The organism is Streptomyces sp. NPDC088915 (assembly GCF_044749825.1).
Lineage (GTDB): Bacteria > Actinomycetota > Actinomycetes > Streptomycetales > Streptomycetaceae > Streptomyces.
In genome coordinates this window covers 1-56,273 of sequence record NZ_JBIVIR010000020.1, presented here as the reverse complement: position 1 = coordinate 56,273, position 56,273 = coordinate 1, and the positions used below count along the sequence as shown (strand labels likewise).

General features: G+C 73.9%; 55 protein-coding genes and 1 riboswitch. Of the genes, 36 read left to right on the top strand and 19 right to left on the bottom strand.

Translation table 11 applies throughout. The features are described 5' to 3' along the window. The first annotated feature begins 8 nt into the window (after window positions 1-8). From hpnC to ACIP5O_RS30875, 11 genes are all read left to right on the top strand, one after another. Complete coding sequence (gene hpnC / locus ACIP5O_RS30925) at window positions 9-920, top strand: squalene synthase HpnC (RefSeq protein ID WP_356545808.1); 912 nt, start codon at window positions 9-11, stop codon at window positions 918-920. Further along, window positions 917-1,867, top strand: coding sequence for a presqualene diphosphate synthase HpnD (gene hpnD, locus ACIP5O_RS30920; RefSeq protein WP_401299243.1), 951 nt, complete (start codon window positions 917-919; stop codon window positions 1,865-1,867). The genes hpnC and hpnD overlap by 4 nt, the downstream gene beginning before the upstream one ends. After that, window positions 1,864-2,205 carry a hypothetical protein gene (locus ACIP5O_RS30915; protein WP_401299240.1) on the top strand — a complete coding sequence of 114 codons (342 nt, stop codon included), beginning with the start codon at window positions 1,864-1,866 and terminating at the stop codon, window positions 2,203-2,205. Before hpnD ends, ACIP5O_RS30915 begins: the two co-directional genes overlap by 4 nt. Then, complete coding sequence (hpnE, locus tag ACIP5O_RS30910) at window positions 2,202-3,602, top strand: hydroxysqualene dehydroxylase HpnE (protein WP_401299237.1); 1,401 nt, start codon at window positions 2,202-2,204, stop codon at window positions 3,600-3,602. The genes ACIP5O_RS30915 and hpnE overlap by 4 nt, the downstream gene beginning before the upstream one ends. After that, window positions 3,599-4,699 (top strand): polyprenyl synthetase family protein, encoded by a 1,101-nt coding sequence (locus ACIP5O_RS30905; protein WP_401299234.1) that lies wholly within the window; start codon window positions 3,599-3,601, stop codon window positions 4,697-4,699. The genes hpnE and ACIP5O_RS30905 overlap by 4 nt, the downstream gene beginning before the upstream one ends. A gap of 108 nt (window positions 4,700-4,807) precedes the next feature. Beyond that, window positions 4,808-6,883: a squalene--hopene cyclase gene (gene shc, locus ACIP5O_RS30900; RefSeq protein ID WP_401299232.1), complete on the top strand. Its 2,076-nt coding sequence runs from the start codon at window positions 4,808-4,810 to the stop codon at window positions 6,881-6,883. After that, window positions 6,883-7,557 (top strand): 1-hydroxy-2-methyl-2-butenyl 4-diphosphate reductase, encoded by a 675-nt coding sequence (locus ACIP5O_RS30895; protein ID WP_401299229.1) that lies wholly within the window; start codon window positions 6,883-6,885, stop codon window positions 7,555-7,557. Before shc ends, ACIP5O_RS30895 begins: the two co-directional genes overlap by 1 nt. A gap of 7 nt (window positions 7,558-7,564) precedes the next feature. Next, the gene (hpnH, locus tag ACIP5O_RS30890) at window positions 7,565-8,587 is read left to right on the top strand and encodes an adenosyl-hopene transferase HpnH (protein WP_401299226.1); all 1,023 of its coding nucleotides are present in this window, start codon (window positions 7,565-7,567) and stop codon (window positions 8,585-8,587) included. Between the two features lie 7 nt (window positions 8,588-8,594). Further along, window positions 8,595-9,983, top strand: coding sequence for an aspartate aminotransferase family protein (locus ACIP5O_RS30885; RefSeq protein WP_356545796.1), 1,389 nt, complete (start codon window positions 8,595-8,597; stop codon window positions 9,981-9,983). A gap of 118 nt (window positions 9,984-10,101) precedes the next feature. Next, a complete protein-coding gene (locus tag ACIP5O_RS30880) occupies window positions 10,102-10,728 on the top strand; it encodes a helix-turn-helix domain-containing protein (RefSeq protein ID WP_401299223.1) in 627 nt (208 codons plus the stop codon). Window positions 10,729-10,771: 43 nt separating this feature from the next. Then, window positions 10,772-10,921 carry a DUF6126 family protein gene (locus tag ACIP5O_RS30875; protein ID WP_356545792.1) on the top strand — a complete coding sequence of 50 codons (150 nt, stop codon included), beginning with the start codon at window positions 10,772-10,774 and terminating at the stop codon, window positions 10,919-10,921. A 15-nt stretch (window positions 10,922-10,936) separates the two neighbouring features. Here ACIP5O_RS30875 and ACIP5O_RS30870 read toward each other — a convergent pair whose 3' ends face one another. After that, window positions 10,937-11,758 (bottom strand): tyrosine-protein phosphatase, encoded by an 822-nt coding sequence (locus ACIP5O_RS30870; protein WP_401299218.1) that lies wholly within the window; start codon window positions 11,756-11,758, stop codon window positions 10,937-10,939. A 400-nt stretch (window positions 11,759-12,158) separates the two neighbouring features. Further along, window positions 12,159-12,318: riboswitch (cyclic di-AMP (ydaO/yuaA leader) on the top strand. A gap of 3 nt (window positions 12,319-12,321) precedes the next feature. Here ACIP5O_RS30870 and ACIP5O_RS30865 point away from each other — a divergent pair. After that, the gene (locus ACIP5O_RS30865) at window positions 12,322-13,281 is read left to right on the top strand and encodes a peptidoglycan DD-metalloendopeptidase family protein (RefSeq protein ID WP_401299215.1); all 960 of its coding nucleotides are present in this window, start codon (window positions 12,322-12,324) and stop codon (window positions 13,279-13,281) included. A gap of 163 nt (window positions 13,282-13,444) precedes the next feature. Further along, window positions 13,445-14,248, top strand: coding sequence for an SGNH/GDSL hydrolase family protein (locus tag ACIP5O_RS30860; RefSeq protein WP_401299213.1), 804 nt, complete (start codon window positions 13,445-13,447; stop codon window positions 14,246-14,248). Here the strand turns inward: ACIP5O_RS30860 and ACIP5O_RS30855 are convergent. From ACIP5O_RS30855 to ACIP5O_RS30835, 5 genes are read right to left on the bottom strand one after another with little or no spacing between them, the layout of a single operon-like run. Next, window positions 14,226-15,098 (bottom strand): STM4011 family radical SAM protein, encoded by an 873-nt coding sequence (locus tag ACIP5O_RS30855; protein ID WP_401299210.1) that lies wholly within the window; start codon window positions 15,096-15,098, stop codon window positions 14,226-14,228. The two genes, ACIP5O_RS30860 and ACIP5O_RS30855, sit on opposite strands and share 23 nt — an antisense overlap. A gap of 9 nt (window positions 15,099-15,107) precedes the next feature. After that, a complete protein-coding gene (locus tag ACIP5O_RS30850; protein ID WP_401299207.1) occupies window positions 15,108-16,484 on the bottom strand; it encodes an STM4012 family radical SAM protein in 1,377 nt (458 codons plus the stop codon). Continuing rightward, entirely contained in the window at window positions 16,481-17,320 is an 840-nt protein-coding gene (locus ACIP5O_RS30845; RefSeq protein WP_401299402.1) for an STM4013/SEN3800 family hydrolase, read from the bottom strand. Before ACIP5O_RS30845 ends, ACIP5O_RS30850 begins: the two co-directional genes overlap by 4 nt. Before the next feature lie 11 nt (window positions 17,321-17,331). Next, on the bottom strand, window positions 17,332-18,525 hold the full coding sequence (locus ACIP5O_RS30840) for an STM4014 family protein (RefSeq protein WP_401299204.1): 1,194 nt from the start codon (window positions 18,523-18,525) through the stop codon (window positions 17,332-17,334). Then, complete coding sequence (locus ACIP5O_RS30835) at window positions 18,522-19,481, bottom strand: STM4015 family protein (RefSeq protein ID WP_401299201.1); 960 nt, start codon at window positions 19,479-19,481, stop codon at window positions 18,522-18,524. Before ACIP5O_RS30835 ends, ACIP5O_RS30840 begins: the two co-directional genes overlap by 4 nt. Window positions 19,482-19,717: 236 nt before the next feature. Between ACIP5O_RS30835 and ACIP5O_RS30830 the strand changes: the two genes are divergently transcribed. From ACIP5O_RS30830 to ACIP5O_RS30820, 3 genes are all read left to right on the top strand, one after another. Beyond that, entirely contained in the window at window positions 19,718-20,044 is a 327-nt protein-coding gene (locus ACIP5O_RS30830) for a hypothetical protein (protein ID WP_401299198.1), read from the top strand. A 110-nt stretch (window positions 20,045-20,154) separates the two neighbouring features. After that, a complete protein-coding gene (locus ACIP5O_RS30825) occupies window positions 20,155-21,171 on the top strand; it encodes a DUF6745 domain-containing protein (protein ID WP_401299195.1) in 1,017 nt (338 codons plus the stop codon). A gap of 144 nt (window positions 21,172-21,315) precedes the next feature. Continuing rightward, entirely contained in the window at window positions 21,316-22,089 is a 774-nt protein-coding gene (locus tag ACIP5O_RS30820) for an SIMPL domain-containing protein (RefSeq protein ID WP_401299192.1), read from the top strand. 28 nt (window positions 22,090-22,117) lie between these two features. Here the strand turns inward: ACIP5O_RS30820 and ACIP5O_RS30815 are convergent, their stop codons facing one another. Further along, entirely contained in the window at window positions 22,118-22,735 is a 618-nt protein-coding gene (locus ACIP5O_RS30815) for a TetR/AcrR family transcriptional regulator (protein ID WP_401299189.1), read from the bottom strand. A 201-nt stretch (window positions 22,736-22,936) separates the two neighbouring features. Here ACIP5O_RS30815 and ACIP5O_RS30810 point away from each other — a divergent pair, with 201 nt between their 5' ends. Together ACIP5O_RS30810 and ACIP5O_RS30805 are read left to right on the top strand one after the other, a co-directional pair. Next, window positions 22,937-24,136, top strand: a complete 1,200-nt coding sequence (locus tag ACIP5O_RS30810; protein WP_401299187.1) for an MBL fold metallo-hydrolase — start codon at window positions 22,937-22,939, stop codon at window positions 24,134-24,136. 123 nt (window positions 24,137-24,259) lie between these two features. After that, window positions 24,260-25,165: an SRPBCC family protein gene (locus ACIP5O_RS30805; protein WP_401299184.1), complete on the top strand. Its 906-nt coding sequence runs from the start codon at window positions 24,260-24,262 to the stop codon at window positions 25,163-25,165. 65 nt (window positions 25,166-25,230) lie between these two features. Here the strand turns inward: ACIP5O_RS30805 and ACIP5O_RS30800 are convergent, their stop codons facing one another. Then, window positions 25,231-26,145, bottom strand: a complete 915-nt coding sequence (locus ACIP5O_RS30800) for an NADP-dependent oxidoreductase (protein ID WP_401299182.1) — start codon at window positions 26,143-26,145, stop codon at window positions 25,231-25,233. Window positions 26,146-26,432: 287 nt separating this feature from the next. Between ACIP5O_RS30800 and ACIP5O_RS30795 the strand changes: the two genes are divergently transcribed. From ACIP5O_RS30795 to ACIP5O_RS30785, 3 genes are all read left to right on the top strand, one after another. Further along, complete coding sequence (locus ACIP5O_RS30795; protein ID WP_401299180.1) at window positions 26,433-27,581, top strand: nucleotide disphospho-sugar-binding domain-containing protein; 1,149 nt, start codon at window positions 26,433-26,435, stop codon at window positions 27,579-27,581. A gap of 131 nt (window positions 27,582-27,712) precedes the next feature. Then, a complete protein-coding gene (locus tag ACIP5O_RS30790) occupies window positions 27,713-28,543 on the top strand; it encodes an NmrA/HSCARG family protein (RefSeq protein ID WP_401299177.1) in 831 nt (276 codons plus the stop codon). Window positions 28,544-28,803: 260 nt separating this feature from the next. Then, the gene (locus ACIP5O_RS30785; RefSeq protein ID WP_401299174.1) at window positions 28,804-29,478 is read left to right on the top strand and encodes a ScbR family autoregulator-binding transcription factor; all 675 of its coding nucleotides are present in this window, start codon (window positions 28,804-28,806) and stop codon (window positions 29,476-29,478) included. Window positions 29,479-29,553: 75 nt separating this feature from the next. Here the strand turns inward: ACIP5O_RS30785 and ACIP5O_RS30780 are convergent, their stop codons facing one another. The 6 genes from ACIP5O_RS30780 to ACIP5O_RS30755 all read right to left on the bottom strand — a co-directional run bounded on the left by ACIP5O_RS30780 (window position 29,554) and on the right by ACIP5O_RS30755 (window position 35,698). Next, the gene (locus tag ACIP5O_RS30780) at window positions 29,554-31,062 is read right to left on the bottom strand and encodes a DHA2 family efflux MFS transporter permease subunit (protein WP_401299171.1); all 1,509 of its coding nucleotides are present in this window, start codon (window positions 31,060-31,062) and stop codon (window positions 29,554-29,556) included. 143 nt (window positions 31,063-31,205) lie between these two features. Further along, window positions 31,206-32,270 carry a hypothetical protein gene (locus tag ACIP5O_RS30775; RefSeq protein WP_401299168.1) on the bottom strand — a complete coding sequence of 355 codons (1,065 nt, stop codon included), beginning with the start codon at window positions 32,268-32,270 and terminating at the stop codon, window positions 31,206-31,208. Between the two features lie 5 nt (window positions 32,271-32,275). Beyond that, window positions 32,276-33,307: a hypothetical protein gene (locus ACIP5O_RS30770; protein ID WP_401299165.1), complete on the bottom strand. Its 1,032-nt coding sequence runs from the start codon at window positions 33,305-33,307 to the stop codon at window positions 32,276-32,278. 111 nt (window positions 33,308-33,418) lie between these two features. After that, complete coding sequence (locus ACIP5O_RS30765; RefSeq protein WP_401299162.1) at window positions 33,419-34,465, bottom strand: LLM class flavin-dependent oxidoreductase; 1,047 nt, start codon at window positions 34,463-34,465, stop codon at window positions 33,419-33,421. Window positions 34,466-34,548: 83 nt separating this feature from the next. Continuing rightward, window positions 34,549-34,944 carry a PPOX class F420-dependent oxidoreductase gene (locus ACIP5O_RS30760; protein ID WP_401299159.1) on the bottom strand — a complete coding sequence of 132 codons (396 nt, stop codon included), beginning with the start codon at window positions 34,942-34,944 and terminating at the stop codon, window positions 34,549-34,551. A 40-nt stretch (window positions 34,945-34,984) separates the two neighbouring features. Beyond that, window positions 34,985-35,698: a class I SAM-dependent DNA methyltransferase gene (locus ACIP5O_RS30755; RefSeq protein WP_401299156.1), complete on the bottom strand. Its 714-nt coding sequence runs from the start codon at window positions 35,696-35,698 to the stop codon at window positions 34,985-34,987. Between the two features lie 255 nt (window positions 35,699-35,953). Here ACIP5O_RS30755 and rfbA point away from each other — a divergent pair, with 255 nt between their 5' ends. From rfbA to ACIP5O_RS30685, 14 genes are all read left to right on the top strand, one after another. After that, window positions 35,954-36,865, top strand: a complete 912-nt coding sequence (rfbA, locus tag ACIP5O_RS30750) for a glucose-1-phosphate thymidylyltransferase RfbA (RefSeq protein ID WP_401299154.1) — start codon at window positions 35,954-35,956, stop codon at window positions 36,863-36,865. 191 nt (window positions 36,866-37,056) lie between these two features. Further along, a complete protein-coding gene (locus tag ACIP5O_RS30745; RefSeq protein ID WP_401299151.1) occupies window positions 37,057-37,824 on the top strand; it encodes a response regulator transcription factor in 768 nt (255 codons plus the stop codon). A gap of 162 nt (window positions 37,825-37,986) precedes the next feature. Beyond that, the gene (locus ACIP5O_RS30740; protein WP_401299148.1) at window positions 37,987-38,148 is read left to right on the top strand and encodes a hypothetical protein; all 162 of its coding nucleotides are present in this window, start codon (window positions 37,987-37,989) and stop codon (window positions 38,146-38,148) included. Then, window positions 38,130-39,398 (top strand): beta-ketoacyl-[acyl-carrier-protein] synthase family protein, encoded by a 1,269-nt coding sequence (locus ACIP5O_RS30735; protein ID WP_401299145.1) that lies wholly within the window; start codon window positions 38,130-38,132, stop codon window positions 39,396-39,398. The genes ACIP5O_RS30740 and ACIP5O_RS30735 overlap by 19 nt, the downstream gene beginning before the upstream one ends. Continuing rightward, window positions 39,395-40,636: a beta-ketoacyl synthase N-terminal-like domain-containing protein gene (locus tag ACIP5O_RS30730; protein WP_401299142.1), complete on the top strand. Its 1,242-nt coding sequence runs from the start codon at window positions 39,395-39,397 to the stop codon at window positions 40,634-40,636. The genes ACIP5O_RS30735 and ACIP5O_RS30730 overlap by 4 nt, the downstream gene beginning before the upstream one ends. Before the next feature lie 70 nt (window positions 40,637-40,706). Continuing rightward, on the top strand, window positions 40,707-40,976 hold the full coding sequence (locus ACIP5O_RS30725; protein ID WP_401299139.1) for an acyl carrier protein: 270 nt from the start codon (window positions 40,707-40,709) through the stop codon (window positions 40,974-40,976). 224 nt (window positions 40,977-41,200) lie between these two features. Beyond that, window positions 41,201-41,875: a 4'-phosphopantetheinyl transferase family protein gene (locus tag ACIP5O_RS30720; protein WP_401299136.1), complete on the top strand. Its 675-nt coding sequence runs from the start codon at window positions 41,201-41,203 to the stop codon at window positions 41,873-41,875. 120 nt (window positions 41,876-41,995) lie between these two features. After that, a complete protein-coding gene (gene rfbB / locus ACIP5O_RS30715) occupies window positions 41,996-43,051 on the top strand; it encodes a dTDP-glucose 4,6-dehydratase (RefSeq protein WP_401299134.1) in 1,056 nt (351 codons plus the stop codon). A 50-nt stretch (window positions 43,052-43,101) separates the two neighbouring features. Continuing rightward, window positions 43,102-44,388: a lipopolysaccharide biosynthesis protein RfbH gene (gene rfbH, locus ACIP5O_RS30710; RefSeq protein WP_401299399.1), complete on the top strand. Its 1,287-nt coding sequence runs from the start codon at window positions 43,102-43,104 to the stop codon at window positions 44,386-44,388. Next, a complete protein-coding gene (locus ACIP5O_RS30705) occupies window positions 44,385-45,710 on the top strand; it encodes an NDP-hexose 2,3-dehydratase family protein (protein WP_401299131.1) in 1,326 nt (441 codons plus the stop codon). Before rfbH ends, ACIP5O_RS30705 begins: the two co-directional genes overlap by 4 nt. After that, complete coding sequence (locus ACIP5O_RS30700) at window positions 45,710-46,684, top strand: Gfo/Idh/MocA family protein (protein ID WP_401299128.1); 975 nt, start codon at window positions 45,710-45,712, stop codon at window positions 46,682-46,684. Before ACIP5O_RS30705 ends, ACIP5O_RS30700 begins: the two co-directional genes overlap by 1 nt. 88 nt (window positions 46,685-46,772) lie before the next feature. Beyond that, window positions 46,773-47,699: an alpha/beta hydrolase gene (locus ACIP5O_RS30695; RefSeq protein WP_401299125.1), complete on the top strand. Its 927-nt coding sequence runs from the start codon at window positions 46,773-46,775 to the stop codon at window positions 47,697-47,699. Window positions 47,700-47,748: 49 nt separating this feature from the next. Continuing rightward, window positions 47,749-49,098 carry an MFS transporter gene (locus ACIP5O_RS30690; protein WP_401299123.1) on the top strand — a complete coding sequence of 450 codons (1,350 nt, stop codon included), beginning with the start codon at window positions 47,749-47,751 and terminating at the stop codon, window positions 49,096-49,098. Between the two features lie 122 nt (window positions 49,099-49,220). After that, the gene (locus ACIP5O_RS30685; protein WP_401299120.1) at window positions 49,221-50,093 is read left to right on the top strand and encodes a BTAD domain-containing putative transcriptional regulator; all 873 of its coding nucleotides are present in this window, start codon (window positions 49,221-49,223) and stop codon (window positions 50,091-50,093) included. Between the two features lie 91 nt (window positions 50,094-50,184). Here ACIP5O_RS30685 and ACIP5O_RS30680 read toward each other — a convergent pair whose 3' ends face one another. From ACIP5O_RS30680 to ACIP5O_RS30660, 5 genes are all read right to left on the bottom strand, one after another. Then, complete coding sequence (locus ACIP5O_RS30680) at window positions 50,185-51,150, bottom strand: 3-hydroxyacyl-CoA dehydrogenase NAD-binding domain-containing protein (protein ID WP_401299118.1); 966 nt, start codon at window positions 51,148-51,150, stop codon at window positions 50,185-50,187. Continuing rightward, window positions 51,147-52,217, bottom strand: coding sequence for an LLM class flavin-dependent oxidoreductase (locus ACIP5O_RS30675; RefSeq protein ID WP_401299115.1), 1,071 nt, complete (start codon window positions 52,215-52,217; stop codon window positions 51,147-51,149). Before ACIP5O_RS30675 ends, ACIP5O_RS30680 begins: the two co-directional genes overlap by 4 nt. Before the next feature lie 18 nt (window positions 52,218-52,235). Continuing rightward, window positions 52,236-52,670 carry a nuclear transport factor 2 family protein gene (locus tag ACIP5O_RS30670; protein ID WP_401299112.1) on the bottom strand — a complete coding sequence of 145 codons (435 nt, stop codon included), beginning with the start codon at window positions 52,668-52,670 and terminating at the stop codon, window positions 52,236-52,238. A gap of 66 nt (window positions 52,671-52,736) precedes the next feature. Then, a complete protein-coding gene (locus ACIP5O_RS30665) occupies window positions 52,737-53,861 on the bottom strand; it encodes an acyl-CoA dehydrogenase family protein (protein ID WP_401299110.1) in 1,125 nt (374 codons plus the stop codon). Between the two features lie 131 nt (window positions 53,862-53,992). Continuing rightward, complete coding sequence (locus ACIP5O_RS30660) at window positions 53,993-55,642, bottom strand: MDR family MFS transporter (protein WP_401299107.1); 1,650 nt, start codon at window positions 55,640-55,642, stop codon at window positions 53,993-53,995. Window positions 55,643-55,851: 209 nt separating this feature from the next. On the opposite strand from ACIP5O_RS30660, the gene ACIP5O_RS30655 reads away from it, so the two are divergent. Beyond that, window positions 55,852-56,273 (top strand): S-adenosylmethionine synthetase N-terminal domain-containing protein (locus ACIP5O_RS30655; RefSeq protein ID WP_401299105.1); only part of this gene is annotated, 422 nt, incomplete at its 3' end.

Genomic DNA, 56,273 nt, shown 5'->3' with positions numbered 1-56,273 from the left:
AGCGACCGGTGACGGACCCCCGGCAGGCGCGCCCCGGCGCCACCTCGCGTGCCACCCTCGGCAAGGCTGCGGACGAGAACTTCCCCGTCGCCCCCTTCTTCCTGCCCCGCGCCTGGCGCGACGACCTCATGGCCGTCTACGGCTACGCCCGGCTCGTCGACGACATCGGCGACGGCGACCTCGCCCCCGGCGGGGCCGACGCCCGCCACCTCGGCGTCGCCCCCGAGCACGCCGAGGACCGGCTCGCCCTCCTCGACGCCTTCGAGGCCGACCTCCACCGCGTCTTCGACTCCACCCCGCGCCACCCCCTGCTGCGCGCCCTCCAGCCGACCGTCGCGCGGTGCGGACTCGCCCCCGGACCCTTCCTCGGCCTGATCGCCGCCAACCGCCAGGACCAGCTGGTCGGCCGCTACGAGACGTACGACGACCTCCTCGCGTACTGCGAACTCTCCGCCAACCCCGTCGGCCGCCTCGTCCTCGGGATCACCGGCACCGAGACCCCCGAGCGGATCCGGCGCTCCGACGAGATCTGCACCGCCCTCCAGATCGTCGAGCACCTCCAGGACGTCGCCGAGGACCTCGGCCGCGACCGGATCTACCTGCCCGCCGAGGACCTCAAGCGGTTCCACGTCACCGAGGACGACCTCGCCCGGCCCACCGCCGGCGCCTCCGTCCGCGCCCTGATCGCCTTCGAGGCCGAACGGGCCCGCGCGCTGCTCCACGCGGGCACCCCCCTCGTCGGCAGCGTCCACGGCCGCCTCCGCCTCCTCCTCGCCGGATTCACCGCCGGGGGCCTCGCGGCCCTCGACGCGATCACCGACGCCGGATACGACGTACTGACCGGCCCGCCCGGGCCCACCAAGCCGAGCCTGCTGCGCCGGGCGGGAGCGGTCCTGCTCCGGGCGCGGAGAGAGGGGTGACCGTGACCGTGGAGGGACAGCACCAGCCGTCCGCACCGGTACAGGCCGCCTACAGCTACTGCGAGGCGGTCACCGGGCAGCAGGCCCGCAACTTCGCCTACGGCATCCGGCTGCTGCCGGCCGAGAAGCGCCAGGCGATGTCCGCGCTCTACGCCTTCTCGCGGCGCGTCGACGACATCGGCGACGGCACCCTCGCGCCCGGCGAGAAGAAGGAGCGCCTGGAGGCCACCCGGGACCTGCTCGACCGGATCCGCTCCGGCAAGGTCGACGAGGACGACACCGACCCGGTCGCCGTCGCCCTCGCCGACTCCGCCGGGCGCTTCCCGATCCCGCTCGACGGCCTCGACGAACTCATCGACGGCGTCCTCATGGACGTCCGCGGCGCCACTTACGAGACCTGGGACGACCTCAAGGTCTACTGCCGCTGCGTCGCCGGCGCCATCGGCCGCCTCTCCCTCGGCGTCTTCGGCACCCAGCCGGGCGCCCACGGCGCCGACCGCGCCCCCGAGTACGCCGACACCCTGGGGCTTGCGCTCCAACTCACCAACATCCTCAGGGACGTGCGCGAGGACGCGGAGAACGGGCGCACCTACCTGCCCGCCGACGACCTCGCCAAGTTCGGCTGCGGGGACGGCTTCGGCGGCCCCCTGCCCGAGGGCTCCGACTTCGCCGGGCTCGTCCACTTCGAAGTGCGGCGCGCCCGCGCCCTGTTCGCCGAGGGCTACCGGCTGCTTCCCCTGCTCGACCGGCGCAGCGGCGCCTGCGTCGCCGCCATGGCCGGCATCTACCGGCGCCTGCTCGACCGGATCGAGCGCGACCCGGAGGCGGTCCTGCGCGGCCGCGTCTCCCTGCCGGGCCGCGAGAAGGCGTACGTCGCGGTGCGCGGCCTCTCCGGCCTCGACACCCGCCACGTCGCCCGCCGCGACGCCGGGAGGCGCACCCGATGAGCCCGTACGCGCCGACCCTCCCGGCCGCGCCCGGAGCCGCGCTCCCGGCCGCGCCCGGCACAGCGCTCCCGATCGTCCTCGGCGCGGTTCCCGCCCGCGCGGCGAACCGCCGTCCCGGCGCCGCCCCTCGTACGATCACCGTCCGCGCGGCCGTCCCCGGCACGACCGTTTCCCGGGGGACCGCCGTCCGTGCGGCCACCGTCCGTACGACCGTCTTCCGTGCGGCCGGCGGCCGTGCCGCAACCCCCGGCGCCGTTCCGGCGTCCCTGACCACGGCCGTCGCGCGCGGCCCGGGCCCGACGGGTCCGACCACGACGAACCGATCGGAGGCCGCGTGACCGAGGACGCAAGCGGGCGGGACGCCCGGCAGGCCCACGCCGTCGTCGTCGGCGGCGGGCTCGCCGGGACCACCGCCGCGCTCCAGCTCGCCGACGCGGGCGTCCGCGTCACCCTCCTGGAGGGCCGGCCCCGGCTCGGCGGCCTCGCCTTCTCCTTCCGCCGCGGCGAGCTGACCGTCGACAACGGCCAGCACGTCTACCTGCGCTGCTGCACCGCCTACCGCTGGTTCCTCGACCGGATCGACGGCGCCCACCTCGCCCCCGTCCAGGACCGCCTCGACGTGCCCGTCCTCGACGTCGGCCACCGCCGCGGCCCCCGGCTCGGCCGGATCCGCCGCGACGACCTGCCCGTCCCGTTCCACCTCGCCCGCAGCCTGGCGACCTACCCCCACCTCAGCGCCGTCGAGCGCGTGAGCGTCGGCCGGGCCGCGCTCGCCCTGAGCCGGCTCGACCCCGCCGACCCGGCCCTGGACGGCATCGACTTCGCCACCTGGCTCGGCCGCCACGGACAGTCCCCGCGCGCCGTCGAGGCCCTGTGGGACCTCGTCGGCGTCGCCACCCTCAACGCCACCGCCCCGCACGCCTCCATGGGCCTGGCCGCCATGGTCTTCAAGACCGGACTCCTCTCCGAGCCCGGCGCCGCCGACATCGGCTGGGCCCGCGTCCCGCTCGGCGAACTCCACGACACCCTGGCCGGAAAGGCCCTCGCCGCCCTCGGGGTGCGCACCGAACTGCGCACCAAGGCCGAGCGGATCTCCCGCATCGCCGACGGGCGCTGGGCCGTCGAGGTGCCGGGCGAGACGATCGAGGCCGACGCCGTCGTCCTCGCCGTACCGCAGCACGAGACCCACGCCCTGCTGCCCGACGGCGCCCTCGACGACCCCGACCGGCTCCTCGACATCGGCACCGCCCCCATCCTCAACCTGCACGTCGTCTACGACCGCAAGGTGCTGAAGCAGCCCTTCTTCACCGCCCTCGGCTCCCCGGTGCAGTGGGTCTTCGACCGCACCGACGCCTCGGGCCTCACGGGCGGCGGCCAGTACCTCGCCGTCTCCCAGTCCGCCGCCCAGGACGACATCGACGCGCCCGTCGCCGTCCTGCGCGAGCGCTACCTCCCGGAGCTGGAGCGGCTGCTGCCCGCCGCCCGCGGCGCCGGGGTGCGCGACTTCTTCGTCACCAGGGAGCGGACGGCGACGTTCGACCCCGCCCCGGGCACCGGCCGGCTCCGCCCCGGCGCCCGCACCCGGGCACCGGGCCTCCACCTGGCCGGAGCCTGGACCGCCACCGGCTGGCCCGCGACCATGGAGGGAGCCGTCCGCAGTGGTGTCAGCGCCGCGGGCGCGGCGCTCTCCGCCCTCGGCCGCCGCCATGACCATCCGCTGCAGGAGGCGGTATGAGTGTGAGTACCGGAACAAGAGGAGAGACCGTGCCGACAGCGCCGCCGGGACACCCGGCCGTCGACACCGCGGACGTGTCCGCACTGCTGGAGCGGGGACGGACCCTGTCCACCCCCGTACTGCGGGCGGCCGTCGACCGCCTCGCGCCGCCCATGGACACCGTGGCCGCCTACCACTTCGGCTGGATCGACGCGCAGGGCAACCCCGCCGACGGCGACGGCGGCAAGGCCGTCCGCCCCGCCCTCGCCCTGCTGTCGGCCGAGGCCGCGGGCGCCGCGCCCGAGGTCGGGGTCCCCGGCGCCGTCGCCGTGGAGCTCGTCCACAACTTCTCGCTGCTCCACGACGACCTGATGGACGGCGACGAGCAGCGCCGCCACCGCGACACGGTGTGGAAGGTGCACGGCCCCGCGCAGGCCATCCTCGTCGGCGACGCCCTCTTCGCCCTCGCCAACGAACTGCTCCTCGAACTCGGCACCGTCGAGGCCGGCCGGGCCACCCGCCGGCTCACCACCGCCACCCGCAAGCTGATCGACGGGCAGGCCCAGGACATCTCCTACGAGCACCGCGAGCGGGTCACCGTCGAGGAGTGCCTGGAGATGGAGGGCAACAAGACCGGCGCCCTCCTGGCCTGCGCCGTCTCCATCGGCGCCGTCCTCGGCGGGGCCGACGACCGGACCGCCGACAAGCTGGAGGAGTACGGCTACCACCTCGGCCTCGCCTTCCAGGCCGTGGACGACCTGCTCGGCATCTGGGGCGACCCCGAGTCCACCGGCAAGCAGACCTGGAGCGACCTGCGCCAGCGCAAGAAGTCCCTGCCCGTCGTCGCCGCCCTCGCCGCCGGCGGCCCGGCCTCCGAGCGGCTCGGCGAGCTGCTCGCCACGGACGCCAAGTCCAGCGACTTCGACTCCTTCTCCGAGGAGGAGTTCGCCGCCCGCGCCGCCCTCATCGAGGAGGCCGGGGGCCGGGAGTGGACCTCCCAGGAGGCCCGCCGCCAGCACGCCGTCGCGATCGCGGCCCTGGACGAGGTGGACATGCCCGCCCGGGTGCGGGACCAGCTCGTCGCCCTCGCCGACTTCGTGGTCGTACGGAAGAGATGATCACCATCACCCTGATATGAGTTCGCGGTCGCCGGCCGGTGCCACCCGGCGCCGGCCGACGGCAGACCCGCAGGAGCAGAAGGAAACAGACTGCGCGAAGGGGAAGCCATGACAGCGACGACCGACGGAAACGCCGGGGCCGTGAGCCCCCGGACGGCCGTGGCCGGCAAGACGACCGAGACCGCCCTCCCGGAGGGGACCGCATCCGCCCCGGGAAGAATCCTCCCGGAGGGGACCGCACCCGCCCCGGGAAGAACCCTCCCGGAGGGGACCGCATCCGCTCCGGGAAGACTCGACGAGACCGCCGCGCGGGCCGCGGCACGGGCCGCCGAGCACCTGCTCGCCCGCCAGGATCCGGCGGGCTGGTGGAAGGGCGACCTGGAGACCAACGTCACCATGGACGCCGAGGACCTGCTCCTCCGCCAGTTCCTGGGCATCCTCGACCCCGGCACCACCCGGGCCGCGGCCCTCCACATCCGCCGCGAACAGCGCGAGGACGGCGCCTGGGCCACCTTCTACGGCGGGCCCGGCGAACTCTCCGCCACCGTCGAGGCCTACGTGGCCCTGCGGCTCGCCGGGGACCCGCCCGAGGCCCCGCACATGGCCCGCGCCTCCGCGTGGGTCCGCGCCCGCGGCGGCATCGCGGCCGCCCGGGTCTTCACCCGGATCTGGCTCGCCCTCTTCGGCTGGTGGCGCTGGGAGGACCTGCCCGAGCTGCCCCCGGAGCTGCTCTTCCTGCCCAAGTGGTTCCCGCTCAACATCTACGACTTCGGCTGCTGGGCCCGCCAGACGATCGTGCCGCTCACCGTGGTCTCCGCCAAGCGCCCGGTCCGGCCCGCCCCCTTCCCGCTCGACGAGCTGCACACCGATCCGGCCCGCCCGAACCCGCCCCGTCCGCTCGCCCCGCCGACCGGCTGGGACGGGATCTTCCAGCGGCTCGACCAGGCGCTGCACCTCTACCACCGGGTGGCGCCGCGCCCGCTGCGCAGGGTGGCCATGAACCTCGCCGCGCGGTGGATCGTCGAGCGCCAGGAGAACGACGGCTGCTGGGGCGGCATCCAGCCCCCCGCCGTCTACTCGATCATCGCCCTCCACCTCCTCGGCTACGACCTCGGCCACCCCGTGATGCGGGCCGGTCTGGAGTCCCTCGACCGGTTCGCCGTCCGGCGCGAGGACGGCTCCCGGATGATCGAGGCCTGCCAGTCCCCGGTCTGGGACACCTGCCTCGCCACCGTCGCCCTCGCCGACGCCGGGCTCCCGCCCGACCACCCGGCCCTGGTCAAGGCCGTCGACTGGATGCTCGACGAGGAGATCACCCGCACCGGGGACTGGGCGGTGCGCCGCCCCGGACTCCCGCCCGGTGGCTGGGCGTTCGAGTTCCACAACGACAACTACCCCGACACCGACGACACCGCCGAGGTCCTGCTCGCCCTGCGCCGGGTCCGGCACCCCGATCCCGCCCGGGTCGAGGCCGCCGCCGCCCGGGGCGCGCGCTGGACCCTCGGCATGCAGTCCCGCAACGGCGCCTGGGGCGCCTTCGACGCCGACAACACCAGCCCCTTCCCCAACAAGCTGCCCTTCTGCGACTTCGGCGAGGTCGTCGACCCGCCCTCCGCCGACGTCACCGCCCACGTGGTGGAGATGCTGGCCCACGAGGGCCTCGCCCAGGACCCCCGCACCCAGCGGGGGATCGAGTGGCTGCTCGCCGAACAGGAGCCGCACGGCGGCTGGTTCGGCCGCTGGGGCGTCAACCACGTGTACGGGACGGGGTCGGTGCTCCCCGCCCTCGCCGCCGCCGGGATCCCGGCCTCGCACCCGGCGGTCCGCCGGGCCGTCGCCTGGCTCGGCTCCGTGCAGAACGAGGACGGCGGCTGGGGCGAGGACCTCCGCTCGTACCAGGACGAGCAGTGGGTCGGGCGCGGCGCCTCCACCGCCTCCCAGACCGCGTGGGCGCTGATGGCCCTGCTCGCCGCGGGCGAGCGCGAGTCCGAGCCGGTCCGGCGGGGCGTCGCCTGGCTGGTCGCGACCCAGCTCCCGGACGGTTCGTGGGACGAGCCGTACTTCACCGGGACCGGCTTCCCCTGGGACTTCTCGATCAACTACCACCTCTACCGCCAGGTCTTCCCCCTCACGGCGCTCGGCCGCTACGTGTACGGGGAGCCGTCGCCCCGCAAGGAGGGCTGATGGGCCGCGCGCCGGCCCCCGGCGCCGCCGCGCCGCCGCTCCTGATCGCCTGCGCGCTCGGCATCGAGCAGCTCGCCCTGCGCAGCGGCGACCGGGGCGGCGCCCCCGGCCCGGTCACCGTGCTGCGGACGGGCATGGGACCCGAACGGGCCCGGGAGGCGGTCTCCCGGGCGCTGGGGGAGCGGCGCCGCCGGGACGCGGCCGTGATCGCCTCCGGGTTCTGCGCGGGGCTCGCCCCGGGCATGCACCCCGGGGACCTGGTGGTCGCCGACGAGACCCGCGGACCCGACGGCACGACCGCGTGCACCGGCACGGACCTCCTGGTGAAGGCCCTGGTCAGGGCGGTGCCGGGCCGGGCCGTGCACGTCGGTCCGCTGAGCGGCTCCGACCACGTGGTGCGGGGCCCCGAGCGGGCCGCGCTGCGGGGCACCGGCGCGATCGCCGTCGACATGGAGTCCGCCGCGACCCTGCGTACCGCACGGGCCGCCGGAGCCTTCGGGGAGGGGCCGGGAGCGCGTCCGGTTGCGGCCGTCCGGGTGGTCGTGGACGCTCCAGAGCATGAGCTGGTCCGTATTGGCACGGTACGCGGGGGAATATCAGCCTTTCGCGTCCTTCGTGCCGTCCTTCCCGCTTTCTTCGAATGGCACCGTTCTTTGCTGCTCCCCAGGAGGTGAGCGAGTTATGGCCATGCCGCTCCGTCAGTCCATCCGGGTCGGGACCTACCTCTTCGAACAGAAGCTCCGCAAGCGCGACAAGTTCCCGCTGATCGTCGAGCTCGAACCGCTCTTCGCCTGCAACCTCAAGTGCGAGGGCTGCGGGAAGATCCAGCACCCGGCGGGTGTCCTCAAGCAGCGCATGCCGGTCGCCCAGGCGGTCGGCGCGGTCCTGGAGTCCGGCGCCCCCATGGTGTCCATCGCGGGCGGCGAGCCCCTGATGCACCCCCAGATCCACGAGATCGTGCGCCAGTTGGTGGCGAGGAGGAAGTACGTCTTCCTCTGCACCAACGCGATGCTGCTCCGCAAGAAGCTGGCGGACTTCACCCCCTCGCCGTACTTCGCCTTCGCCGTGCACATCGACGGACTGCGCGAGCGGCACGACGAGTCCGTGGCCAAGGAGGGCGTGTTCGACGAGGCGGTGGCGGCGATCAAGGAGGCCAAGCGGCGCGGCTTCCGGGTCACCACCAACTCGACCTTCTTCAACACCGACACCCCGCAGACGATCATCGAGGTGCTCAACTTCCTCAACGACGACCTCCAGGTCGACGAGATGATGATCTCGCCCGCCTACGCCTACGAGAAGGCCCCCGACCAGGAGCACTTCCTGGGCGTCGAGCAGACCCGGGAGCTCTTCAGGAAGGCGTTCGCCGGCGGGAACCGGCGCCGCTGGCGCCTGAACCACTCGCCGCTCTTCCTGGACTTCCTGGAGGGCAAGGCGGACTTCCCCTGCACCGCCTGGGCCATCCCCAACTACTCCCTCTTCGGCTGGCAGCGGCCCTGCTACCTGATGAGCGACGGCTACGTCCCCACGTACCGCGAACTCGTGGAGGAGACCGACTGGGAGAAGTACGGCCGGGGCAAGGACCCGCGCTGCGCCAACTGCATGGCGCACTGCGGCTACGAGCCCACCGCCGTCCTCGCCACCATGGGCTCCCTCAAGGAGTCCCTGCGCGCGGTCCGGGAGACCGCCTCCGGGAACGGCAGGTGAGCGGCGCGTGACCGGCGGCGGGTTCGACCTGCGGGCCCTGCTCGCCGAGCGCGGCGACGAGCGGTACGAGCTGCACTCCCGGTATCTCAACCCCCAGCTCCCGCGCATGCTCCGCACCATCGGCTTCGACAAGGTGTACGAGCGGGCCGAGGGCGCCCACTTCTGGGACGCCGACGGGAACGATCACCTGGACATGCTCGCCGGGTTCGGCGTGATGGGCCTCGGACGGCACCACCCCGTCGTCCGCAAGGCCCTCCACGACGTCCTGGACGCCGGGCTCGCCGACCTCACCCGCTTCGACTGCCCGCCGCTGCCCGGTCTCCTCGCCGAGCGGCTGCTCGCCCACAGCCCCCACCTCGACCGGGTCTTCTTCGGCAACAGCGGCACCGAGGCCGTGGAGACCGCCCTGAAGTTCGCCCGGTACGCCACCGGGCGGCCCAGGATCGTCTACTGCGACCACGCCTTCCACGGGCTCACCACCGGCTCCCTCTCCGTCAACGGGGAGCGGGGCTTCCGGGACGGCTTCGCCCCGCTCCTGCCGGACACCGCGATCGCCCTCGGCGACCTCGACGCCCTGGAGCGGGAGCTGCGCAAGGGGGACGTGGCCGGCTTCGTCGTGGAGCCGATCCAGGGCAAGGGCGTCCACGAGGCGCCGCCCGGCTTCCTGCGCGGGGCCCAGGAGCTGCTGCACCGGCACGGCGCCCTGCTGATCGCGGACGAGGTGCAGACCGGTCTGGGCCGGACCGGCGACTTCTACGCGTACCAGCACGAGGAGGGCGTCGAGCCGGACCTGGTCTGCGTCGCCAAGGCGCTCTCCGGCGGCTACGTGCCGGTCGGCGCCACCCTCGGCAAGGACTGGATCTTCAAGAAGGTCTACTCGTCCATGGACCGGGTCCTGGTCCACTCGGCGAGCTTCGGGTCGAACGCGCAGGCCATGGCCGCCGGGCTCGCCGTCCTCTCCGTGATGGAGGAGGAGGGCACGGTCGCCCGCGCGCGCCGGATCGGCGACCTGCTCTCCGGCCGGCTGAAGGAGCTGGTGCCCCGCTACGAGCTGCTCCACGAGATCCGCGGGCGCGGTCTGATGATCGGCATCGAGTTCGGCCGGCCGTCCTCGCTCGGGCTGCGCGGGCGCTGGACGATGCTCCAGGCGGCCCGCAAGGGCCTCTTCGCGCAGATGGTCGTCGTCCCGCTGCTCCAGCGGCACAGGATCCTCACCCAGGTCTCCGGGGACCACCTGGAGGTGATCAAGCTGATCCCGCCGCTCGTCGTCGACGAGGCGGACGTGGACCGGTTCGTCACCGCCTTCACGGCGGTCATGGACGAGGCCCACGGCGGGGGCGGCCTGATGTGGGACTTCGGGAAGACCCTGGTCAGGCAGGCGGTCGCCCAGCGCTGACCCGAACCGGGGCCGTCCGGGCCTCCGCGCGGTCCTTCCGGTCTCCGCGCGGCCGTCCGGGTTTTGCCTCTGGGGCAAGAAACTTGCCCCAGAGGCACGATCCTGGCGGAATGGGGGCATGGACCACGTCCCCGGGGACACCTCCCCGGCCTCCGCCACCGACGTCCTGCCGGACGTCGCCCCGCAGCTGCGGGCCCTGCGCCGCCGCCGGGGACTCACCCTGGAGGCCGCCGCCCGGCGGGCCGGCCTCTCGCCGGCCCACCTCTCGCGCCTGGAGACGGGGAACCGGCAGCCCTCGCTGCCGATGCTGCTCGCCCTGTCCCGCATCTACGGTACGACGGTCTCCGAGCTCCTGGGGGAGACCCCGCCCGAACGCGACCCCGTCGTCCGGGGCGGCCGCTCCGAGCCCGTCGAGGCCGACGGCTGGATCTACCGCCAGGCGGGCGGCGCCGGACGCGCCCTCCAGTGCCTGCGGGTCCACGTGCCGTACGCCACCCGGGCCGACATCGTGCGCGTCCACCCCGGCGAGGAGTGGATCCACGTCCTGGAGGGGCGGGTGCGGCTCGCGCTCGGGGAGACGGTCCACGTCCTCGACCCCGGGGACGGCGCGCACTTCGACTCGCTCACCCCGCACCGGATCGGCGCCGCCACCCCCGGCGGGGCCGAGCTGCTCTTCGTCCACACCCTGCTGCAGAGCCCCGTCGCCGAGCTGTGCCTCGGCGACGGGACCCCGCACCGGCGCTGACCGCGACAAGACCGCCGTAACTATTTTTCAGGAAAGGGCCGACATGTCCGAGAAGTCTGCGTCCGTCACCGGCGAGGAGCGCGGGGAAGGCAAGTTCCCCAAGGGTCTGGTGCTCCGCCTCTTCGCCTACCTGATCGCCGGTCACCTCTTCGCCGGCTTCCTCTACCTGCTCTTCGCGATGGGCGCGAAGTAGGGATCCCGGCCGGCCCTACGCCTCGGTGAGCAGGCGCTCCCGCAGCCGCTCGCGAGTTTCCGGGGGCAACCCCAGGCCCTCGGAGAAGTAGGCGTCCACCGAGCCCCAGGTCGTCTCGATCGTCCCGAAGGCGGCCCGCAGGTACTCCGCCCGCGCGTCGAAGAGCGGGCTCAGCAGCTCCATCACCTCGGGCCCCATCGCGTCCGGGGCGGTGGAGCTGCGGCGCACCTTGTAGCGGCGGTGCGGCTCGTTCGACTTCACGTAGTCGGCCTCGATCGCCGCCCGCTCGACCCCGACGGCGAGCAGGGTGATCGCGACGGCGAGCCCGGCGCGGTCCTTGCCCGCCGCGCAGTGCATCAGGGCCGGGACGCTCTCCTCGGCCATGGAGTGCAGGATCCGGCTGTGCTCGGCGGTGCGCTCGATCACCATCCGGCAGTACGAATCGGACATCCGGGCCGCGGCCTGCCCGTCGCCGAGGACCTCCCGCAGCTGCGCGGTCTCGCCGTCGCGCACCAGCCGCCAGAACTCCTTGCCGTCGGCCGGGTCATTGAGCGGTATGTTCACATTTCGCACCCCGGGCAGCTCGACGTCGGGGCCCTCGATCCGCCGGTCGGCCTCGTTGCGGAAGTCGAAGACCGTGTGCAGCCCGAGACCGGCGAGGAAGGCGGCGTCGCTCTCGGTCGCGTGGGCCAGGTGACCGCTGCGGAAGAGGCGGCCGGGGCGGACCGCGCGCCCGTCCGTCGTCGGCAGACCGCCCACGTCCCGGAAGTTGCGGACCTCCGCCAGCTCGGGCTCGGCGGCTTCGACGGGCGGGACCTGCGGCAACTGCTGCGTCACGGATGCTCCTGGAAGGTTGGCGTGCGGATGTCCGACGCGACATCGGTTCCTGATCGGTTCCTGGGGCAATCATCCAGACGGGAGCGGTGCGGCGCACCCCCTCGGACGGGAATGGGTGATCTGTCCGAATTAGCCCATTGGGTATAACGCGCCCTGTTTGCAGGCGAGATGGGATTCGGCGCGTGAGCAGGGTCATAGAAGTGACGGATCGTGGCCGGGAGCCCGGCGCAATTTCCGTACGGGGAAAGGGAATCGGAGGAACGTCCTCCACGGAGGGTGACCGGAATTCCGGGGGAACGATCTAGGGCGGAATCCCCGGACAAAACAGCGGCTTGTTCGCGCCGACCCCGCTCGTCTAGCGTCACGCTCAATCCGGACGGACCGCCGAATCCTGCCACCGCCCGGAATTCCACCCATCCCATGCGTGGCAGGAGCGGGGGACCCAGGAAGTACGCCGGTCCCGCGACACAGGACGGCTCGGGGTGAAGCCGCGCGAGAGCGCGGCCGGGCATCTCCAGTCCGAACCCGACAGCTCACCTCGCAGGCGCCGGAGAGGATTCGCCATGCCCGCGAAGGGTAAGCACCGCCGTCCCAAGAGCAACCCCCTCACCCGCGGATTCGCCGCCGCCGGTACGGGAGGCGCCGTCGTCGCCCTCCCGCTCCTCGGCGCCACGGGGGCCCACGCCGCCGAGCAGACCGCCCCGGCCGCCGCCTCCGTCCAGTCCGCCGTCACCGCGCACGCCGTCACCGCGCACGCCGTCGCGGCGAAGGCCGCCCCCGCGAAGGCCGCCGCGGAGACCGGCCCCCGGACGTACTCCGTCGTCGCCGGCGACTACCTGTCGAAGATCGCCGCCGACCACCACCTCCAGGGCGGCTGGCAGAAGGTCTACGAGGACAACCGCCGGACCATCGGCGCCGACCCCTCCCTCATCATGCCCGGCATGAAGCTCACCATCGGCGCCAAGGGCTCCGCCCCCGCCGCCCCCAAGAGCACCACCGGCGCCCAGACCTCCGGCAAGAACGGCGACGAGGCCCCGCGCGCCTCCCGCGACAGCGGCCGCGCCGCCCCGGCCGCCGCCGCCCCGAAGGCCGAGGAGAGCTCCACCGCCTCCTCCACCGGCTGGGTCTCGCCCGTCGCCCTCGCCGGCTTCTCCACCCCGTACCACGCCTCCGGCTCCATGTGGTCCTCCGGCTACCACACCGGCGTCGACTTCATCGCCTCCTCCGGCACCACCGTCCGCGCCGTCGGCGCCGGCACGGTCGTCTCCGCCGGCTGGAGCGGCTCGTACGGCAACGAGGTCGTCATCAAGCACGAGGACGGCAACTACTCGCAGTACGCCCACCTCTCCTCCCTCTCGGTCTCGGCCGGACAGAGCGTCAGCGGCGGGCAGCAGATCGGCCTCTCCGGCTCCACCGGCAACTCCACCGGCCCGCACCTGCACTTCGAGATCCGCACCACCCCGAGCTACGGCTCGGACATCGACCCGCTGGCCTACCTGCGCCAGCACGGCGTCTCCCTCTGACACCCCGAAGGGCACGTCCCCTTTTCCGACGGCCCGGCGCACACGCGCCGGGCCGTCGGCCTATTCCGACTTGGGCGAATCTTTATCGGTGGCATATGTCACCCGTCGTCAACCCCTCCTTACGGTCGCGTAGGTCACACGCGAAAGGGAAGGATGTGCCCCCGTGGCAGACGATTCGAGATCAAGAGACAAGAACGCATTCGGGTCGTACGCGGCGATCGGTGACAGCTTCACCGAGGGCGTCGGAGACCCCGGCCCCGACGGGACGTACGTCGGCTGGGCGGACCGCTTCGCGGTCCTGCTCGCCGACCAGCTGCCGGAGCACGACGCCTTCCGCTACGCCAACCTGGCCGTACGCGGGCGCCTCCTCGACCAGATCGTGGCGGAACAGGTCCCCAGGGCGAAGGAACTCGCCCCCGACCTGGTGACCTTCTGCGCGGGCGGCAACGACATCATCCGCCCCGGCACCGATCCGGACGACGTGGCCGAGCGCTTCGAGCGCGCCGTCGCCGACCTGACCTCCGCCGTCGGGACCGTCATGGTGACCACCGGCTTCGACACCCGTGACGTCCCCGTGCTCCGGCACCTGCGCGGCAAGATCGCCACCTACACCGCGCACGTCCGCGCCATCGCGGACCGCCACGACTGCCCGGTCCTCGACCTGTGGTCGCTCAGGTCCGTCCAGGACCGGCGGGCCTGGGACGGCGACCGGCTGCACCTCTCGCCCGAGGGACACACCCGGGTCGCCCTGCGCGCCGCCCAGGTCCTCGGCCTGCCGGTGCCCGCCGACCCCGACCAGGCGTGGCCGCCGGTCCCGCCGCGCGGCTCGCTCGAAGTGCGCCGCGACAACATCCAGTGGGCGCGGGAGTACCTCGTGCCCTGGATCGGGCGCCGGCTGCGCGGCGAGAGCTCCGGGGACCACGTCGAGGCCAAGCGCCCCGACCTCATGCCCCTCCAGCGGGTCTAGCGGGCGGTACGGCGGCGGGGATCCGTTCCAGGACCCCGCCCGCGAACACGTCGTACAGCGGCAGCGTCTCCAGGTGGACGTAGCCGATGTGGCAGTCGCAGACGCCGAGGGGACAGGCGCGGGGACGCAGGGCGGCGCGGTACGAACCGTCGTACAGGTTTCCCAGTTCGGCCTTGACGAAGTGGCAGCGCCGCACCGTCCCCCCGCCGTCCACCGACACCACCGACTCACCGGTCCGGCAGGGCAGCCCCGCCGAGCGGTGCGGACGCCGGCTGTACGGGAAGAGCGGGTCCAGCTCCGTCCACCCGTCGGCCTCCGCGTCGGTGTACGTATGCCCCTCGGCCGCGTTCACCCACAGGTACACGTGCGGCGGCAGCGCGTCCCGCAGCCGCCGCGCGTCCTCCCGGTGCTCCGGGAGCCCCACCACCCCGACGCTGAACCGGACGCCCCGCTCCGCCAGGTCGTGGCACTTGCCGAGGAAGCGCCCGTACGGCGTCTGCCCCGGGTGGTACGTGCACCACAGCGCCACGCTCTCCCGGTCCGCCTCCGCCAGCCAGTCGGTCCGGCAGCTCAGATTGGTCTGGATCGCCACCCGCTCGACGTGCGGCAGCCGCGACAGCTCGACCAGGGCCCGCCGGTACCAGGAGCGCACCAGGCCCTCGCCCCACGGCGTGAACAGGATCCGCAGCCGGTCCCCGGTCTGCGCGGCGGCCCATCCGGTGAACCGTTCGAGCGCCGCCCGGTCCGCGCGCAACTGCTCCCGGCTGTCCCGGCGCTTGGCGAAGGGGCAGTACGGGCAGTCGTAGTCGCAGGAGGAGAGCGGCCCCCGGTAGAGCAGCGTCAGGTCCACGGCCGCCCCCTACTTCGGCTCGTACGCGGCCATGGCGGCCCGCACCCCGGGGGAGAACAGCTCCGGGCCGAGCCCGTCCGAGTGCGCGAGCCCCTCCGGCGAGAGACGCAGCAGCCCCGCCGGCGCCTCCCCGTCCAGCCAGCCGAGCGCCTCGAACCGGCCCAGCTCCTCGGGGAAGTCCGCGAACGGCGAGGTCCCGAACCGCTCCTCGTACCCGGCGACCGGCATCCCCCCGGCCTGGAGCAGCGACTGGAGCAGATGGCGGCGCCGGGCCTCCCCGGCGTCGACCCACCGGCCCACCCGGGCGCGCGAGAAGTCGCCGGTCTCCGTGTAGGCGTCGATGATCGAGCGGATCTCCCGCATGTCGACGGCGTAGTCGAAGGAGTAGTGCAGGGCCGAGGTGTACGAACGGGCCCCGCAGCCCAGGCCGATCATCCCGTCCGTCTGGCACGCGTGGTCGTCCGGACCGAGCGGCGCCGCGTCCCGCCGCCGGAACATCCGCATCGACACCTGCTCGTAGCCGTGGGCCAGGAGGTGGTCCCGGCCGTGCCGGTAGAGCCGCAGCCGCCGCTCGTCCCACTCCCGGTCGTCCTCCGGGGGCGTCCGGCCCAGACCGGTCAGCGGCCGGACGTACAGCGGGTAGAGGTACAGCTCCTCCGGGCGCCAGGCCAGGGCCGCGTCCAGCGAGCGGCGCCAGGACTCCTCGGTCTGCCCGTCGATCCCGTAGATCAGGTCGACGTTGAGCACGGGGACGCCGGTGTCCCGGATCCGGCCGAGCGCCGCCTCGACGTCCGCGCGGCGCTGCGGCCGGACCGCCGCCCGCGCCTCGGCCTCCACGAAGCTCTGCACCCCGATGCTGAGCCGGGTCGCGCCCCGCTCGACGAGCAGCGCGAGCCGGTCGGCGGTCGCGGTCGCGGGCGAGGTCTCCACCGACAGCGGCACCGCCCGCAGGTCCGCCCCCATGCGCTGCTCGGCGATGTCGCAGAGCCGCTCCAGCTCGGCGGCGGTCAGGAAGGTGGGCGTGCCGCCGCCGAACGCGGCCGTGGCGAACCGCACCGGCTCCCCGTCCCCGAGCGCCTCGCGCACGGCGGTCGCCTGCCGGTCGAGGGCGTCCAGGTAGCGGGTGGTCAGCTCGCCGGGGGCGCCGATCCGGGTGAAGAGGTTGCAGAAGCCGCAGCGGACCTCGCAGAACGGCACGTGCGCGTAGAGCGAGAGGGCGTCCTTCGGCTCCCCGGCCCAGAGCGCGGCGAGCTTTGGCGGATCGGGCAGCTCCCGGTACGCCGTCTTGTGCGGGTAGGCGTAGACGTAGCTGCGGTACGGGCGGGGGGCGGGGGTTCCGGCGGTTGTCACGCGGCGGCCTTCCGGGGCGCGGTCGATGGTGTTCACGCGGCGGCCTCCTCGTCGGGTCCGGCGGGTCCGTCGGGGCCCGGCAGGACGAACTGCGCGTACGGCACCGTCCACACGACCTCGTGGCCGAGCCGGTGACCCGTGAAGCCGTCCTCCCCGTACGCCGTGCCGTGGTCGGAGCAGACGATCGCGAAACAGGGGCGCCGGGAGCCCATCGCGGCGAAGAGGCGCCCGATGTGCCGGTCGACGTACTCCAGGGCCGCCGCGTGCGTCTCCCGGGAGTCGCCCGCCTCGCGGGTCGCCCCCGGCAGGTGGAACCAGTTGGGCTGGTGCAGCGCCGACACGTTGACGAAGAGGAAGAGCCGCTCCTCGTGGGGGAGTCCTGCCACGACCTCCTCGGCGCGCTCGACCTGGGACTCGAACGAGGTCGGGGACGCGACGCCGAAGGAGGGCTCCCAGTGGCTCTCCCGGAACAGCCCGGGGAGCACGGAGCCGAGCGGCGGCTGCTCGTTGAAGAAGCCCACCCCGCCGACGCAGACCGTCCGGTAGCCCTCGGCCGCGAGGCCGGAGACGAAGTCGGGGGTGTCGTGGACCCAGGTGCCGCCGGCGGTCGACTCGCTCCCCGCGAACCGGGCCGCGAACAGCCGGGGATGGGGCCCCTGCGCGGCGGGGGTCGGCAGGAAGCCGGCGAAGATCGCCTGGTGGGAGGCGTAGGTGAAGCTCCCCGGCGCGTGCCGCCGCTCCCAGACGCCGCCGGGCAGGTGCCGGGCCAGGTTCGGGATGCGGCCCGCGGCCGCCAGCTCGGCGGCCACGTCGTACCGGAGCGTGTCGAGGGTGACCAGGAGCAGGTCGTGGCTGCCGACGATCGCGTTCATGTCGGGCTGGTTCACGCGGTGCTCGTTCCTGTGGTGCGGGTGGTGCGGGTAGTGCTGGCCGTGCTGGTGGTGCGGACGGTGCTTGTGGGGCTTGAGTCGCGGGGTGTACGGGGGAACAGCGCGGCCACCTGGGCCGCGTAGGTGTCGAGGCCCTCGGCCCCGCCGCCGGGCAGGCCCGTGAGCCGGGGCAGCAGGTCGCCGAAGGCGTTGACCTCGCCCACGGCGAAGCGCCGCCAACCCGACGCGGGCAGCAGGTCGACGCCCACGCACCGGGTGCCGGGGAACGCGGCGGCGGCCCGCTCGCACACCCCGAGCGCGTCCGCCCAGCGTCCGCCGGCGGCGGCGATCGCGGCCCGGGCCGCGTCCAGGTCGCCCCGGGCCCCGCCCAGGTGCAGATTGGTCATCGGGGAGCGGCTGGTGCGGAGCACCGCGTGGGTGGCCCGCCCGTCGACCACCACCACCCGCAGGTCGGCGGCCCGTCCGTCCTGGGTCGCCTTCGGCAGCCACCGCTCGACGTGCAGGCCGTCGGGGGCCAGGGCGTCCACGATCGCGGCGACCTCCCGCTCGCTCGTGTAGCGCCGCACCCGCAGCGAGTTGAAGAGCCGTCCGTCCGGCCCGCGCTCCACCGAGGTGGTGGCCTGGACCCGGCCCGCGCCGTTCGTCTCCACCGCGAGGACTCCCGAGGCGGAGGAGCCGTGCGCGAGCTTCACGAACACCCGGCGCATGCCCGCCCCGGCCGTCAGCGCCCGCACGTCCGCCCAGCCGCGCACGGCCGGCGCGGCGGCGCCGGAGGTCGGCGACCCGGGCACGGGCACGCCGGCCGCCCGCAGCCGGCCGTGGGTCAGCCGCTTGTCGAACAGGACCGGGAGCTCGGCGGGGTCGTCGACGAGGACCGCGCCCGCCCCCTCGACGCTCCGGGCGAGGTCCGCCACGGCGGCGGTGAACCGCCCGTACCAGCGGCCGGTGCCCTCGACCCGGGCCGGATCGTCGACCCCGCGCAGCAGCCGGTCGGCCTCCGGCTCCTCGCCCGGCGAGTCCAGGCGCACGGTCTCGCCCGCCGCGAACCGGGCCCGGCCCCGCAGCACGTCCGGCCAGGACACGACCCGTGCCCCGGGCAGCCCGGCGGACCGCAGCGCGTCCTGGAAGAACGCGACGCGGCGGCCCGCCGGGACGCCGACGACCACGGGGCGCGGGCCGGAGGTCATTCGGCGACCGCGACGTACCGGTGGACCTCGCCGTCGCCGTAGTCCTCCGGCTCCTGCGCGTCGTCGAGGACCACGGTCACGCCGTGCGGGACGAGCGCGGCCCGCACGCGCTCCCGCATCGGCTCCGAGAGGTAGTGGTGCGACAGGTCGAGGCGCGACAGGTGGGTCAGGGGCTGCCCGTCGAGCAGGGCCGCCGCGCCCTCGTCGGTGAGCACGCCCATGGACAGGTCGAGCCGCTCGATCCGGGCGACGACGGGCGCGCCCGCCACGGCGGCGGCGACCGCGTCCTCGATCACGCTGTTGCGCAGGCCCAGGTGGCGCAGGGCCGGGAAGGACGTGCCGGCGAGCAGCGGGGCCAGGTCCTCGGGGGTGCTGTCGCCGCCGTACTCGTCGGTGCCGAGCCAGAGTTCCAGGTTCTCCAGGGCGGGCAGGTCGCTGCCGACGATCCCGCGCACGACCTCGGCGCCGAGACCGCCGGTCTCCACCACCAGGGTCTCCAGGGCGGTGTGCCGGACCGGCGGGAAGACCAGGTCCGTGCCGCCGCGCACCCCCAGCTCGCGCAGCGCCGGGTAGGCGGCGAGCAGCGGCGTCACGTCGGACTGGACGATCCAGGAGATCTCGCAGTCCTCGAAGGTCATGTCGCCGAGGAAGACCGCCTCCAGGCCGGTGAGCCGGTCGTTGGCGCCCATCAGGGCGGTGACGACGTCGGCGGACGAGGTCTCGTACGGCTCGTCCCAGCCGCCGACGACGAGCGCGCGCACCCGCGGGGCGTCGACCGCCTTCAGGAACCGCTCGAAGCGCGGGCCCCAGTGCTCGTCCCCGGGATCGGAGTACGTCGGCGCGGAGATCCGCCAGGCGACCCCGGCCGCGTCGGGCAGTTCGACCGGCGCGGCCGCGTCCGGGAACTCGAAGACGGGGAGGCCGTGGAACTCCTGCAGGTGGTGGCCGATGGTCATGACGGTGCTCCAGAGGACGGACGGCGTGGGTCGCTGAACCCCTGAGTTCTACCAAGCGGCACCGACAGTGCTCGCGCCGGGTGCCGGACGGCCCGGACCGGGTGTCACCCGGGGCAGGGAGCGAGCGCCGCACGGGCCCGGGGCGAGCGCCGAACGGCCCGGGGGCGATTGTCAGTGCCGGCCTCTAGCGTCGTTCTCGTGTTCGGACGACCGTGCCGAACGGGGAGGGGACAGCCATGTACCGGCAGGGAGACGTCCTGATCGTGTCCGTCGACGAGACGGCCGTTCCGGAGCGCGCCAGGACGGCGGCGGGGGAGCCGAGGGACGCCCGGGGCCGCCTCGTCCTCGCCCTCGGCGAGGTCACCGGGCACGCCCACGCGATCCCCGGTCCCGGCCGGCTCGTGCGGGAGCCGGGGCCCTACGGCCCCCTTCTGCTCGAACTGCCCGAGGGCGGCCGGGTGGTGCACGAGGAGCACGCCCCGATACCGCTGCCGAAGGGCTGGTACCGGGTGGTCCGCCAGCGGGAGTACGTGCCCGGCGCGTACCGGATCGTCGCGGACTGACCGACTGACCGACTGACCGACTGACCGGCTGACGGACTGACGGACTGACGGACTGACGGACTGACGGACTGACGGACTGACGGATTCGAGGGACCTGGGGGAAGAAGGACATGAACCGCACCACCGCACAGGACAAGTGGCGGGCCGTCGCCGCGGCCACCGGGCCCGCCGACCGCGCCGCCGCCGAGGCCGGCGTCCGGCTCGCCTACCGCACGGCGGGCCTCGCCGAGCCGGAGCGCGTCCTCTGGGCGGACTCGCCGCTCGCCGCCGTCGCGCTCCTGGACGGCCTCGCGGGCCGGGGCCGGTCGGTACGGGAGGAGGTGCGCACCCGGCCGTGGGCCGAGGAGCGCCGCCGCCTCCACGACGCGCTCGGCCCGGCGGGCTGGGCGGCGCACTGGCAGGCGACGGGGGCGGTGCTCTGGGACCTCGACCGGGCCCTCGCCGACCGGATACGGGCCGCGGTGACGCGGGCCCACGAGGAGCGGGCGGAGGGCGGGAGGCCGGGCGGCGTCCGCCTCGTCCTGCTCGACGCCGTCCTCGGCCAGCACGACGCCGCCTGGCTCGCCGCCTTCGACGGGCACGGCGAGCGCCTCGCCGGACTCGCCGCCGTCGCCGCGCACGCGGGCTGGTGGTGGCCGTACGAGAACGTCGCCGTGGTCTGCGAGCGGCCCGTCGAACTCCACCGCGACGAGGCGGGGTGCCTCGACCGGGGCGACGGACCCGCGCTCGCCTACCCCGACGGGTTCGCCCTCCACGCCTGGCGGGGCATGACGGTCTCCGCCGCCTTCCTGGCCGGTCTCCCGGACCTCACCCCCGAGCGGATCCGCGAGGAGGGGAACGCCGAACTGCGGCGCGTGATGCTGGAGCACTACGGCTACGACCGCTACCTCACCGCCTCCGGGGCCCGGCACGAGCACCACGACGAGACGGGCGTGCTGTGGCGGATCGAGTCGGCCGACGACGAGGACGTGGTGATGGTCGAGGTCGTCAACTCCACGCCCGAACCGGACGGCACCCGTCGCACCTACTGGCTGCGGGTGCCGCCCGCCACCCGGACCGCGTGGGAGGGCGTCGCCTGGACCTTCGGCCTCCGCCCGGAGGCGTACGAGCCGCTCGTCCAGACCTGAGCCGGGTGCCCCGGTGGCGGTACCCGGCTGGTACGGACAGGGGTAAGGGGGACGCCGGTCAGGAGTGGCGCACGGAGCGCGGCGGTGCCGGGTGCTGGGATGTGCCCGCCGGAGCCCCGGCACCCACATCCGAAGGGACCGCCTGTGACGACCCGCCGGCCGCGCGCCGCCCGCACCACCCGTCTCCTCGCCGCCACCGCCGTGCTCGGCGGCCTCCTCGTCGGCACCACCGCCCCCGCCCTGGCCGCCGCGCCCGGCAGGGCGGTCCTCCCCGCCGCCGTCCGCGAGGCCGAGCCCGCCACGGTCACCGTCGCCGGGCACGGACGCGCGTCCGCCGCGCCCGACCTGGCGATCCTGTCCATCGGGGTCGAGGCCGGCCGGGCGACGGCGAAGGAGGCGATGGCGGCGCAGAAGACCGCGGCCGAGGCCCTCCTCGTGGTGCTCCACCAGCAGGGGATCGCCGAGCGGGACATCCGTACCGACAGCCTCTCGCTGGCTCCGGTCTACACCCAGAGCGCCGAGGGGGAGAGCCGGGTGACCGGCTACCAGGCCGGTCAGGCCTTCTCCGTGAAGGTCCGTGACATCGACAGGACCGGGCAGGTCGTCGGCGCCGTCAACGAGTCCACCCGGGACGCGGGCCGGATCAACGGCGTCGTGTTCGACGTGGCCGACCCGTCGGCGCTGCGGGCCAAGGCGCGGGAGGCCGCCTTCCGGGACGCGTACGACAAGGCGGAGCAGCACGCCCGGCTCAGCGGCCACCGGCTCGGCCGCCTCGTCTCGCTGAGCGAGGGCGAGTCCGTGCGCCCCGGCCCCGGCGGGGCCGCTCCCGCCTTCGCCGCCGAGGAATCGGGCGTTCCGCTGGCCCCCGGCGAGATCGAGGAGCAGATCACGGTCTCGGCGGTCTTCGAACTGCTCTGACGGGCCGGGGCCGGGGCGTTCCGGCCGATCAGGTCCCGCCGGTCCGCTCCCCGTCCGGGAGGCCCAGTTCCCGGGCGAGGGCGGCGTCGGCCCAGCGGAGCATCGCGGTGCGGGAGAGGGAGCCGGCGTAGGCGGTGGTCTGGACGGCGAGGCCGTCGAGGAGGGCGGTGAGCCGCCAGGCCGCCTCGGCCGGGTCCGGGCAGGAGAACTCCCCGGCGGCGGCACCCTCCGCGATCACCCGGGTCAGCGCCGCCTTCCACTCCTGGTCGAGGGAGGCGGCGACCCGGCGCAGCTCCGGATCGCGCAGCGACGCGGCCCAGCCCTCGATCCACAGCCGCCAGCCCTTGGCCTGCCCGGTCGGGGCGTACCAGCGGACCGCCGCCCGCAGCCGCCGCGCCGCCGTCGTGCGCCGGCCCAGCAGCCGCCGCAGATGGGCGAGGTCCGCCTCGGCGGCGTGCGCGAAGGCGGCCGCGACCAGCTGCTCCTTGGAAGCGAAGTGGTAGAGCACGAGCGCGTTGCTCACGCCGAGCGCCGAGGCCACGTCGGCGATCCGCACCGCCGCGACCCCGCGTGCCTCGATCTGCTCCACCGCGGCCCGCAGCAGCTCCTCCCGCCGCTCGGCCACGCTCAACCGCACTCTCGTCACGCCCGGCAGCCTACACAGCACATGACAAGAGCATGATCAACGACGGCTCCGGTGCGTACGCGCCCCGCACCTTCCGCGACCACCGCAGCCGACCGTACCTCCGCCGCCGCCCCCCGCCGGGGCCGGGGGCCCCCGTACCGCCCCGTCCCTCCGCTCACGGGCCGCCCATAATGGAACGACCCCCAGAGATCAGGAGGTCCTGTGACCGGTACAGGCCCAGACCGTTCACCGCGGATCCGGCCGCGCGTGCCGCGCCCCGAGTCCTTCGGCGCGGAACCCGCCGGCGAGCGCCTCGCCCGCATCCGCCGCTCTCCGAACTTCAGGAACGGGATCTTCCAGAACCCCGAGGAGACGCGACGGAGCCCGTCCGGCTCCGCCGTCGAGTTCGCCAGGGTCTACTTCGAGAAGGAGGGGCGCGCGAGCAGGGCTCCCGCCGGTTCGATCCCCGTCCACCCCACCACCGTGGCCGACCTGGCCCGTCCCCCGGCCACCGGTCTGCGCCTCACCTGGACGGGGCACTCCAGCGTCCTCGCGGAGATCGACGGCCACCGGGTCCTCTTCGACCCGGTCTGGGGGAACCGCTGCTCCCCGTTCCCGTTCGCGGGCCCCAAGCGGCTCCACCCGGTGCCCGCCCCGCTCGCCGCGCTCGGTCCGGTCGACGCGGTGGTGATCTCGCACGACCACTACGACCACCTGGACCTGCCGACGATCAAGGAGCTCGCCACCACCGACACGCTCTTCGCGGTGCCGCTCGGCGTGGGCGCGCACCTGGAGCACTGGGGCGTACCGGCCTCCCGGTTGCGGGAGCTGGACTGGAACGAGTCCACGGAGATCGGCGACCTGCGCCTCACGGCCACCCCGGCCCGCCACTTCTGCGGCCGCGGCCTGCGCAACAAGCAGCACACCCTCTGGGCCTCCTGGGTCGCCGAGGGGCCCGGGCACCGGATCTTCCACAGCGGCGACACCGGCTACTTCCCCGGCTTCCGGGACATCGGCGCGGAGCACGGCCCCTTCGACGCCACCATGATCCAGCTCGGCGCCTACTCGGAGTTCTGGCCCGACATCCACATGACCCCCGCCGAGGGCCTGCGCGCCCACCTCGACCTCCAGGGCGGGCGCCCGCACGGCGTGCTGCTGCCGATCCACTGGGGCACCTTCAACCTCGCCCCGCACCCGTGGGCCGAGCCGGGGGAGTGGACGAGGGGCGCGGCGGAGGAGGCCGGCCAGGCGGTGGCCTTCCCCCGCCCCGGCGAGCCGTTCGAGCCGGCGGGGAAGCTGCCCTCGGACCCGTGGTGGCGCGGGATCTCCCGGCCCCTCGCCCGCCCGTGGCGCCGCTCCCGGCCCGTCGGACCCGCGTCCGAGCCGCGCGGCGGCGATCTCGACCTCGCGGGAGGGCGGTGACGGCCGGGACGGGTCCCCGCTGACGGCGGGGCCGGCCCCGCCCCCTCGGCGACGCTTCGAGCGAAGGTCCAGGGGGGCCCGGGAGGCTCCGGGGACTGGTCGTCCGGAGCCGGGAGGGTGTCGATGCTGGGAACACGGGTGCACGAGGTGAAGATCCGTGCGCGGGCCGGGGAGGTGTTCGGACTCCTTGCTGACCTGGCGAACTGGCCCTGGCTGTTCCGTCCGTTCGTGCACGCCGAGGTGCTCGGGCGGGACGGTGACTTCGAGCGGTGCGGGATGTGGACCACCTCCGGGGAGCGCGTGGAGGCCTGGGTCGCGCTGCGCAGGATCGACGCCGGGCGGATGCGGATCGACTTCCGCCCGGAGCGGCCCGCCCCGCCGCTGACGCGCATGGAACGGGCGTGGGTCGTGGAGCCGTCGGGGGACGGCGCGTGCCTGTTGCGGCTCGAGCACCGCTACGAGGTGGCCGGAGACGACACGGCACTGGCGGAGACCGGGGCCGTGATCGACGCGGTCGCGGAGGGCGAGACCGCCGCGGTGAGGGCGGCGGCCGAACTTCCGGGCGAACGGCGGATCGTGGTCGACGACCGGGTGACGGTGCGGGGTGGCGCCGCGGCCGTGCACCGGGCGCTGTACGACGTGGCTGCCTGGCCCGGGTTGCTGGCCCACGTGGTGCGGGCCGAGGTGCTCCAGGAGGAGGACGGAGCGCAACTCGTGGAGGTCGACACACGGGAGGCGGACGGCGGGATCCTGGCCATGCGGACGGCACGGGTCGGGCGGGGGGAGGAGCTCGTCGCGTACAAACAGCTCGTCCTGCCGCCGATCGGGAGCAGTCACACGGTGCGCTGGCGGGTGGAGCCCGACGGTGACGGCGTCGCCGTCCGCTCCGAGCAGGTCGTGGTGCTCGCGCCGGAGGTGTCGGACGTGGCCGCGGTCACCGCCTTCGTCCGCAGGGAGCTGAGCGCCAAGGTGCGCCTGGTGCTCGACCGTGTGAAGGAGCTCGTCGAGGGCGCCGGCCCGCGCGGCTGACCCACGCGTCCGCGAGTCGGCGGTCACCCTCCGAAGGGCCGCCGCCGACTCGCGCACGCCGGACGTCAGTCGACGACCAGCACCAGCTTGCCGCGGCCGTGGCCGGTGTCGAGGGCGCGGTGCGCGTCGGCCGCCCGGTCGAGCGGGAACGCCTCGCGGACGTGCAGGTTCAGCAGGCCGCGCTCGTAGAGCGCCAGCAGGTCGATCAGGCGCTCGACCGAGCGGGCCGCGCCGAGCAGCGGTAGGTCCAGCTCCTTCGCGGTCTCGTCGTCGACCATCGTGCGGACGCGACCGCGGTCCTTGACCACCTCGACGGAGGCACGCAGCGCCTCGCCGCCGACGGTGTCCATCACCGCGTCGACCCCGTCGGGCGCCACCGCGCGCACGCGTTCGACCAGGCCCTCGCCGTACGTGACGGGCACGGCCCCGAGCGAGCGCAGGTAGTCGTGGTTGGCCTCGCCGGCGGTGCCGATGACCGTGGTGGCGCCCCAGGCGCGGGCCAGTTGGACGGAGAAGGTGCCGAGCGCGCCCGCCGCGCCGTGGATCAGCACGGTGTCACCGGACCTCACGCCCATGGCCTCCAGACACATGTGCGCGCCCTGTCCGTTGCCGGAAAAGCCGCCGGCGATCTCCCAGGGCATGGAAGCGGGCTTGTGCGCGATCTGGTCCGCGGGCGCGACGACGTACTGGGCGTAGGAGCCCAGCGTGCCGTAGCCGAGCACCTCGTCGCCGGGCGCGAACGCGGTGACGCCGTCTCCCACCTGGTCGACGACCCCCGCGAACTCGTTGCCGGGCACGACGGGGAAGTCCAGGTTCAGGAACGGAGGCGCCCAGCCCTGGCGGATGCGGCTGTCGAAGTGCTGGACTCCGGCGGCGCGGACGCGGATCCGGACCGTCCCCGGACCCGCCTGGGGCTCCGGGACCTCCGTGAGCCGCAGGACGTCGGGGGAGCCGTAGGAGGAGAGGGCGGCTGCCTTCATCACCATCACCGTGCAATCGGGAGGAGGGGAGTCCGAAGGGACTCGGAGCGGGTCGGGGAGGAGCGTCATTGAAGCAGCTCGAGGACGGCTGGAGTCGGCCCGTGCGTCCGGAACGGGCGGAGTCGGCCTGATCCCGTCGCAGACGCGGCGGAGATCGTACGCGTGCCGCATCCGGCACCGTTCGAGCCGGTGTCGAGGGCGGACGCCGAGGATCGGCCCGCCGGACGGCGCGCCCGTCGCGCGGTGTGCCGGACGGTTCGGAGAATCCTGAGAGAAGGGTCGTCACGATGCGTGTGCTCTTTGCCATATCCCCCGGATACGATCATCTGTATCCCTCGTCGGGCCTGGCCTGGGCGTTCCGTACGGCGGGGCACGACGTGGCCGTGGCGACCTCGGGCGTCTCGACCGAGGCCGCCGCCCACGCGGGCTTCGCGGTGCGCGAGGTCTCCCCGGGCGCGGACTTCGCCCAGTTCTTCCCGCGGGTCGGGTCTCCGGAGGAGCGCGCGCGGGCCATGCGGGAGCGCGGCCTCGCCATCGCCAGGACCCTGCGGACCCCGGACGTCATCCTGGAGAAGTTCTCCGGCGTCAGCGGTCTGATGCTGGACGGGACGCTCGCCTTCGCCCGCGCCTGGGAGCCGGACCTCGTCGTGTACTCGCGGCTCAACGGAGCGGCACTGGTCACCGCCAGGGCCCTCGGGGTGCCGGCGGTGGAGCACGGCTTCAGCTTCCTGCGCGAGGGCAGCATGCCGCAGCGCTTCCTGCCCTACCTGCAGCCGCTGTACGAACGGGTCGGCGTCCCCCACGAACTGCCGGAGGTGACCTCGCTCCACTTCGCGCCCGACCGCATGATGCACGGTGAGGGCGAGGGCTGGACCATGCGCTCGGTCCCCTTCCACGGAGGCGGGACACTGCCCGACTGGATGGCCGAGCCGAAGGAACGCCCCCGCGTCTGCGTGACGCTCGGGACCACGGTGCCGTACGTGGCCGGAGTGGGGAGCCTGGAGACCGTGCTGACCGCGGCCGCGGACGTGGACGCGGAGTTCGTCCTCGCGCTGGGGGACGAGCCGGACCTCGACGTGCTCGGCACGCTGCCCGAGAACGTCCGGGTGGTCGGCTGGACCCCCCTGTCCACCCTGCTGACCACCTGCGACGCGATCATCCACCACGGCGGCGCGGGCACCACGCTCGCCTCCGCCCACGCGGGCGTCCCCCAGCTGGCGATCCCGCACGGCGCCGACAACTGGATCAACGCCGCGATGATCGAGGAGAACCGGATCGGTCTGAACCGGGACGCCGAGCGGGTGGACGCGGCCCTGGTCCGCTCCCTGCTGCACGATCCCGGCCTCAGGTCCGGCACCCACGAGGTCCGCGCGGCCCTCGCGGCGGAGCCCGGTCCGGACGAGATCGTCGCGCGGCTCACAGCCCTGGTGAAGTAGCCCCGCGCGCTCCGCCGTCCCGCCGCACGTGATTACCGTCACATCCTCTTGACCTCAACTCTGCTTGAGGTTCGAGACTCGGGCGTGGCGCCGGTCGCGCCCGCCCGTGAACAACCCTGAAGGAGAATGCGTTGAGCAACGACAGGATCGTCTTAGTCCTCGGCGGCACCGGCAACCAGGGCGGCGCCACCGCCCGCGAGCTGCTTTCCCGCGGCTGGAAGGTGCGCGCGCTCGTGCGCGACCCCGGCAAGAGCGAGGCCTCGGCCCTCAAGGAGCTGGGCGCCGAACTCGTCAAGGGCGACTTGGAGGACGTCGACTCGCTCCGCGCGGCCGTCGACGGCGTGTACGGCGTGTTCAGCGTGCAGGCGCTGGCCTACGAGCCGGAGACGCTCGCCGCCGAGGTCCGCCACGGCAAGGCGATCGCGGACGTCGCGAAGGAGGCCGGAGTCGCCCACTTCGTCTACAGCTCCGTGGGCGGCGCCGAGCGGCAGACCGGCATCGACCACTTCGAGAGCAAGTGGGAGATCGAGGAGCACATCAAGAAGATCGGCCTGCCGGCGACCGTGCTGCGGCCCGTCTTCTTCATGAACAACCTCCTCCACTTCGCGGACGCCCGGCCCGAGCGCCTGATGCAGCTTCCCGTGAAGCCCGAGAAGCCGATGCAGTTCATCGCCTCGGACGACATCGGCTTCTTCGCCGCCACCGCCTTCGACAACCCGGCCGAGTACATCGGCAAGGAGATCGAACTCGCGGGCGACGAGATCACGTTCCCCCAGGTCGCCGAGATCTACGAGCGGATCTCCGGCGTTCCCACGCGCTTCGAGCCCACCCCCATCGAGGAGCGCATGTTCGAGTGGTTCGCCGAGGAGGGCTACCAGGCGGACATCCCGGCACTGCGCAGGCTGCACCCGGGCCTGCTCACCTTCGAGGAGTTCCTCACCCGGCGGCTCGCCGCGGCCTGACACCACCGCCCGACCGTGCTCCGGGGCCCCGGCGACTTCCGCCGGGGCCCCGGGGGCCGTCCCACCACCCGCGCCGGGAGCTCCGGCCCGGCCGGCGGGACTCCCGGGGGCACGCACGGGCGCGCGGCGCGAGCAGACCCGCGCCGCTCCGACCGGCGGGGACGACGGCGAATCGAGGGAACATGGCAGTAAGGCGAGACTGCGCGACCGGCCCGGAGGACCGGGCAGGGGATCGCGCGTCCGGCAGACAGGCACGGGCCGTGCGCACCCGCCACGCGCTGATCCGGTCCGCGGCCGCGGCCTTCGACCGCAGCGGGTACGCCGAGGCGACGCTGAGCATGATCAGTTCCGGCGCGGGCGTCAGCCCCGGCGCCCTGCACTTCCACTTCGAGAACAAGGCCGCCGTGGGCGAGGCCGTCGAACGGGCCGCCGCGGGCACCCTGCGCTCCCTCTCGCGGCGGATCGACGCGGCCCGGAGCAGCGCGGTCCAGGCCCTGATCGACACCTCCCACATGCTCGCCCGCGCCCTCGCGACCGACATCGTCGTACGGGCCGCCTTCCAGCTCTGCGACGAACCCGGCTACACCGCCGTGGTGGACGTGCGCGGGGACTGGCTCGGGCGGGTGCGCGCGCTGCTCACCGAAGCCGCCGGTGAGGGGACCCTGCTGCCGGGACTCGGCCTGCGCCGCGCCACCTCCCTGGTCGTGGTCGCGATGACCGGTTTCGAGGTGCTGGGCAAGGGCGATCCCGACTGGATCTCCGACCGGGCCCTGGCGGACTTCTGGGAGACCACGCTGCCCTGCCTCGTCGCCGCGCCGGCATTGCGCGGACTGGATCCCTCGGGCGTCCCGCTCCGCGCGCTCGAACCGCTCGCGCTCTGCCTCTGCCCGGACGGCGGCGGGACCCTCGCCGTCTGCGAGGGCCCCGAGGCCTGAGCCGGCGGCGGCGCAGGTCCGGTTCCGGAGGCCCGGCCGGGCCTCCGGAACCGGCCGCCCACCCGGGCCGGCCGTTCAGTCGTTCCGGTCCTGCGCGGCCGTCCCGCCGGCCGCGCCCGTCTCCGTTTCCGCGCCCACCTCCTTCCCCCTCCTGCCCGCGGGCGTCCCCTTCGGCAGCATCGCCGCCGGCACGAGCGCGACCAGGGTCAACGCGGTCGCCCACCAGAAGGCGTGTCCGTACGCGGCCGCGGCCCCGGCGGCCGCCGCTCCGCCGGACGGCGCGTCCGGATCGCCGGGCAGCCGAATCGCCAGGAGCAGCGCCATGACCGCCGTACCGAAGGAGGCGCCGACGCGCTGCACCACGCTGATCGTGCCGGTCGCCCGCGCGATGCGGTCCGGCGGAACGTCGCGGTACGCGGCGGTGGCGATCGCCACGCCGAGCAGGCCCACCCCGAATCCGCGCACCACCAGGGAACCGCCGAGGAGCAACGGGTCGGGACCGGAACCGAGCCGGGTGAAGGGGAGCGTGCCGAGCAGGGTGAGGCCGGTGCTCGCGAAGACCAGCGGCCGTGCTCCGTACCGATCGGCGAGCGAACCCGCCACCGTGATGCCGACGAGCGCGCCGACGCCCTGCGGGGCGAGGTAGCGGCCCACGGTGTCGGCGTCCATCCCGAGCACCCGGGCGAAGTACAGGGGCAGGAGCAGCAGCGGGCCGTACACGGCGACTCCGTGGAGGAACGTCATCACCGCCGAGGCCCGGAAGGTCCGCACCGAGAACAACCGCAGGTCGACGAGGGGGGCCTCGGCGTGTTGGGCGTGGACGACGAACCCGGCCACGAGCGCTGCGCCGGCCGCCAGGCAGAGCGCTGTGACCGTGCCGGCCCCCGTTCCCGGCTCGCCCACCCGCGAGAAGCCGTACACGAGCAGGACCAGGCCCGGCGGCAGCAGCAGCAGACCGCGCCGGTCGAGGGGGGCGTCGACGCACTCGGAGGCCCGGGGGAGCGTGCGCGAGGAGAGGGCGAGGGCCAGCAGGCACAGCGGGACGTTGACGAGGAAGACCCAGCGCCAGCCGAACTGCGTGACGACCAGGCCGCCGGCCACGGGGCCGAGGATCGGGGCGAGTTGGCCCGGAACGCCGACCAGGCTCATGACGCGTCCGAAGCGCTCGGGTCCGGCCGCACGCCCGAGGATGATCAGGTTCAGGGGCAGCACCAGTCCACCGCCCAGGCCCTGCACCACCCGTGAGGCGACCAGGGCCCCCGCCGAGGGCGCGATCCCGCACAGCACCGAGCCGAGCAGGAACGTCCCCAGAGCGAAGAACCACATGCGGCGGACGCCGAAGCGGTCGACGGCCCAGCCGACCACCGGCGTGACCAGGGCCATGGTGAGCAGGTACGCGGTGCTGACCCGGGCGACCGCGCCCTCGTCGACCTCGAACTCGCGGGCCACGGCGTCGAGGGCGACGTTGACGACGGTCGCGTCGAGGAGGGCGGCGAACGAGCCGACCATCTGGACGCCGGCGAGGACGAGCAGCCCGCGGTCCAGGGGTGGCGGGGACGTGGGGGAGCCGTGCTTCACGGACATCGCGCTCCAACGGGGAGGAAGGGAAGGGAAGGGAGGGGGCGCGCCGGGTGGCCCCCGGTGAGCGGCGAGGGCCCGCCCCGGACATCGGAGCGGGCCCTCGTCGCACGGGACGGCGCGGACGCCCCCGGCCGCGGGGTGCGGAGTCAGGATTTCCAGGAAGTGGCGCGGGAGGCGCCGTCGGAGGTCGTGTATCCCGCCACCACGCCGAACAGGTTGATCTGGTAGCCCTCGCTGTCGCCGGGCGCGATCGTGCCGAGCTTGCGCACCGAGCCGTCCGGCGCCCAGACCACGGCGTGCGCGGCCCCGCCCGGCGCGTAGGTGTAACCGGTGCTGTAACCCAGGTCGTTGACGCCCCAGGACGAACCCCCGGTGTCCCCGGCCGGCAGGTCCAGGGCGCGCGGGGTGCCGTCCGCCTCCCAGCGCAGCGGCCGGATGAGCCCGCTCCCGGCCACGTACGAATGGCCGACGCCGACCCCCGCGTTGTTGATCCAGCTCGCGTGGCTGGAGTCGTCGCCCGGCAGCGGGCGGAGCGTGGTGTAAGAACCGTCGGAAGCCCAGCGCATCGAGGTGAGGACGCCGCCGGGAACGCCCGAGTAACCGACCGCCACCCCGGCGTCGTTGACGGCGCCCACGCCGCCGGCGGTGTCGCCCGGGCGGGTCGCGAGCTCGGTGACCCGTCCCGAGGGACTCCACTTGACCGGGCGGTGCACGCCGTCGGGGGTGCTGGAGATGCCGACCACGACACCGTCGTCGTTGACCACGTAGCCGCGGGTCACGGTGGCGCCCGGCAGCCCGGGCAGTTCCACCGCCCGGCCGGACGGCGTCCACCGGACGGCCCGGTCGCGCTCGCCGGGCCGGGAGGACATGCCGATGACCGTACCGTCCTCGCGGACCGTGTACGCCTCGCTCTGGGTGTCCCCGGGAAGCGTGCCGAGGTCGGTGACCCGGCCGGACGGGCTCCACCGGGCCGCGTGCCGCTCGCCCCCCGCCGTCCCGGAGTAGCCGACGACCACGCCTCGGTCGTCGAGGCCGTAGGCTCCGCTGAAGCCGCCGCCCGGCAGCGGGGCGAGGGGCCGGGGCGCGGGGGTCGCCGCGTGGGCGGGCAGCGCGGTGGTCACGGCCAGCGCGGCGGCCGCGGCCAGGGCGCCCAGGCCCCGCAGGAGGGCCGCCGGTCGCCGGAGAGCGGGGATCGGGGCGAGTGCCGTCATCGTGATCAGCCCTTCCACTGCGTCGGGAGGGTGGCGCCCCCGGTCCCGGTGGAGAAGCCGACGACCGTTCCCCAGTCGTTCACGCCGAACGCCTCGGCGCTGCCGGCGGTGAGCCCCGGAAGGGCGGACGGAGTGCCGTTCGCGTCCCACTTCACGGCCCGGTGCCCGCCCGCCGCGTCGGCGGAGAAGCCGATGACGACGCCCGCGTCATTGACGCCGTAGGCGGCGGCCCCGGTGTCACCCGGCAGCGGCGCGAGCTCCACGGGCGCCCCGGCCGGACTCCAGCGGACCGCGTGCGAGGTCGTGCCCGTGTACGAGTTGCCCACGGCTGTCCCGGTGTCGCTGACCGCGCTCGCCTGGTACGAGTCGTGGCCGGACAGCCCGGCCAGCTTCCGTACGGCGCCGTCGGCGTTCCACAGCACCGCGCTCATCGCGCCCGCCGCGTTCTTCGAGTAACCGGCCACGGTGCCACGGTTGTTGATCCAGCCCGCGCCCGCCGCCGGGTCGCCGGGGAGGGCGGGCAGCTGGGACAGCGCGCAGCCCGGACTCCAGCGCAGCGCCTTGTAGAGGCCGTCGGCGCCGGTGGAGAAGCCGACCGCGACGCCGCTGTCGTTGACCGAGTACGCACGGGAGACCGTCGTACCGGCCGGGGTGGGAAGCTCGGTGGGGGTGCCGTCCGGGGTCCATCGGACCGGGCGCTGGGCGCCGCCGGGTATGAGGGAGCGGCCCACTACGACGGTGCCCCGGTCGTTGATGGTGTACGCCGTCGCCGAGGTGTCGCCGGGCAGGGTACCGAGGTCGGTGACGGTGCCGCGCGCGTCCCACAGCACGGCCCGGTTCACGCCGGTGGCGTCGTTCGCGTGACCGACCACCGAGCCCTTGTTGTTGACGTCGAACGCGAAACCGGAGGTGCCGCCCGGCAGCAGCGCCAGGCCGTCCGTCCGGGGAACTGCCGAGGAGGTCGTGGTGCCGGCGGTCAGGGCCAGCGCCGCGGCGGCGGCCAGGGTGGCCGCGCGCAGGGCGAGTCGGGTTGTCACATCGATCCCTTCCAGGAATGGTCCGGAGCCGGGCCGCGACGGGTGTCGCGGCCCGGGGAACGGCGGTGGGCGGTGGTGGTGCGGGCCGTGGCGGCCGCGCGCGCCGGCGGCTCAGGCGCGCGGCGTCAGGCCGAAGGCCTCCGCGACCAGCTCGTAGCAGCGCAGGCGCGCCTTGTGGTCGTGGATGGAGTTGATGAGGATCACCTCGTCGACGCCTGCGGCCTCGGTCAGCGCCGTGATGTGGTCCCTGACCTGCTCCGGGGTGCCGACGGCGTTGCGGACGTACGGGTCATGGCCGGGGTGGCCGGGGCCCGGGTCGCCGGCGAGCGCGACCTCGGGGCCGAGTTCCTCGACCGCCTGTCGTGTGGAGGGCACCGGGAGGTGGATCCCGCGTTCCATGCGCCGCCGGAACAGCCGGTGGCCGGCGAGCAGGGCGTTCGCCTCCTCCTCGGCGTCCGCGCAGTAGACGCCGACGCCGAGGACGACCCGGGGGCCGCCGATCGGACGTCCGCCGACGTGGTGCGGGACGAAGCACTCGCGGTAGCGCCTGATCGCCTCCACCGTGTGGTCGGGGCCGAGGAAGTGCGCGTAGGCGTACGAGAGGCCCGCGCGGGCGGTCGCCTCGGCGCTGCTCACGCTCGATCCCAGGACCCAGAGCCCGGGGTGGCCGGGCGCCCGGGGCGAGGGGCGCAGCCCGGCGTAGGGGTGGCCATCGGGGAAGTCGTCCTCGACCAGGAAGGACCGCAGCTCGGCCACCTTGGCGGGGAAGTCGTCGCCGGCGGGGTCGGCCGCGTCCCGGCGCAGGGCCCGGACCACCGGGTCCTTCGACAGGTGGGCCTTGCCCACGCCCAGCTCGACCCGGCCCGGGTAGAGGGCGTGCAGGACCCGGAACACCTCGGCCACCTTGAAGGGGCTGTAGTACGGCAGGAGCACGCCGCCGGAGCCGACGTGGATGCCCGTGGTCCGGGCGAGGATCTGACCGACCATGATCTCCGGTGCGGCACCCGCCTGGAACGGCGAGGCGTGGTGCTCGGCCACCCAGTAGGAGTGGTAGCCGAGCCGGTCGGCGAGGGCGGCGAGTTCGAGGGTGTTGCGCAGCGCCGTGGCCGGGCTGGAACCCTCGGGGATCGGCGACTGGTCGAGTACGGACAGCAGCATGCGCGTCTCCTTTCCACTGCCGACCCGGTGGGGCGGACAGGCGGGGGGCCCCGCCGGCCCGCGAGGGGCCGGCGGGACACCCGTCAGGTGATGTCCCGGGCCTGGGTGGTCGGGTGCTTCTCGTCGAGTCCCAGCGTCAGGATCCTGGTGGGACGGATCCGGATGAGGTCCTTGCTGTACCCGGTGGTGGGAGGACCCTCGATCGCCTCGGCGATCCCCCGGACCTCGACGCACCGCACCTGCCAGGGATCGGTGGACGGGATGTCGTCGACCACCAGGCTGACCAGCGGGTTGGCGCGGGCGTTGCGGAACTTCTGGGTCTTGCCCATGCTGTGTCCGCCGATGTCGATCGTGCCCAGTTCACGATTGACGGTGAAGGCGACGGGACGGACCTGGGGCTGTCCCTTCGGGCTGACGGTGGCGAGCCGTCCGAGGTTCTGTTCATCCAGGTAGGCCAGTTCGAGTTCGGTGAACGGCATGCGTGCTCCCTCTTCTCGCGCGGTGTGCGCGACGCGCGGTCTACGCGGTCGCGACGAAGTAGCCCGGGCGCCCGGGCTCCGAGTCAACGTATTCGACCTTCAGCCCCGCCTTGCGAAAGGCCGTCTCGTATTCGTCACGTGTGAAGAGGGTCAGGTCGTCGGTCTCCGAACGGTGGTGCACACCACGGGAGTCGGCGATGACGTAGTGCAGCTCCATGCGGGTGACCCGACCGGCCCGGGTCGAGTGGGAGACGCGTGTGATGGTGCGGTTGTTGTCGGTGGTGAGGGCGTGCCCGGAGACGTGCCCCTCGATGAACGCCTCGGGGAACCACCAGGGTTCGACCACGAGGACGCCGCCGGGGTTCAGGTGGCCGGCCAGCGTGGCCACCGCGGCTTCCAGGTCCTCGGAGGTCCGCAGGTAGGCGATGGAGCTGAACATCACGGCGGCGGCGTCGAAGGACGCGTCCAGCCGGAAGTCGCGCATGTCGACCCGGTGCAGGGGCACCCGCGGCCCCAGCCGGCGGGCGGCGACCTCCAGCATCGGCGCGGAGAGGTCCGCCCCCTCGACCCGCTCGAACAGCTCGGCGAACGCCGCGAGGTGGATGCCGGTGCCGCAGGCGACGTCGAGCAGGCTGGACGCGTCGGGCTTGCGGGCGCGGACGAGATCGGCGACCTGACGGGCCTCGGCCGGGTAGTCCTTGCGGTCCTGGTACAGCAGGTCGTACATCTCGGCGGCACTGTCGTTCTCGTACATGGGGCCCCATCTCGGGTCGTTGGTCGGGCGGGCGCGGCCGAGTCCCTGCGCCCTCGTCCACGGCGCGGTCATCCTCCGGAAGCGGACTTGAACGACGCTTGACGCCCGGTCGACGGCATGCGCCGGAGGCCTTGCACCCGGCCTTGAGGAGGGCTCGACCAGCGGCACCGACCATGCGCGGGACAGTGAAGACAACGACGACAGCGACCGCGCGGTCGGCGGAGCGCGCCGCACCGCGGGACAGGAGGGGTCGGCGTGAAGGGAATCATCCTGGCCGGCGGCAACGGCACACGGCTTCGTCCCATCACCCTCGGGGTCTCGAAGCAACTGCTCCCCGTATACGACAAGCCGATGATCTACTACCCGCTCTCCGTTCTGATGCTCGCCGGGATCCGCGACATCCTGGTGATCTCCACCCCCGAGGACCTGCCGCAGTTCCGCCGGCTGCTCGGAGACGGGACGCGGCTCGGACTGCGCTTCTCGTACGCCGAGCAGCCCGAACCGCGCGGTCTGGCGGAGGCGTTCCTCATCGGCGCCGAGCACATCGGCGACGATCCGGTGGCCCTGGTCCTCGGCGACAACGTCTTCCACGGCCCCCGGTTCGCGGAGGTGCTGCGCAGCCGGCTGCCGCACACCGACGGCTGTCTCCTCTTCGGGTACCCGGTGAGCGACCCCCGGCGGTACGGCGTGGGTGAGGCGGACGAGCGGGGACGCCTGATCTCGCTGGAGGAGAAGCCGGCGCGTCCCCGCTCCAACCGCGCCATCACCGGCCTCTACCTCTATGACAACGAGGTCGTGTCCATCGCCCGGGGGTTGAAGCCCTCGCCCCGGGGCGAGTTGGAGGTCACCGACGTGAACCGGGAGTACCTGCGCCGGGGCGAGGCCCGGCTCGTCGACCTGGGCAAGGGGTTCGCCTGGTTGGACACGGGCACCCACGAGTCGCTCCTGGAGGCGTCCCAGTACATCCGGACGATCGAACACCGGCAGGGCGTGCGCGTGGCGTGCGTGGAGGAGGTGGCGCTGCGGATGGGGTTCATCGACGCCGACCATTGCCACCGGCTCGGGCAGTCCCTCTCCACGTCGGGGTACGGACGTTACGTGATGGAAGTCGCCGAGACGTACCGGAAGGCGGGAATCCGTAATTCCATGCCCATTGCATCGAAGTAGAAGAAGGGCATCCGGTTTGTTTGCGCCTCCCTTTCGCAAGTAAACGCCTTGTAAACCGATCATGCACGGACAGTAGATGCCTGAAATTCCCGGTTCTCTGTGGAAATCGGCGCTCCGGAGAGTCTTTGACAAACCGACGGCCTGGTTTGTAAGTTCGATCGTGTTGGTCAAGTCACAACGGGGGTGGCAGGATGAACCAGAGTTCGGCGGTACTTGACTCCTCTTTTTCCTTAGTCGATGAACCGTGGCGGACGGAGCGTCCGACGACCATGCGTGACGGACAGGTGCGACCCGCGGCATGGCGACTTCTCCTGGTGGACGGCAGCGTGGGAGAGGCGGAGGCGCTGGCCGGAGGGCTTCGCCGACACGGACACGAGGTCGAGATCGTCACCACGGGCGGCGACGCGATGAAAGCGTATTCGGACGCGCACCTCGTTCTGCTCGATCTCGATCTTCCCGACCTGGACGGTCTTGAGGTCTGTCGCGGAATACGAGAGGAAAGCGGAATCCCGATCATCGCGGTCACGGCCCGTGCGACGGAGTTGGACCGGGTGCTCGGACTTCAGGCCGGCGCCGACGATTATCTCGCGAAGCCCTACGGTTTTCATGAACTGCTGGCCCGGATCGAGGCCGTCATGCGGCGGGCCCAGCCCGCTTCGCTCGTCACTCCCGCTGTCATCACCCACGGACGCCTGCGCATCGACACGGGATCGCGCGAGGTCTTCCTGGACGGAAAGCGGGTCGACACCACCCGCAAGGAGTTCGACCTGCTCCAGGTGCTCGCCTCGCATCCGGACACGGTGATTCCGCGGAGGGTCCTCATGCGCGAGGTCTGGGGCGACTCCTGGTCCCGCAGGACCGTCGACACCCACATCAGCACCCTCAGGAACAAGATCGGCGCCCAGTGGATCGTCACCGTCCGCGGCGTCGGTTTCCGCTTCGGCCCCACAGGTTCTTGACGTTCGGCCGACAGTTCCCCGAGATAGCGCACGCGGGCTTGTGCAACCTTGACCGTCGCCTGAGAACACCGCCGTTGCCCGGCGACGCGAGGGGCGGCGACCCTTGAGAGCGGGAGGCCGGCGCGTGGGACGCCGCCCGCCGGAGGACGAGGAGGCTCTACCGTGCGCAAGGCGCTTCGCAAGGCGTTCGCCGCCGACCGCGGCGAAACGGCCGTCCGCGCGAGCCGGGACGGGGGCACCGTCGACGGGACCGGGCCCTCCGCCCCGGCCGGCGCCGCCATCCGTGACGTCGAGGGGCGGGGCGCATGGTCCGCCGGGCGGTGATCACCGGCATGGGCGTGCTCGCGCCAGGAGGTCCGGACGCGGCCGGCTTCTGGCGCCGGATCACCGAGGGCCGCACCGCCACCCGCCGGATCACGCTCTTCGACCCCTCGCCCTTCCGCTCCCGGATCGCCGCCGAGATCGACTTCGACCCGGCCGCCCACGGCCTGAGCGCCCGGGAGCGGGAACACGCCGGCCGGGCCGCGCAGTTCGCCCTCGTCGCCGCCCGGGCCGCGCTCGCCGACGGCGGGTTCGGCGGCGCCGTCCCCGATCCGTACCGCACGGGCGTCGTCGTCGGCACCGCCGCCGGTGCCGCGGCCGGACTCGACCTCGCCTACCGGACCATGAGCCGCGGGGGAGGGACGGACGGCCTGGATCCGGCGCTCGCCGGCCCCGGGCTCCACGCGGACTTCGTCCCCGCCTCGCTCGCCGTCGAGGTCGCCCGGGCGGTCGGCGCGGAGGGCCCCGCGACCGTCGTCACCGACGGCTGCACCTCCGGCCTCGACGCCGTCGCCCACGCCGCCGACCTGATCGCCGAGGACCGCGCCGACGTCGTGGTCGCCGGAGCCACGGACGCGCCCATCACCCCCGTCGCCGTGGCCGCCTTCGACGCCGTGCGGGCCGCCTCGACGCGCAACGACGAACCCGGGACCGCCTCGCGCCCCTTCGACGCCTCCCGCGACGGGTTCGTCCTCGGTGAGGGAGCCGCCCTGTTCGTCGTCGAGGAGCTCGGCCGGGCCCGCCGTCGGGGCGCCCGCCCGTACGCCGAGATCGCCGGTCACGCGGCCCGCGCCGACGGTTTCCACATGACCGGACTGCGCCCCGACGGACGGGAACTCGCCCGGGCCGTCACCGCCGCCCTCGACGCGGCCCGCCTCAACCCCGAGGACCTGGACTACGTCAGCGCCCACGGCTCCGGGACCCCCCTCAACGACCGCCACGAGACCCTGGCGTACAAGCAGGCCCTCGGCGCGCACGCCCACCGCGTCCCGATCAGCTCGATCAAGTCCATGGTCGGGCACGCCATGGGGTCGGCGGGAGCCATCGAACTGGCCTCCTGTCTGCTCGCCATGCGGCACCACGTGGTGCCGCCCACCGCCAACCTGACTGTCCCGGACCCGCGGTGCGACCTCGACTACGTGCCGCGCCACGCCCGCGAGCACCGCACCGACGCCGTCCTCACGGTCGGCAGCGGCTTCGGCGGACTGCAGAGCGCCATGGTCCTCGTCCGCCCCGACCGGAGCGGGAAGTGAGCGCCGGCGCGGTGGTCACCGGCATCGGGGTGATCGCGCCCAACGGGACGGACGCGCAAGGGTTCTGGGCCGCCACGAGGATCGGCAAGAACGCGCTCGTTCCCTCCGCCGGGCCCGGCTCCCCCGCCGGATCAGGGGCCGGACGGGCGGGGGAGCCGGCCACGGTGGTCGAGGGCGCGATCCACGACCTCGAGGCGGCGGCGCCGCTGCCCGGCGGGGTGGCGTCGTACACGGACCGCACGACCCGCATCGCCCTCGCCACCGCCGCACAGGCGCTCGCCGACTCGCGGGCGGACATCGACGCCGTTCCGGCGGACCGGCGCGCCGTCGTCACGGCGGTGGGCGCGGGCGGCACCGGGTTCGGAGAGCGGCAACTGCGCGCCTTGTGGACCGACGGACCCGCCCACGTGAGCGCGTACACCTCGGCCGCCTGGTTCTACGCCGTCGACAGTGGCCGCATCTCCGTCGGACACGATCTGCGCGGGCCCGTCGGCGCGCTGAGCACCGGCCAGGCCGGGGGCCTGGACGCGCTCGCCCGGGCCGGGCTCCTGGTCCGGCGCGGCAGCGCCCTCGTGCTCGCCGGGGGAGTGGACGCCTCGCTCACCCCCCTCGGTCGGGCCGCCCGGCACACCACGGGCCTCGTGTCCGCCGAACACCGGCCGGAACGGGCCTACCTGCCCTTCGACCGCGCGGCGTGCGGACACGTGCCGGGCGAGGGCGGCGCGTTCCTCGTGGTCGAGGACGAGGGCACGGCCCGAGCCCGGGGCGCGCGCCTCTACGGGCGGATCGCCGGGCACGCGGCCACCCTGGACCCGCGGCCCGGAGCGGGGCGCGCACCGGGACTCCGCAGGGCCGTCGAACTCGCCCTGGCCGAAGCCCGGTGCCGCCCCGCCGAAGTCGACGTGGTCTTCGCCGACGCCGCCGGCAGCCGGCACCTCGACCGGGTGGAGGCCGACGCCCTCGCGGACGTCTTCGGCCCCCTGGGCGTGCCGGTCACCGCTCCCAAGACCGCCTTCGGCCGGCTCGGCGCGGGCGGCGCGTCCGTCGACGTCGTGGCGGCCCTGCTGTGCATGGCCGAGGGGCTCGTCCCGCCCACCACGAACACCGGTCCCGCCCCCGAGTACCGGCTCGACCTGGTCGTGGGATCGCCGAGGGCCGCACGCGTGCGCACCGCCCTCGTGGTCGCCCGGGGCCACGGCGGCTTCAACTCCGCGCTCGTCCTGCGGTCCGCCGGCTGACCTCGCGACCCCGCCGTCTCCGTGCCCCGGAATCCGCCGGGCCACGGTCCTCACGAAGAAGGGAACCCCTGTGTCTGAGCAGGTATTCACGCTCGACGACCTCACCCGCATCCTCCGCGAGGGGGCGGGGGCCAACGACGCCACGGCCCTCGACGGGGACATCCTCGACACCGACTTCGAAGCGCTCGGATACGACTCGCTGGCCCTCCTGGAGACAGGCGGCCGCATCGAGCGGGAGTTCGGCGTCACCCTCGAGGACGAGGTCTTCACCGACAACCGCACGCCCCGCGCCCTGGTCGAGGCCGTCAACGAGACCCTGACGGTCACCACCGGCGGATGAGACCGCGGGAACCGAACGGCGGGGGCCCCGACCCGGCACGACCGGGGCCCCCGCCCACCCCCGCCCCCGCTCCGGCTTCCGGCCCGTGCCTCCGTCCCGCCAGGGGCGGATCCGTTCCCACTCGGGGCTCCGGCTCCGGGATCGACTTGGGCTCCGGCCCGGCTTCCGGCCCCGAGCCCGCTCCCGGCCGGCCCCCCGGGCACGTCGAGCTGTGGTTGCTCCGTGTGCCGGACCGGGACACGGGCCTCCGGGGCGGCGAGGCGGTCGCCCGAGGTCTGCTCGACGCCGCCGAACGGCGCCGGGCCGACCTCTTCGTCCGGCCCGCCGACCGGCTCCTCTACACCGCCGCGCACGTGGCGCTGCGCCGGCTGCTCGGCCGGCGCACCGGCACACCGCCCGGCGAGGTCCGGCTGACCCGCGCACCCTGCGCCCGCTGCGGCGGCCCGCACGGCCGCCCGGTCCTGGCCGGTCCGCGGTCCGGGCCGCCGCTGCACTTCTCCCTGTCGCACGCCGCCGGTCACGCCCTGATCGGCCTCGCGTCCGTACCCGTCGGCGTGGACATCGCCAGGCTGCCCGGCGAGGCCACCGTGGAGTACGCCACGCGGGCGCTCCATCCCGACGAGCGCGGGGAACTGGCCGCCGCCCGGGTGACGGGCACGCACCGGGCGCTCTTCGCCCGCATCTGGACCCGCAAGGAGGCCTACCTCAAGGGCCTCGGCACCGGTCTGTGCCGCCCGCCCGCCGCCGACTACCTCGGCGACGATCCGCTCCGGCGCCCCCGGGGCTGGACCGTCACGGCCTTCGCGCCCCCCGGTGGCGGCCGGCACACGGCCGCCGTCGCCCTGCGCGGCCCCGCCCCGGCCGTCGTCGCCGTCCGCCGACTGCCCCCCGCGTGGTGACGCCCCGGCCCCGGCGCCTCGTGCGCGCCACGACCGGTTTGCGATCCGCCCCGGCTTTCCTGTCCGCGGGCCCGAGGATGACGGGAGCCCCCGCGCGGGGCGGCACCAGGAGGGAACGCCATGAACGCACCCCGCCCGCGACCGCCCACGCCCGGAGGCGTGGGCGCGAGACTGCTGGTCACAGGAGGCGCCGGCTTCATCGGTTCGCACTTCGTCCGCACCCTGCTGGCCGGCGACCACCCGGGGCACGAGGACACCCGCGTCACCGTCCTCGACAAGCTCACCTATGCGGGGGACCGCGACAACCTCCCCGCCGCGCACCCCCGGCTGGAATTCGTCCACGGCGACGTGTGCGACCCGGCGCTGCTGCGGGACCTGCTGCCCGGCCACGACGCGGTCCTCCACTTCGCCGCCGAGTCGCACGTCGACCGCTCGGTGCACGACGCCACCGAATTCGTCCGCACCAACGTGGCCGGCACCCAGACCCTGCTCGACGCGTGCCTCGCCACCGGAGTGGAGCGGATCGTGCACGTCTCCACGGACGAGGTGTACGGGTCGATCGAGGAGGGAGCGTGGACCGAGGAGCGACCCCTGCTCCCCAACTCCCCCTACGCCGCGTCCAAGGCGTCCTCGGACCTGATCGCCCGTTCCTACTGGCGCACCCACGGCCTGCACGTGTCGATCACCCGCTGCTCCAACAACTACGGGCCCCACCAGCACCCGGAGAAGCTCATCCCGCGGTTCGTCACCAACCTCCTGGAGGGCCGGCCCGTCCCGCTCTACGGCGACGGGAGCAACGTCCGCGAGTGGCTGCACGTCGACGACCACTGCCGGGCGCTCGCCCTCGTCCTCGACCGGGGCGGCGCCGGGGAGGTCTACAACGTCGGCGGCGGCGACGAGCGGACGAACGCCGAGATCACCCGGAGGCTGCTGGCCCTGTGCGGCGCGGACGCGTCGATGGTCCGGCACGTGCCCGACCGCAAGGGGCACGACCTGCGGTACGCGCTGGACGACACCAAGATCCGCGAGCGGCTCGGCTACGCCCCCCGCGTTCCTTTTGAGGAGGGGCTGGCCGCCACCGTCGCCTGGTACCGCGACAACCCCGGCCGGTGGAAGACCGCGAAGCACCGCAGCGACGACTTCGGCCGACCGGGCCGGGAAGGGAACACCCCGTGACAGCCCCAGCGAAAGCCTCAGGGAACGACCCCGCGGGCGTCCACAAGGACATCGTCCTCGACGAGGTGGTGAAGTTCCACCAGGAACGCCGGACGGACGGACCGTTCGTGCCCGGGACGACCGAGATCTGGCCCGCCGGCGCCGTGCTCGACGAGCGCGACCGGTCCGCCCTCGTCGAGGCGGCCCTGGAGATGCGGATCGCGGCCGGGCCCAGCTCCCGCAGGTTCGAGTCCCGGTTCGCCCGCAAGCTGGGGCTGCGCAAGGCGCACCTCGTCAACTCCGGTTCGTCCGCGAACCTGCTGGCCCTCACGGCCTTCACCTCGCACCTCCTGGAGGACCGCGCGCTGCGCCGCGGCGACGAGGTGATCACGGTCGCCGCCGGTTTCCCCACCACCGTCAACCCGATCATCCAGAACGGCCTCGTCCCGGTCTTCGTGGACGTCGACCTCGGCACCTACAACACCACGGCGGACCGGGTCGCGCGGGCCATCGGGCCGAAGACCCGCGCCATCATGATCGCCCACGCGCTCGGCAACCCCTTCGAGGTCGCCGAGATCGCCCAACTCGCCTCCGACCACGACCTGTTCCTGATCGAGGACAACTGCGACGCCGTCGGTTCCACCTACGACGGACGCCTCACCGGCACGTTCGGCGACCTCACCACCGTCAGCTTCTACCCCGCGCACCACCTCACCATGGGCGAGGGCGGCTGCGTCCTGACCTCCAACCTCGCGCTCGCCCGGATCGTGGAGTCCCTGCGCGACTGGGGCCGGGACTGCTGGTGCGAGCCGGGCGAGACCAACAAGTGCCTGAAGCGCTTCCAGTACCAGATGGGCACCCTCCCCGAGGGGTACGACCACAAGTACATCTTCAGCCACGTCGGCTACAACATGAAGGCCACCGACATCCAGGCCGCCCTCGGCCTCACCCAGCTCGACAAGCTCGACGTCTTCTGCGAGGCCCGGCGACGGAACTGGAAGCGGCTGCGGGACGGCCTCGACGGCGTCCCCCACCTCGTCCTGCCCCGGGCCACCCCGCGCAGCGACCCGAGCTGGTTCGGCTTCGCCCTCACGGTGGATCCCGACGCCCCGTTCAGCCGGGCCGCGCTCGTGGACTTCCTGGAAGGGCGCAGGATCGGCACCCGGCGCCTGTTCGCCGGCAACCTCACGCGCCACCCGGCCTACATCGGACGGGAGCACCGGGTGGTCGGCGACCTGACCAACAGCGACGTCGTCACCGAGCAGACCTTCTGGATCGGCGTCTATCCCGCGCTGACCGACGAGATGCTCGACTACGTCGTCGCCTCCGTCAAGGAGTTCGTGGGAGGCCGGACGTGACCGCCCTCCCGGCGGGCGTCCCGGACACCGAGGAACTCCTCGGCTGGCTGGAGGAGCGCGCACGCGCCCACCCGTTCGAGGTCGAACGGGCCCGGCTCGACCACCTCGACGGCTGGTCCTTCGAGCGGACGACGGGCAACCTCGTCCACCGCAGCGGCAGGTTCTTCACCGTCGAGGGCCTGCGCGTCGCCACCTCGGACGGCGAACGCGCGGCGGCCTGGCACCAGCCGATCATCGTCCAGCCCGAGGTGGGCATCCTCGGCATCCTGGTCAAGGAGTTCGACGGCGTACCGCGCTTCCTGATGCAGGCGAAGATGGAACCGGGCAACTCCAACCTGCTCCAGATCTCCCCGACGGTCCAGGCCACCCGCAGCAACTACACCACGGCGCACCACGGCGCCCCGGTCCGCTACCTGGAGTACTTCCGGGGGCCGGGCCGCGGGCACGTACTGGCCGACGTCCTCCAGTCCGAGCACGGCTCCTGGTTCCACCGCAAGAGCAACCGCAACATGATCGTCCGGGTCCGGGGAGACGTGCCCGAGCACGAGGACTTCCGCTGGCTGGACCTCGAACAGATCGGACGGCTGCTCCGGCTGGACAACGTCATCAACATGGACGCCAGGACCGTGCTGTCCTGCCTGCCCCTCCCGGAGACCGAGGAGGGCGGGACACCGCTCCACTCGGGCACCGAGCTGCTGTCCCGGTTCACCGAGGAGCGGTCCCGGCACGAGCTGACCGCCCACCGGGTCCCCCTCGCGGACCTTCCGGGCTGGAGCCGCGGTCCCTGGTCGGTCACGCACGAGGACGGACGGTACTTCGGTGTGGTCGGCGTCCACGTGCGGGCGGGCAGCCGGGAGGTCGCCCAGTGGTCCCAGCCGCTGTTCGAACCCGTGGGGACCGGGGTCGTCGCCTTCCTGTTCCGCCGGATCGGCGGGGTGCCGCACCTGCTCGCCCACGCCAAGGTCGAGGCGGGCTTCGCCGACACCGTCGAACTCGCCCCCACCGTCCAGTGCGTCCCGGACAACCACGCCCACCTGCCCCGGGAACGCCGGCCGCGCTTCCTCGACGCCGTCCTCGGCGCCGACCCGGCCGCGATCCGCTACGAGGCCCGTCACTCGGAGGAGGGCGGCCGCTTCCTCGGCGCGGAGAGCAGGTACCTCTTCGTCGAGGCCGACGAGACGCTGGCCCCGCTGGACCCGCCGCCCGGTTACCTCTGGGTCGCCCCGGAGCAGTTCGCCGGCCTGCTGCGGCACAACCACTACGTCGACGTGCAGGCCAGGACCCTGCTGTCCTGCCTCACCACCGGGGCGGTGCGGCTCTGATGGCACCACTGCGCGTCGGGGTGCTCGGCTGCGCGGACATCGCACGTCGCCGGATCATGCCCGCCCTGCGGGCGCATCCCGACACCGAACTCGTCGCCGTGGCCGGCCGGGACGTCGGCCGGACGGTCCGGACGGCCGCCGAGTACGGCTGCGAACCCGTGCACGGCTACGACCGGCTGCTCGCCCGCGCCGACGTCGACGCCGTGTACGTGCCGCTGCCCGCCGCCCTGCACGCGCCGTGGACCGAGGCGGCGCTCCTCGCCGGCAAGCACGTCCTCGCCGAGAAGCCGCTCACCACCGACACCGCCCGTACGGCCAACCTCCTGGCGCTGGCCGAACGGCGCGGCCTGGTGCTGCGCGAGAACGTCATGTTCGTGCACCACGGGCAACACCGTGCCGTCCGCGAGCTCGTCGCGGACGGCGCGATCGGGAGGGTCCGCGCCCTGCACGCCGTCTTCACCGTGCCCCGACCGCCCGACCGCGACATCCGCTTCGACCCCGCCCTGGGCGGCGGAGCGCTCTGGGACACCGGCGTGTACCCGGTGCGGGCCGCCCTGCTGCTCCTCGGTGGTGCCCTGGAGCCGATGGCCTCGATACGGGTGCGGGGCGGCCCCGGCGACCGGGTCGACGTCGCCGGGACGGCGCTGCTGCGCGCCCCCGACGGGGCGGGGGCACACCTCACCTTCGGCCTCGACCACGGCTACCGCTCGCGCTACGAGATCTGGGGGACCGGGGGCGTCCTCACCGTCGACCGCGCCTTCACCCCTCCGGCCGGTCTTCCGCCCCGGGTCGTCCTCGACCGCCCGGGCGGCGCCGAACGGATCGTCCTGCCCGCCGAGGACCAGGTGCTCAACGCGGTCGGCGCCTTCGCCGGGGCCGTGCGCACCGGAGCCCCGACCGACCCGGCCCTGTTGCCCCAGGCGGCCCTGCTGGCCGAACTGGCCGAACTGGCCGACCGTACGGAAGCCGTCTGACGGAACCGGCCGGACCACCGCCGTCGGGAGACCCCTCCCGCGCCCACCGCCTCCGGGAGACCTCTCCCACGGCCCCGCAGGAGCGGCCATGACACCGTCCGACCCGGACCGCACGGAGGTCCGGCCCGTCATCCTGGACGCCGGCGGCACGCCGTTGTCCGGGTTGCTCACCACCGGAACGGCGGCACCGCCGCGGGCCGTGGTGGTGGCGCTGCACGGCGGCGGGATGAGCGCCGGGTACTTCGACAGCAGGGTCCGGCCCGGCCTGTCCCTCCTCCGGCTCGGCGCCCGGCTCGGCTACCGGGTGCTCGCCCTCGACCGCCCCGGCTACGGTGCCTCGGCACGCCGCCACCCCGAGGGGCTCGGCCTGGAGGAGCAGGCCGCGCTGGTCCGCCGCGCGCTCGCCGGGTTCGCCCCCGGTGCCGGGCGCGGCGCCGGGTTCTTCCTCGTCGCGCACTCCAGTGGCGGCCGGCTCGCGCTCCGCCTCGCCGGTGACGACGACCCGCGCGTGCCTCTGATCGGCGCGGACGTCTCCGGCCTCGGCAGCCGGTTCGCCACCGGCCCCGAGGCCCTGCCGGGCCCGCACGGCCGCGGCGCCTGGCGCCGCCACTGGGGCGCGCTGCGCAACTACCCGCCCGACGCCCTCCTGACCAGCGGCGCCCTGGTCCGGCCGGTCCCCGAGCGGGAGGCCCGGGAGCAGGCGCGGTGGCCCGCGATGTACCCGGGGATCGCGGCGCGCGTCCGGATCCCGGTCCGCTTCACCTTCGCCGAACAGGAGCAGTGGTGGCGGCACGACGAGGAGGCCGTCGCCGCGCTGCTCGCGCCGCTCACCGCCGCCCCGCGCGCCGAGGTGGCGCGGCAGCCGGACGCCGGACACAACGTCTCGCTCGGCTGGGCCGCGCGCACGTACCACCTGCGGGCCCTAGCCTTCCTGGAGGAGTGCCTGCTCGCGCGCGACGCCGCGCCGTCCGGGCCGCGCCGGGACCCGTCCGCCCCGGCACCGGTCACCGGCTGACGCCCGACCGCACCGGACCGGCGACGACGACGACGAGGAGGTGGCGGCGGTGGCCGCGAGAAAGGGCGGCGGCCCGGACGGCGGTACGGAGGACGACGAGCGGGGCGGACTCCTCGGCACGATGTTCCGGTCGCTGGCCGTGCGGAACTTCCGGGTGTTCGTCCTGGGCCAGCTCGGTTCCGTCGTCGGCACCTGGATGATGGTCGTCGCCCAGGACTGGCTGGTGCTCGGGCTCACCGGCGACTCGGGCACGGCACTCGGGACGGTGACCGCCTGCCAGTTCGCCCCGTTGCTGCTCCTCACCCTGTACGCGGGCGGGCTGGCCGACCGGCACGACAAGCGGCGGCTGCTCGTCGCGGCCAACCTCGCCGCCGCCGCGCTGTCCCTCGTCCTCGCCGCCCTCGTCCTGACCGATGCGGTCAGGCTCTGGCACGTGTACGTCCTCGCCCTGGCCCTCGGCACCGTCAACGCGGTGGAGACGCCCACCCGCATGTCGTTCGTGAGCGAACTCGTCGGCGCCCGGCTGCTGCCGAACGCCTCGGCGCTCAGCGGCGCCTACTTCAACGTGGCGCGGGTCGTGGGTCCTGCCCTCGCGGGCCTGCTGATCAGCCGTTGGGACACCGGTCCGGTCATGCTCCTCAACGCCGTGAGCTACCTGGCCACCGTCGCCGGGCTGCGGCTCGTCCGCCCGGGCGAACTGCACCGTTCCGCCCGGCGGCCCGGCCGCGCCTCCGTCGGCGACGGCATCCGGCACGTCCGAGCCCGCCGCGACCTGCTGCTGCCGATGGCCCTCGTCGCCGCCGTCGGGGTGACCGGCTTCAGTTTCCAGGCCGCCCTGCCGCTGCTCGCCAAGACGGTCCTGCGCACCGACGCCGAGGGCTTCGGACTGCTCACCACGGCCCTCGCGGCCGGTTCGCTGACCGCCGCCCTCGCCACCACCGCGCGGCGCGGCAGACCCCCCTTCGCCCTCGTCCTCGGCTCCGCCCTCGTCCTCGGGACCGCGGTCGTGCTGACCGGGCTCGGCGCCCTGGGCGGACCGGTCGTGCCCCTGCTGTTCTGCACCGGCCTCGCCTCCACCGCCTTCGCCCAGGCCGCCAACCACCACATCCAGCTCGGCACCGACCCCGCGTTCCGGGGACGTGTGACGGCCCTCTACACCCTCGTCTCCCAGGGCACCACCCCTCTGACCGCACTGCTCACCGGCACCGTCGCCGAGCTGTACGGGGTGCGGTCCGCCCTGGTCCTCGGCGGCACCGGCTGCGTCCTCGCCGCCTTGGCCGCCGCCGCCCCCGCCGCGTACGGCCGGTTGCGCCGACGGCCGGCGGACCCCCCGGGCGGGGAGCCGGAGGCGCCGCCGACACCCGGCCGGGACACCCGGCGCGGTGTCACGCGTTCCTGACACGAATTGACCTCCGTCTGACACAAGCGCGCTTGTGTGCCCCGTCACGAGCCTTGGACACTCGAAGGGTCGCCCGAACGCCGCAACCCGGAACACCACCCGGTCACGAGGAGTTGAGTTCGTTGCGCTTCAATCTCATCGGTCCCTTCGAGGTTGTCACCGATGACGGCAGGGTGTACCAGCCGGGGACGCCGAAGGTCTGCCAGACCCTGGCCCTGCTGCTCACCCGGCCGAACGAGATCGTCACCGCCGAGTCCCTGATCAAGGAGCTGTGGGGGGAGCGCCCACCGCGCAGCGCGGTCACCACCCTGCAGACGTACGTCTACCACGCTCGCCGCATGTTCGTGAACGAGCGCCTCGTGCCGTCCGACCGGGCCCTCATCGTCACCAGCCCGCCCGGCTACGCCATCCACGTCGACGACGGCGAGATCGACATCCGGATCTTCGAACGGCTCGTGGCGGAAGGGCGGGACCGGCTCGTCGGCGGGGATCCCGCGGGCGCCCTCGTGAGCGTCCAGGAGGCCCTCGCCCTGTGGCGCGGCCCCGCCCTCTCCAATTTCCCGGCCGGGGACGTGCTGACCGGCCACATCGTCCACCTGGAGGAACTACGCATCCGCGCCTTCGAGATCCGCATCGAGGCCGAGGACCGGCTTGGCCGGCACGGGGAGTCCATCCCCGAACTGCGCCGCCTGGTCAACGACTACCCGCTCAACGAGTGGTTCCACTGCCGGCTCATCGCCGCGCTGGGCACGGCCGGCCGACGGGCCGAGGCCCTGCACGCCTACCAGAACGTCCGCCGTCTGCTCGCCGACGAGCTGGGCCTCGAACCCTCCCCGCAGATGCAGCGGCTGCAGCACCGCATCCTGAGCGCCGACGGCTTCGACGGGCCCGACGGCGCCGACGGGACCGGACGCTTCGGCGGCGCGCCGCGCGCCCGGTCCGCCGTGGTCCGCGAGCCGCGCCCCGTCCTCGCCCGGCAGGACGCCGGCCGCTGAGGGCACCCCCCGGCGCGGCTCGCGCACCGCGCGCCGACGGGCCGGGCACCGTACGACGCGGTGCCCGGCCCGTCGGCGTCGTGCGCCCGGGTCAGCCGTCCCCGGCCGGGGACGCGTCGAGCCGGGCGAGCGTCCGCAGGATCGCCGTCTGCCGGGCGTCCCGCTCGCGCACCAGCTCCTCGTACGACCGGTCGCCGTACGCCTCCTCGGCCTGCTCGATCAGGGACCGGATCGTCTCCTCGTCCATCGGCGGCCGGCCGAGTTGCTCCCAGCCCTTCTCCAGGCCCGCGCCGAGCGTGCCCAGCCATTTGCGCAGCCCGCCCTGCCCACCGCCCAGGTGGAAGGCGAGGAACGGTCCGACCGTCGCCCAGCGCAGCCCGATGGAGTGGGTGACCACCTGGTCCAGCTCCGGCAGCGACACCACTCCCTCGCGCACCAGGTGCACCGACTCCCGCAGCAGCGCGGACTGCAGCCGGTTGGCGGCGAACGCCAGGATCGGCCGGCGCAGCACCACCGGGGTCCGGCCCACCGACCGGAGGAAGTCCACCGCCTCGGCCACCGCCTCCGGCGAGGTCTTCCGCCCCGCCACCACCTCCACCAGCGGCACCACGTGCGGCGGGTTGAACGGGTGGCCGACGACGAGGCGCGAGGAGTCCTCCATCCGGGCGCCCATGGCGTCCGGGTCGAGCGTGGACGTCGAGGACAGCAGCAGCGCGTCCGGGCGCGCCGCCGCGCCGATCCGCCCGAACAGCTCCTGCTTCAGCTCCAGGTTCTCCGGCGCGTTCTCCACGACGACGTCCGCGTCGGCGACCGCCTTCGCCAGGTCGGGTTCGAACTCGAGGCGTTCCGCGAATCCCGCCGGGTCCGCCGTGCCGTCCTCCAGGAACGGCGCGAACAGTTCCAGGGCCTCCTCGACGATCCGCGGCGCCTCGGCCCGCCGGCTGTTGACCCGTACGCGCAGTCCGTGACCGAGGAACAGGGTGATCCAGCCCAGGCCGATCGTGCCGGCGCCGACGACCGTGACCGTACGCGGCTCCGCCGCCGCGCCCCCGCTCACGCGCCCGCTCCGGTCAGCTTGGGCAGGACCTCCTGCGCCATCAGGCGCATCGTGGTCGCGGCGTCCTCGAACGACAGGTGCCCGGAGTGGACCCCCAGGCTGATGGTGATGTCGTCCCCGAACCAGCCCGCGATCCGGTCCAGTTGCCCGCGCACCTGCTCCGGGGTGCCGATGAGCAGCTTGCCCTGCTCCATCTTGGACTCGAAGTGCGAGGACCTGGTGGCCTCCACCAGCTTCTCGTAGCCCGGATAGGCCTCGGAGCGCGTGGTGCCCCAGGCCGCGACGGCCTCCCGGATGGCGGCCGAGTTCCGGTCGTCGTCGAGACGGCCCTTGCGGCGGGCCTCCTCGTCGTCCTCGGCGACCACGCAGGGGTAGCTGAAGTGGATCCGCTCGGTGCCCGGCTCGCGGCCCGAGGCCGCCCACTCCGACCGGTACACCGCGAGCCGGTTCTGCAACTCCTCGGTCGACATGACGTTGGGCACGGTCTGCAGGTGGTGCCCCGCCCGGCCCGCCTCGGCGCAGGACTCGGCGCTGCGCGCCGTGGTGACGAACACCGGAGGGTGCGGGTGCTGCACCGGCCGGGGCAGCAGGGTGACCGGGCCGAAGCGGTGGAAGGAGCCCTCGAACTCGAGCTCTTCCTCGGTCCACAGCCGCTTGATGGCGGCGACGCCCTCCGCGAACCGGTCCTTGGACTCGTCGATGGGAATGCCGAAGGCCTTGAACTCGTCGGGCAGGAAGGCCCGTCCGAAGGCGGCGTCGACGCGTCCGCCCGAGATGTTGTCCAGCATGGCCAGCTTGCCCGCCAGCTTCACGGGGTGCTGGAAGGCGGGGATGGTGGCGCTCGTGCCCAGCCGGATCCGGCGGGTCCGGCCCGCTGCCGCGGCGAGGAACGTCACCGGGTCGGGGCTGTAACCCCCGTACGAGAAGAAGTAGTGCTCGACGATCTTCACGTGGTCGAAGCCGAGTTCCTCGGCGAGGTCGACGAGGCGCAGCGCCTCGTCGAAGTACTGGTCCGCGGGTTTGTCCGCCGGACCCACGGTGGGGAAGAAGACGATTCCGAACTTCATGACGCTCCTGGGGTCGGGTCAGTGGCGGCCGGAGCCGTCGTGGTGGAGGTCGCGGCGGCGCACCTGCCAGTCGCCGTCCACCTGCACCAGGTGGTCGTGGCAGACGACGCTGGCGAAGACGTCGAGCTCGCCGCCGCGCGGGACCCGCATGGCGAGCGCGTACGACCGGGCCCGCAGCGAACCGTCGTCCTCCGGCGTCACCGACAGCATGCCGAGCCAGTGCCGGAAGTCGATCTTGTCGGCGTCGAGCCGCTTCTTGCGCGCCCGCGAGGACTCCCGGATGGCCTCGCGGCCGCGCAGGGGCTCGTTCAGCCGGCTCGCCTCCTGGAACACGGCGTCCTCGGTGAACGTGTCGGCCCACTCGTCGGGCCTGCCGTCGTCGAGGAGGCCCATCTGGCGGGCGTAGAACTGCTGGATGCGGGCGTAGAGTTCGGCCGGCACGTGATCGGTCATGCGAGTTGCCTTCCTGGAGGGGCGCCGGCGGACCGGCTGGGGTACGGGGACGGGGTACGGGGCGGGTCAGCGGGCGTCCGGGCCGCCGGACGCCTCCAGAAGACGTGCGCCGTACGGCGTGCCCACGGGCTCGAAGCGGAGGGCCACGTGGCTCGCCAGGCTGTGGACGTCGCGCCAGACCCGTTCCAGCGGACCGCCCCCCGTGAGCGCGGAGCTGCCCGCCGCGCGCACCAGCGACTCGACGGCGTCCACGAGCCGTTCGACGGCGAACGCGCAGTCGGCGGGGTTGCGCACGGGTGCCAGCGCGGCGGTCTCGGTGCGGTCGGCGACCCGGGCCGCGCGCAGCAGGAGCAGCTCCGCCGCGTCCACGGCACTCGTCGCCCGGGCCAGGGCGAGCCGTGGTGCCGGGTTGTCCGCCGGGACCGGGGCCGTGTGCTCCGCGTAGGCCCGCAGCGCCGCACGGGCCGCGCCCAGGGCGGGGGCGCCGAAGAACAGACCGCTCACCAGCCGCAGGGGCGCCGTGTGGCAGGGCGCGTCGGAGCCCACGCTGCGACCCGTGATCATGTCCTGGCGGGGGAAGCCGCGGTGCCGGGGTACGAAGACCCCGTCCGCCACGAGGGTGTTGCTGCCGGTCGCCCGCATGCCGGTGGAGTTCCAGGTGTCGGCGACCGAGTAGTCGGCACGGGGCACGGCGAAGAACCACGGGGTGGGCCGCTCCTCACCCTGCACCATGGCGCAGACCAGCGCCCAGTCGGAGGAGCCGACGGCGCTGGCGTAGCCCCACTCGCCGCCCAGCCTCCAACCGCCGTCGACCGGGACGGCCCGGCCCCGGGGCATCAGCGCGCCCACGACGACCGTGTCGGCGCCCTTGGCCCACAGCTCCTGCTGGCCCTCCCGGGGCAGGAAGGCCCCCATCCGCCCGGCGGCGGCGATCACGGAGGCGTTCCAGGCCGCCGAGGTGCAGCCTTCGCCGAGCGCGGCGACGGACCGGACCAGCGCGTCGAGCGAACCGGCCGCACCGCCCCAGCGGCTGGGGACGAAGTGCCGGGCGAAGCCGGCCGACACGATCGACTCCATCAGCTCGGCGGGCAGCCCGCGGTCGGCGTCGGCCCGTGCGGCGTGCCGCGCCGCCACCACCGCGAGTTCCCGCCCCTCGACGGGAAGGACCGGGCCGTGTGTCCCCCTGGGCATCGCACCACTCTCCTCGTTCGCCGCAGCGGCGCGAAGCCGCCGGGGAGGCAACCCCGCGCCGGGCCTGGGGCCACCCTGACGCCGGGCGATCCAGCACCCCTTGAGCGCGGCTTGACGGGGAGAGTCGCAGGTCAGCGCGGGGCGCGGGGGAGGGGCCCGGACGCCGGACCGGGGAGCAGCAGGGACAGCACCACGCCGAGGGCCATCACGGCGGCCCCGACGAGGAACACGGTGCTGATCGAGGAGGCGAGGCCGTCGACGACGGGGGCCGCGATCCTCGGGTCGGCGTGGAGGAGGAAGGACGTGTCGTCCAGGTCGACGCCGCCCCTCCCGGCCACCGCGTCGAGCACCCGCCGGTTGGCGGGCAGTGCGGCGACGGCGGGGTCGGCGGAGGCCGCGCGGAAGCCGGGGTCCAGGCCGGCCCGGGCGACCGCGCCCGCGACCCGGTCCTCGGCCAGGGCGAACATGAGGGACAGGAAGGCCGCGGTCCCGGCCGTTCCGCCGATGCCGCGGAAGAAGGTGAACGCGGCGCTCGACACGCCCATGTCCTCCTTGGGCGAGTTGTTCTGAAGGGCGATCAGGGTGACCGGGAGGCAGACGCCCATGCCCGCGCCGAGCAGGTAGACGAGCGCGCCCGCCGCCCACAGAGGGGAGCCCGGGCCGAGCGAGGCGAAGCCCAGGAGCGTCGCCGTCACCAGGCCCGTGCCGCCGGCGAGGAAGGCGCGGTAGCGGCCGGAGCGGTTGATGACCCCGCTGAAGGAACGGCTGGTGGTCAGCACCCCGGCCATCTGCGGGATCAGCAGCAGCCCCGCGTGCTCGGGCGACTGCCCCTTCACGAGCTGCAGGTACAGGGGCAGGAAGATCAGCGACCCGAACAGGCCGACGCCGACGAGGACGCTGACCGCGTTGACGAGGGAGAAGACGCGGCTGCGGAAGAGGCGCAGCGGGATGACGGCCGAGGCCCCCATGCGCCGCTCGGTCACCAGGAAGGCCACGAGCCCGACCGCCCCCACGGCGCACAGGGCCAGGGAGAGCGGCGAGGCCCATCCCCACACCCTGCCCTGCTCGGCCACCACGAGCAGGGGGGCGAGACAGACCACGAGCCAGCCGGCCCCCGCGTAGTCGACGCGCTGCTCCCGCCGCTCGGCCGGCATCCGGTAGCGCAGCACCACGATCGCGAGGGCCACGAGCCCGATGGGCAGGTTGATCAGGAAGGACCAGCGCCACCCGTCGATGCCGAGCAGGGTGTCGGCCGAGGCGAACAGCCCGCCGACCGGCGGCCCGGCCACGCCCGCCACGACGGACACAGCGGAGAAGTAGACCTGGTAGCGGGCGCGCAGTTCGGGCGTGAGGACGTCTCCCATGATGGCGAAGGCCAGAGCGGCGATCCCACCGCCGCCGACGCCCTGCACCGCGCGGTAGGCGGCCAGTTCGTACACGGAGCCCGCGGTGCCGCACAGCAGTGAGCCCGCCAGGAACACGACGATGGCGGTCACGTAGAGCCGTTTGCGGCCGTAGAGGTCGGAGAGCTTGCCGAACAGCGGGGTCGCGATGGTCGTGGTGACCATGTAGGACGTGGTCACCCAGGCCTGGAGGGTCTGTCCGTGGAGTTCGTCGGCGATGGTCCGCATCGACGCCGAGACGATGACGAACTCCAGGCCGTAGAGCATGAGTCCGAGCATCAGCCCGGCGATGACGGTCATGAGGGCCCGGTGCTCGGGGGTGCCGCGCCGGGGCGCGACGGCCTCCGCGTCCGCGGCGGATAACGGGGTGCCGGCCATGGTCTCCTCGGTGTCTGTCGGTGTCTGTCGGTGTCTGTCGGTGTCCCTCGGCGTTCGTCGGGGCGACCGAAACGCACCGACGAAGGTAGGACCTCGACCGGAGTTGAGGTCAACCGCCGAAGAGCGGGGCTCACCGTGCTTCGAGCGCGGCTCCAGCGCCGTCGGGGACGGTCGGGACCCCCGTCGTCTCCCCGCAGGAGGAATCCCCGGTGCCTCGTCGTCTGTTCACCTCGGAGTCCGTCACCGAGGGGCATCCCGACAAGATCGCTGACCAGATCAGCGACACCATCCTCGACGCGCTGCTGCGCGAGGACCCCACCTCGCGCGTCGCCGTCGAGACGCTGATCACCACCGGCCTGGTGCACGTCGCCGGTGAGGTGACCACCAAGGCGTGGGCGGACATCCCCACCCTCGTCCGGAGCAAGATCCTGGAGATCGGTTACGACTCCTCGAAGAAGGGCTTCGACGGCGCCTCCTGCGGCGTGTCGGTGTCCATCGGGTCGCAGTCCCCGGACATCGCCCAGGGTGTCGACACCGCGTACGAGAAGCGTGTCGAGGGCGACGAGGACGAGCTGGACAAGCAGGGCGCCGGCGACCAGGGCCTGATGTTCGGCTACGCGTCGGACGAGAC

What these genes read in the sequence shown, in the direction of transcription:
- ACIP5O_RS30865 (WP_401299215.1), top strand. Translation starts at nt 12,322, where the DNA reads ATGCCCGCGAAGGGTAAGCACCGCCGTCCCAAGAGCAACCCCCTCACC.
- ACIP5O_RS30675 (WP_401299115.1), bottom strand. Translation starts at nt 52,217, where the DNA reads ATGAAGTTCGGAATCGTCTTCTTCCCCACCGTGGGTCCGGCGGACAAA.
- ACIP5O_RS30775 (WP_401299168.1), bottom strand. Translation starts at nt 32,270, where the DNA reads ATGACGGCACTCGCCCCGATCCCCGCTCTCCGGCGACCGGCGGCCCTC.
- ACIP5O_RS30875 (WP_356545792.1), top strand. Translation starts at nt 10,772, where the DNA reads ATGTCCGAGAAGTCTGCGTCCGTCACCGGCGAGGAGCGCGGGGAAGGC.
- ACIP5O_RS30665 (WP_401299110.1), bottom strand. Translation starts at nt 53,861, where the DNA reads ATGCCCAGGGGGACACACGGCCCGGTCCTTCCCGTCGAGGGGCGGGAA.
- ACIP5O_RS30780 (WP_401299171.1), bottom strand. Translation starts at nt 31,062, where the DNA reads ATGTCCGTGAAGCACGGCTCCCCCACGTCCCCGCCACCCCTGGACCGC.
- shc (WP_401299232.1), top strand. Translation starts at nt 4,808, where the DNA reads ATGACAGCGACGACCGACGGAAACGCCGGGGCCGTGAGCCCCCGGACG.
- ACIP5O_RS30805 (WP_401299184.1), top strand. Translation starts at nt 24,260, where the DNA reads ATGCTGGGAACACGGGTGCACGAGGTGAAGATCCGTGCGCGGGCCGGG.
- hpnH (WP_401299226.1), top strand. Translation starts at nt 7,565, where the DNA reads ATGGCCATGCCGCTCCGTCAGTCCATCCGGGTCGGGACCTACCTCTTC.
- ACIP5O_RS30695 (WP_401299125.1), top strand. Translation starts at nt 46,773, where the DNA reads ATGACACCGTCCGACCCGGACCGCACGGAGGTCCGGCCCGTCATCCTG.
- ACIP5O_RS30660 (WP_401299107.1), bottom strand. Translation starts at nt 55,642, where the DNA reads ATGGCCGGCACCCCGTTATCCGCCGCGGACGCGGAGGCCGTCGCGCCC.
- ACIP5O_RS30735 (WP_401299145.1), top strand. Translation starts at nt 38,130, where the DNA reads ATGGTCCGCCGGGCGGTGATCACCGGCATGGGCGTGCTCGCGCCAGGA.
- ACIP5O_RS30670 (WP_401299112.1), bottom strand. Translation starts at nt 52,670, where the DNA reads ATGACCGATCACGTGCCGGCCGAACTCTACGCCCGCATCCAGCAGTTC.
- ACIP5O_RS30745 (WP_401299151.1), top strand. Translation starts at nt 37,057, where the DNA reads ATGAACCAGAGTTCGGCGGTACTTGACTCCTCTTTTTCCTTAGTCGAT.
- ACIP5O_RS30830 (WP_401299198.1), top strand. Translation starts at nt 19,718, where the DNA reads ATGTACCGGCAGGGAGACGTCCTGATCGTGTCCGTCGACGAGACGGCC.
- ACIP5O_RS30915 (WP_401299240.1), top strand. Translation starts at nt 1,864, where the DNA reads ATGAGCCCGTACGCGCCGACCCTCCCGGCCGCGCCCGGAGCCGCGCTC.
- ACIP5O_RS30895 (WP_401299229.1), top strand. Translation starts at nt 6,883, where the DNA reads ATGGGCCGCGCGCCGGCCCCCGGCGCCGCCGCGCCGCCGCTCCTGATC.
- ACIP5O_RS30700 (WP_401299128.1), top strand. Translation starts at nt 45,710, where the DNA reads ATGGCACCACTGCGCGTCGGGGTGCTCGGCTGCGCGGACATCGCACGT.
- rfbB (WP_401299134.1), top strand. Translation starts at nt 41,996, where the DNA reads ATGAACGCACCCCGCCCGCGACCGCCCACGCCCGGAGGCGTGGGCGCG.
- ACIP5O_RS30825 (WP_401299195.1), top strand. Translation starts at nt 20,155, where the DNA reads ATGAACCGCACCACCGCACAGGACAAGTGGCGGGCCGTCGCCGCGGCC.
- ACIP5O_RS30800 (WP_401299182.1), bottom strand. Translation starts at nt 26,145, where the DNA reads ATGAAGGCAGCCGCCCTCTCCTCCTACGGCTCCCCCGACGTCCTGCGG.
- ACIP5O_RS30755 (WP_401299156.1), bottom strand. Translation starts at nt 35,698, where the DNA reads ATGTACGAGAACGACAGTGCCGCCGAGATGTACGACCTGCTGTACCAG.
- ACIP5O_RS30840 (WP_401299204.1), bottom strand. Translation starts at nt 18,525, where the DNA reads ATGACCTCCGGCCCGCGCCCCGTGGTCGTCGGCGTCCCGGCGGGCCGC.
- ACIP5O_RS30765 (WP_401299162.1), bottom strand. Translation starts at nt 34,465, where the DNA reads ATGCTGCTGTCCGTACTCGACCAGTCGCCGATCCCCGAGGGTTCCAGC.
- ACIP5O_RS30760 (WP_401299159.1), bottom strand. Translation starts at nt 34,944, where the DNA reads ATGCCGTTCACCGAACTCGAACTGGCCTACCTGGATGAACAGAACCTC.
- ACIP5O_RS30905 (WP_401299234.1), top strand. Translation starts at nt 3,599, where the DNA reads ATGAGTGTGAGTACCGGAACAAGAGGAGAGACCGTGCCGACAGCGCCG.
- ACIP5O_RS30835 (WP_401299201.1), bottom strand. Translation starts at nt 19,481, where the DNA reads ATGACCATCGGCCACCACCTGCAGGAGTTCCACGGCCTCCCCGTCTTC.
- ACIP5O_RS30880 (WP_401299223.1), top strand. Translation starts at nt 10,102, where the DNA reads ATGGACCACGTCCCCGGGGACACCTCCCCGGCCTCCGCCACCGACGTC.
- ACIP5O_RS30795 (WP_401299180.1), top strand. Translation starts at nt 26,433, where the DNA reads ATGCGTGTGCTCTTTGCCATATCCCCCGGATACGATCATCTGTATCCC.
- ACIP5O_RS30845 (WP_401299402.1), bottom strand. Translation starts at nt 17,320, where the DNA reads ATGAACGCGATCGTCGGCAGCCACGACCTGCTCCTGGTCACCCTCGAC.